Consider the following 45065-nt stretch of genomic DNA (forward strand, 5'->3'; position numbering starts at 1 on the left):
ATCAAACCAACCAGATGAGCCAAACTTTCTCTTAGTTTAGGCTGCCTTTGGACCCAAAAACTCTGCCGACGCACAGATACGTCTAAACGGTACGTCTATTTTCCACCCCACTATGACAAAAAAGCCTTTAGTTTATGAGGATTTTACCACAGGATATCACTCGAATAATGATGACCGAGCGCTGGGCTGGAGTACTTTGTATGGGAGCCTTTTGCTTGGTTCAGGCTTGGCTAACTAGCACAATACCTAGCACAAATTCAATTTTCGACACTTATCAAAAACCCCTTATTTATATAGGTTATACAGCCGCGTCTTGATTGAGGAATGATCCCCCGGATCATTTCCCGGACGATCTCAACTCCCCCCGGGAAGGCGCATTCGCACCTCCCCAAGGTCAGGCGCGGGCCTAGTGTAGTTCAGGAGCGGCCACGAGTGTACACAAGGGATTTATGGCGGGCTAGTTAGGAAGGACTTCGGTTAGTATTCTTTTTAATTCTCGATCTGAAAGTAGTTTCGCGTACTTTCCGATCTGGGGGCTGATTTTTTCAAGAGGCTCTAAGGGGTCTTGCGCAATGAAATTCTGGTACGAACAAGAAGCTAGCAATTTGAGCAAAGTCGAGTGTTCTCGGGGAACTCGATTTGACCGAAATCCATGGACATATGTATGCGCATCCAGTGGCATAATAATGTCTGTGACTTTATCACCTTTTTGAGTGATGGGAGAAGCGCCTTTTTCCTTTAGAAAGGCGACCCCAGTGTCAGGAAGGATTATTGCATTGTCGACGTTCCTGACTTGATACTGGAAGCTAGAATGAGACTTGGTTCTTTCAATCTCGGTAAAGCCCTTCCGGACACTTTTAATATGAGCGGATTTAACCATTTCTTCCATTCGGGACACTGCTGGCCCGAAGAGAGATGAAGCTATGTTTGAGAATTCGGTTGCGCCGTTATGTATTGCTTCGGGAAGAAAGTGTTCGGCGGCCGTCAAGGCTAGCGCGTGGTCATCATCAGACAAATTTCGTTTTTCAAGTTCGTCCGAAATCATTTTCGGATTATCTTGGAGGGTCTGGATAAGCAGTTTTCTAGCAATCCTCTCTTCAGAGAGCTTGTGCTGAAATTCTTCGAGAAAGAACCCACCAATGCGAGAAATTTCATCGCGAAAAAAGAGGCTCCGAACTTCAAGATGTGTAATTATCGACGCCATGTAAGCCGGATCCAGAATTGCTCCTTCAGGTGCCAATCTTGCTTCCTGCAGGCCCGATTGAACACTTTGCTCAAATTCAGTAAGTGCATCGTCGGCTGAGTCGTCGCCGTTTTCTGATAAGAAATTTTTTACAACGCCAAACTTTCTGGTGACAGTTTTACGTGGTGGCTTGTCCTTGGAATACACCCAAATCTCATGGTCTTTTCCTTTCTTAGTTCCAAAGCCGCGTTGGATCATTTGCCAAATATGATGCTGCTTCTTCCCAGCCATGAAAAAATACCCTTAAACAAAAAAAGGCCCGCCAAAATGGGCGGGCCTTGTGAGCTCTGTGTTACCGCACAAACTTCTTATGCTTCAAACGCTTGGGCTCTAGCGCATCAGCTCCCAGGCGGCGTTTCTTGTCTTCTTCGTAGTCCTCAAAGTTACCCTCGAACCACTCGACATGGGCATCGCCCTCAAACGCCAGCATGTGGGTACAGATCCGATCCAGGAAGAAACGATCGTGCGAGATCACTACGGCGCAGCCGGCGAAATCGACCAGAGCGTCTTCGAGCGCACGCAGGGTTTCCACGTCCAGATCGTTGGTCGGTTCATCGAGCAGCAGCACGTTGCCGCCTTCTTTGAGCAAACGTGCCATGTGGACACGGTTACGCTCACCACCCGACAGCAGGTTCAGCGGTTTCTGCTGATCGCCGCCTTTGAAGTTGAATGACGAGCAATAGGCGCGCGAGTTGACCTGCGCATCACCCAGTTCGATGATCTCAGCCCCGCCGGAAATAGCTTCCCAGACGGTTTCCTTGTCGTTCAGGTCATCGCGCGACTGATCCACATAGGACAGTTTTACCGTGTCGCCGTAGGATACCGAACCCTCGTCCGGGGTTTCCTGACCGGTCAACATGCGGAACAGGGTAGACTTACCGGCGCCGTTGGGCCCGATTACGCCGACGATACCACCAGGGGGCAGATCAAACGACAGGCCCTCGACCAGCTGTTTGTCGCCATAGTGCTTGGCCAGATTTTCGACCTCGATCACCTTGTTGCCCAAACGCGGGCCGTTAGGGATGACGATCTGTGCACGGGTCAGCTTCTCGCGCTCGGACTGTTCAGCCAGATCGTTATAGGCGTTGATCCGGGCCTTGGATTTGGCCTGACGCGCCTTGGCGCCCTGACGCATCCAGTCCAGTTCGCGCTCCAGCGTTTTCTGCTTGGATTTGTCTTCGCGGGCTTCCTGCGCCAGACGCTTGGCTTTTTGCTCCAGCCAGTCGGAATAGTTGCCCTCGTTCGGGATACCCTTGCCGCGGTCCAGTTCCAGGATCCAGCTGGTGATGTCATCCAGGAAATAACGGTCGTGGGTAACGATCAGGATGGTGCCTTTGTAATCCATCAGGTGCTGCTGCAACCAAGCGATGGTTTCGGCGTCCAGGTGGTTGGTCGGTTCGTCGAGCAGCAGCATGTCGGGCGCTTCGAGCAGCAGTTTGCACAGCGCAACACGGCGGAGTTCACCACCTGACAGGTTGGCAATCTCGGCGTCATCTGGCGGGCAGCGCAGGGCCTCCATTGACACATCAATCTGGCTATCCAGATCCCACAGGTTCTCGGCGTCGATCTTGTCCTGTAGCTCGGCCATTTCCTCGGCGGTTTCATCCGAGTAGTTCATTGCCAGCTCGTTATAGCGATCCAGAATGGCCTTTTTCGGTGCAACGCCCAGCATGACGTTTTCACGCACGGTCAGGCTCTCGTCCAGCTTTGGCTCCTGCGGCAGATAGCCAACTTTGGCGCCTTCAGCAGCCCAGGCCTCGCCGGTGAAGTCCTTATCCAGGCCGGCCATGATTTTCATCAGGGTCGATTTACCGGAGCCGTTGACACCGACCACACCGATTTTCACGCCGGGGAGGAAGGATAGGTGGATGTTTTCAAAGCATTTCTTGCCACCCGGGTAGGTCTTGGAGACACCCTGCATGTGGTAGACGTATTGATAGGCGGCCATGGATCGGCTCCGTGATGGGGGAATGTAATTTGGGAGGAGTGATAACGGATGGCGGGGGTGGGGGCAATGTTGTGTTGAAGGCATAGATAAAAACACATCGCGCCGCTGTACTTTGGTCGTGCGAAGCCCGCCCTGCGCCTGACCTTCCCCCCGGGAAGGCGCTTTACGCCTCCCCAAGGTCAGGCGCGGGCCTGTGGTTGGAAACACTTGGTTGAGGTTCGCAAGTGGATTAAACTTGTAAATGAATGTCCCCAAGACGCTTGTGGCCAATTTGAGACAAGTACTCCGAGATTTCTTTTCCTATCAATGCGTCGCCCTTAGGGGCATCATCTTCCAGTTCTTTTCCTGCTGGAACATGACCGCAAGAAACCGCCAAAACATTCCAGATGGTTCGCTGCCGCATGTCAGATTGAGCATCCACGGTCACAGGCAATCGAAAGAACTCTCTGATTTCCTCAAAGTCAGCGTCTTGTCCCAGTATTCGAGTAAAAAGGCTTGGATTCATAATTTTCGCAACAACTAGGCAGGAAAGTGCGATTTTGTAGGCTCCATTGTCCCAAGTTCGATCTGAAGAAAGTGACACTACTAATAGGGATGCCATGTTTTCGGCGTCTCTAAGAGACACATCGGTTCTCAGGAAATATTCAATTATCACGTGAATAGACCCCAAAACCGCTTGATCTTTACCAAGCACCTTTGCGACGCGTTCGAAGTGTCTTGCTACTAAATCATTTCTTCCTCGAACTGAGTCGCATTTGGGCAGTTCCATTGCGAGTGTTACAAATTTACGTAAATATCTTCCTGCATCCGCTTAGCTACCATATCTTGCCCGCACGCTGTTCTGTAACTCCGTCAAATTCACCCCCAGCACAAAATGCACACCGTCTACGTTGAAGAAATGCTTGATGATCTCCAGCAACGACAAGACGTAGTCAGGGCGGCAGCGGTCTAACTCGTCGATGACGATGACCAGCTTGCGTTGCACGGGGGGGGGCGTTTTGCCCCATCGCCTCTGGCTTGGTCAGTTCGGTGAGCCCCAGACGGAAGGCGTCCATCGCTGCGATCTTTGACCGTTGCATGTCCCAATAGTCATTGGATTCCTTGTTTCCAGATTCGCTGTTTAGAAATGCCTTGGCCTCTTCTCCAGTGGCTTTGGCAATTTCATCACCCATGTTGCCAAGGATTTCAGTCGCGCCGAACGTTACTGCAGAAAGGCCGATCCGGGCGGCTCCCTTGCCTACTGCCCATGCTGCCTTTTGAACATTCTCGTTTTTTCAATGTACTCTGCTGTCTTCGCCGCATCTGGGTTTTCAAAACGTTCGGCGATTGCGCCGGTCAATGCAATCAGCGGATCGTCCAAATAGTCATGCTTAAAGGCATCAAAATAGACGGTCTGTGTTGTGTTCCCTTCTCGTTGCAGGTGCTCCGCCACCCAGCATTTCAGAAAGAACGACTTGCCCGATCCCCACGACCCATCCAATGCGATCACCAACGGGTCGTCTATACGCTCGACAAGTTCGGAGAGTTTGTCGCCGGTTGGTTTTCGGTTGAGCTTGTCGTGGTCTGCAAACCCGTCCTCATACAGTTTAATATCCGGCTCCGGCACGGTCAGACGCATCTTTGTCTCCAATCCATAAATCAATCCGCACAACGTTAGCGGGTATGTGGGCAAGGGCAAGGAAGGATAATAATTTGGCGCGACTGCTCTGGCGCGACCGTGTCGGATTGAATTTCGGCAGCAAGTGTTTGGCGCTATTTGGCCAAGCGAGCGTGATAGTTGCCGATGGCGTCTGCGCGGAGATAGAAGACCAGAAAGTCTTCAGGTTGGCGTTGTTGCACGCAGATAATATCATACCGCCCATTGGTGCTGGTCTGCATGACATCAAACGTGTGATTGCAGTTGAAAGTGCCCAGCACCGAAGTGTCTGCATCTGTTTTATAGGTGATCACATAGATAACGTCTTCGGAACCAGCGGTTTTGCCAATTTTCAGAACCTCGTATTTGCCTCCGTCTGCTGGTGGCTCAACCGATAACTTGGGCCAATCCACCTGCACCACGCGCTCATCCGGTTGGAACTCGGCGAGCGCAGGGGGCGCCGCAGCAAGGATAGCTCCTAGCAATAGGCTGGTCCGTACAAATTTAGGCGGCTGGAGCTTCATCACAGGGCCTTCTTGCTGGTCAGGGGCATGTTTTTATAGCATACCGCCACGGGACTAGGGGTAAACGCTTTTCTGGCGCGACCCGTTACAGCTACGGGAGGCGGAACGCTGCGCCATTTGTTGCCACATGCAGGCCGGGGCCAGATAGTGGGTCTGTTTGGGGGGTCATTTGACCCTGCCCATCATGGCCATGTGCAGGTTAGCCTTGCAGCGTTGAAGCATTTCGATCTGGATCAGCTGTGGTGGCTGGTTTCGCCAGGCAACCCGTTAAAGGCGCGCGCGCCTGCACCGCTATCACAGCGCATGGCCGCGGCAGGGCAGATCATGCAGCACCCGCGTATTCAAATCAGCGATGCCGAGGCGCAGTTGGGAACACGCTATACGGCGCAAACCTTGCGACATCTGCGGCGGCGTTATCCCGGTGTGCGCTTTGTTTGGCTGATGGGGGCAGATAATCTGGCACAGTTTCATCGCTGGAAAGACTGGCGACAGATCATGGATACGGTACCGGTGGGCGTGTTGGCGCGACCCGGAGATCGGATCTCGGCTCGGTTGTCCCCGGCGGCGCGGATCTATGCACCCTATCGGTTGAAGGGGTCACAGAGCCGATTGTTGGCCCATGCCAAATGCCCGGCCTGGTGTTTTGTCAATGTGCCCATGGTCGATGCCAGCTCATCCGCGATCCGGGCGCGGGGGGAGTGGTCAGCGGCGTAGCATGGCCGAGCCAAGGCCGGCACTGATGACCACCAACAGGCCAAGCCAGGTCAGCATGTCTGGCAACTGACCAAAGGCGGCCCAGCCGAGGGTGACAGCAGCGATCAGTTGGAAATAGACCATGGGCGCCAGTTTGGTGGCCGCAACCTTGTTATAGGCAAACAGCAAGATCAGGTTGCCCAGCATCGAAAAGGCGGCGCTGCCAATGGTGAGCGCGGTAGTGTTCAGGGTCAGGTCGGGCAGGTTGGACAGGCCAAAGGGGAGCATGACAACAGCGGCCAATAGCAGTTGGATCAGGCTGAGTTCGAGCGGAGAGCCGAGGTGCGACAGCCAGCGACCGGTGGTCAGAAACGCGCCGTAGAAGCCTCCGGCGAGCACGGCCCAGAGCAGGTTGATAGAGCCGCCAAACCCAGGGCGAACAACCAAAATAACGCCTGCAAACCCCACCGCCATCAGCAGCGACCGCAGCCAGGTGGTGGGTTCGCGCAGGAAGAGGGCCGATAAGACATAGCTGACAATTGGGCCTATGAAAAAGGCGGCAAATACATCGGCCATGGGCTCGGTTTTCAGGGCAGTCTGAACCGAGAAGATGCCCCCGACCAGCAACATGGCCCGCAACCACATACGCCAGTCTTTTAGCAGCCCATAGGCACGCGGTGGCACAAAAGGCAGCAGCAAGGCACTACCAACAACAAACCGCGAAGAGGCGATGAAGCCGGGGGTTGCCAGACCACTGCTGGTGAGCAACTTGCCACACAGATCACCCGCAGGGATCATTGACATAGCGATGAACATGAGAATGACTGCCTGCAACATGGGATACCTCTAACAGGCAGTGTGCTTACTAAAAAGCAAAATCGTCTGATCGTTTGCCGTTTGGAAATGAATTTATTAGACTGTGCGTAATATGGTTACACGACGATTTTTTCTGCTCACTGGTTCTGCACTGATTGGCACGGGTGGTGCTTGGGCAAATGCTCCGATCACCTCTTTGCGGCCACAAGCGCGGCGTGGTGAGGTTACGATCAGCAGGGCCGATGGCCTTAAATCCGTACTGCAACGTGCAGGTCTGACGGGGGATGTCGCCTGTGCTGTGGCAGACGTGGATACAGGTCTGCGGCTGGAGGCTGAGAACGGCACTGCAGGTCTGCCGCCGGCCAGTGTCGCCAAGGCGCTCACCGCGTTATATGCGCTGGATGTACTGGGCGCTGATCACAGATTTCAAACACGGGTGATGGCAACAGGCAGTGTTGTTGGTGGTGTGCTGAAGGGTGACTTGATCCTTGTTGGCGGCGGTGACCCGACATTGAATACGGACCATTTGGCGAAACTGGCCAAGGCCTTGAAAACCGCAGGTGTGCGCGAGGTTAAGGGTGGCTTTAAGCTGTGGGATGGGGCGTTGCCCTATGTCCGGACAATTGATGATGGCCAGCCAGACCATGTGGGGTACAGCCCGGCCATTTCCGGACTGGCGCTGAACTACAATCGTGTGCATTTCGAATGGAAGCGTGGCAACAAAGGCTGGGCCGTAAGCATGGATGCCCGTACCGAGAAATATCGCCCCGAAGTATCTGTTGCGCGGATGAAAGTCGCAAACCGGAAAACCCCGGTTTACACCTATGCTGACAGGGGCGGGGCGGATCAGTGGACCGTGGCCAATGCAGCACTGGGCAAAGGCGGATCACGCTGGTTGCCGGTGCGACGTCCGGCCGAGTATGCGGGTGATGTGTTCCGCACCATGGCGCGGGCCAATGGGATTGTTCTGGGCAAGCCCAAGGTGGTGAAATCGCTGCCACAGGGCAAGGTATTGGCGCAGCATAATAGTGCCGCACTGTCGGTGATGCTGCGGGGGATGTTGAAATATTCCAATAACCTGATGGCCGAGATGATCGGGATGTCGGCAACCGCAGCAGCGGGGAGCCGACCTGGCTCGCTCAAGGCTTCGGCGCAGGCGATGAGCAAATGGGCGGCTGGCAAATACGGAATGAACGGCACCCAGCTAGTGGACCATTCCGGATTGGGAGAGGCGTCGCGGATGACGCCCAACGATCTGGTGGGGGCACTGATTGCCGCGCGCAAGGGTGGGCAGCTGAAGCCGCTGTTGAAACCGTTCCCGATGCGGCATGCCGATGGCAAGGTAAACAAAAACCACCCGATCAAAGTGAATGCCAAGACCGGCACGTTGAACTTTGTCTCAGGCCTGGGCGGGTTTATGACCGCCGCTGACGGGACTGAGCTGGCCTTTGCCATCTTTGCCGCTGATCAGGGGGCGCGTGCGCGGATCAAACGGGCTGATCGCGAACGTCCACAGGGCGCGCGTGGATGGAATAAGAAGGCCAAGAAGTTACAGCAGAAACTGATTGAGCGCTGGGGCTCGGTTTACGGCAGCTAAGCGGGGGGCGAACCTAGCCCCCGCAAAACTCTCGGATCGCCTGCGCATCGCGGGCCTCTGCCTGTTTGGCAAAAGTCTGAAGCAGCTCTACTGCAACCTCGACACGGCGGGGTGTGAAACGACGGTCGGGGCGAACGATGTGGATGGCCTGATCTGTGTGCCAATAGCGTTGAAGAACCGGCGCCAGGGATCCGTTTGTCAATGCGTCTTCAAAACCGCCAACAGCCATATAGGCGATGCCCAGCCCCCGAGAACAGGCATCAAGTATGGCCGGGCCCGAATTCAGGCTGAGCCGACCGGAAACGCCTACGTCCAGCACTTTGCCCTGGTCTTGAAAGCGCCAGCTTTTGGATTGGGTCAGAATACACTGATGGTGTTTCAGCTCGCCCGGATGCTGCGGCGTGCCGTGTTCAGCCAGATACGCACACGAGGCAAAGGCAACCCGGGTTCTGTTTGACAGGGGCCGCGCAATCAATCCGCTGCTTTGCAACTGGCCCGCCCGGATCGCAAAGTCGTAACCTTCGCTGAGGATGTCGACTTGGCGCGGGTTGAAATCAATTGCGATGTCCATGCCTGGATGGCGCAGCGCCATTTCATTCATCGCCGGGCCGACAACTTGATCACCAAAGGAGCCCGACAGCGAGGCAATGCGCAGGGTGCCCTCAAGATTGCGCTGGGCGCTGGAGACTTCGCACAGTGCTGTTTCAAGATCATCTGAGATTTTTTCAGTGCTTTTGCGCAGGGTTTCCCCGGATTGGGTCAGGTGGACCGAGCGGGTGCTGCGGTGGAACAGCTTGGTGCCCAGCCGGTCTTCGAGGCGGGCCACCTGGCGGCTGACATGGGGAACTGAAACGCCAAGAGTTCTGGCTGCTGCGGTGAAGGATCCCGCACGTGTGACCGCTAGAAATTCCGCTAAACCATCCGAGTTCATTGTTACCACCAGGTAATAGTGTTTTGCAGATTTCACCACTAACGGTCCCTGGTGGAAATAACAATATTGCAGTCAGACAAACACCAATGGAGCGACAGCACATGACTGCGACACTTTTTGACCCGATCCAAATGGGTGACTACCACCTGAAGAACCGGGTGTTCATGGCGCCGATGACCCGTGCCCGAACTGGCCCCGCCGGGGTGCCGGGCGATATGGTTGCAACTTATTACGCGCAGCGGGCCGGGGCCGGATTGATCATTTCCGAGGCAACAGCAATTGACCCACGCGGTGATGGATGGCCCGGGGCTCCGGGCATCTACACCGATGAACAGCAGGCAGGCTGGGCATCGGTGGCCGATGCCGTGCACGCCAAGGATGGTCGCATCTTCATGCAGATCTGGCACATGGGCCGCGCGGTGATTTCCGAGGCGATTGATGGCCAAAAACCGCTGGCCCCGTCGGCAATTGCGGCCGAAGGTCAGCTGCCTAACAGCCAAGGGGTGCCAACTGACTTTGATACACCTGAGGTGATGACACACGCTCAGATCAAAGAGGCCGTAGCAGCCTTTGCCCACGCTGCACGTCGGGCGGTTGATGCTGGGCTGGACGGGGTCGAGATCCACGCCGCCAACAACTTCCTGATCGACTCGTACCTGCGCGATGGCACCAACCAGCGTAGCGATGAATATGGGGGATCGGTTGAGAACCGCAGCCGGTTCCTGCTAGAGGTTGTGGACGCTGTTGTCGCCGAGATTGGAGCGGGCAAAGTTGGAGTGCGGTTCTCGCCAACCAACGCCGTGTTTGGTATTACTGACAGTAACCCGCAGGCAATATTCACGTATGCCGCGCGTGAATTGTCTTTGCGCAAGCTGGCTTATCTGCACGTTCTTGAACCTGCCCTGGACAGTGGTAGCCCGATGTCCGTTGGTCTGCCTGTGGTCACGCCAGCGCTGCGCGAGGCATATGATGGGCTGTTAATTGTCAACGGATCTCTGACGCAGGACACAGCTCAGCAAGCCTTGTCCGCAGGGGCTGCGGATGCAGTTGCAATTGGCATTCCGTTTATCGCCAACCCTGATCTGGTTGATCGGTATAAGGCGGGCGCGCCGCTGGCGGAGCCCAATACGGATACCTTCTACAGCGGAGGGGCAGAGGGCTATGTCGACTATGCGCCTCTGGAGTTTGAGAGCGCCTAAAGCCACCTAATAGGTCAGCTGCGTCAGAAGGTGTGGGCGCGGCTGGCTATGGGATACTTAAGGGGAGATATCATCACGACCCCGCTCATATTGGGTCATACCCTTGAACGGAGGCAGCCAGGCCTCGCGGCGGATTGTCCAGCATTCATAGGTGGGTGTCAGCTGATCGGGCGAGTCCAGGGTTCCAAGATGGACTTCGACTTCGCTGTCGCTGACCGCAAAGACGGAAGAGCCGCAGTTTGGGCAAAAATGCCGTCCGGCATTGTCTCGGGTTTCGCCGTCGATGTTCACCGCTTCCGCCGGGAATGCGGCAGCAGCATAGAACAAAGCACCGTGGTGCTTGCGGCAGTCGAGACAGTGGCAGATGCCAACCCTGATCGGTGCGCCCGACGCCGTGATACCGACGTTGCCGCAGCTGCAACTGCCTGTGAAAAACTCCATGAAATGTCTCCTGCCGAATGTGCCGTCAAAATACGGGCCAACTTGGCCCCTGTCTATGCGGCTAATGTAATCTCTTGATATGAAATATAAATTTTGTTTAGGTGGTGCGTGGATCTTCAGTTTTGGGAAATTCCTATATGGCAAACATCAAGACAATTAGTGCGGGGCGGGTAACAAAAACAGGTTTGGGTCTGCGTTGGCGGACTGCAGCAATGACTGGGGCCCTTATGGTGCTTGTGGCCTGCGGGACAACAACCGCGACGGTCCCCGCACCAACTGAGACAGGCGCTACACATCAAACGCCTTCAGCGGTTGATGTGGCGGCGAAGCTAAGGGTGCAGGAAGAATACCGAGAAAAGTATCCCAACATTGATGTGACAGACGATTATGCCTTGGCCAAGGCCCTGTTCGAAGAGGGCAGGCGTGACGATCCGGATCTACTGGGTGATGACCCCTTTCCGGATCGCTTGATTTGGGAGGCAAATTCGAGCGAGCCAAGTGTGAAAACCATTTTGGCCGCGCAACATGCGCGCTTTGCTGCAGCGCAAGCAGCACTTACTCCGATGTCGCCTGAGCGTGTTGCTCAGGCACAGGCTAGGTTGAGCCAGATCGATATGCCCTGGGTCGCGATTTCCGAAGTCGGGCCACATGACTTTCTAAATCTGGCATCCGTGGCCCCCTATGCCTGTGCAATCGCAGCGATGCAGTTTTCGGTCAATCGAGGTCCCACCGAAACACAAAGTTTCTCGTCATGCGAGGATGGGGATGCCCAGGCTGTTCCAGAAAATTGGACCTTCGATCTAAAATCGATCAGGACAGTCAGTGTAACGATAATCTTTAGCGATAGGTCCAGGCAAACCCGTGAATACATCCGAAGTCAGATTTTGTGGCACTGACTGCGCTGTGGAGAATGGGGCATAGGATGGTGATACGCCAACAATTCCTGTTGGAGCCTAAAGTGGAGGTAGTAGGCGACCATGGATCTGTCGGACCGGAAGTTGTGAGACATCCAGCCCATCCAGACAGCGGGCATTTACGGCCCAGCCGCTGAAAATAGGGAGCCCTTCGGTAGCCTCATCCGCTGTCAGGGCGCGGGGGTGGCGAAAGGGGAGGATACCACAGGTCTTGCAGAAGTAGTCTTTGGCCGTGCCGGTACCCCATTCGTAAAGCGCCAGATCGGACAGGGGCGTATGCAGGTGTAACTGCCCCTCGTTGACGCGAAAGATCAATGCGCCGCGCTGGTGGCAGATCGAACAGTCGCAGATGCGGATGTGGTCGATGTTGGCGTCCACCGAAAACCGGGTGCGGCGGCAATGGCAGCCACCCTGCCAGATCTGGGTGCCGCCGGTAGTCATGGATTAGGTCAAGTGCCGCGCACGGGCACCGCGTTCAATTGCGGCTGCGTGCAGGCGGTCGATGTTCAGCTCGTATCGGATTTCGGCCAAGAACTCTAATTCGGTCTCGTTCAGCCTCCCGTCCGATGCAGCCACATCACAGGCCAGTGCATAGGCAGTTTCGCACAGCCGTTCCGGCAGGTTATCGCGGATCAGGCCAAACAGGGCGTCCAACCCGTCTTCTTGTTCGAACAGGTCAAACACGGTTTGCGACATCCGCTTGATCCGGTCCTGATCGTAATCCGCAAAGATTGGCAGCATGTTCACCGACGACTGGATTTCCATCAGTTCCGAGGTCCGCATGTTTTCGTCCGATGCCGACACCGCCACCATGATCGCAACAAGGCAATCCTGCGGGGTAAGCGGATGAGGGGTTGGCTCGGTCATACGGTGCATCCTTTTGTGCTGTCTCGTGCTTATGGCAGGATAGGGATGCAAAGGGGTGGGTTCAACTCCCACCCCGTAAAATCGACTCTGATTAAATTTTTCCGGTCAAGCGGGAGCGGAAAACCGATACTCGATCTCTTCAAAGCTGTTGCTTGGGAAGCCATAGGTAAAGCGCAAGCCGTCGGGGCCAGCCTGAACGCCATGTTCGGCACCGCCTGGCACATAGATAGCAATGCCGGGGGCAATCTGATGGGAAATCCCGTCGATAGTTACGATACCGCCGCCGTCGAGCCCAAAGTAGAACTCAGACGGGTCATGGCGATGTGGCAGCAGGCGGCCATGTGGTTCAAATTCTGCAATACCCAGTACCATGTTGCGCGGCGTGTCGGCATTGCCGTTGATCAGGGTGCGCCAGCGTACCTCGCCATAAGCGGGATCGGTGCCGCCCGCCAATGGAACCTGAGCCGCGTCCACCACCAATGGAGGATGTGGCAAGTTGCTGGCCTGATGCAGCGCTTCGGTGCCGTCTAGATCGGCGGCGAGTGTGGTCAATTGCTCGGTCATGGGTTCCTCCTCCTCTATGGATGTCAGTTACAGGGGTTTCACGCTTTGGCTCAATAGGCTAAAGTTGCATACTAACATACGGTGAGGTTATGATAGATGGAGCGACTTCCAGGATTTTCAGGCCTTACGGCATTTTATGCCGCTGCACGGCATGGCACGCTGACAGCAGCTGCCAACGAGCTCAACGTGTCGCAACCTGCCATTTCGCGTCGAATTGCGACGCTTGAGGCAGATCTGGGTTGCGTTTTGTTTGATAGAAGTCGCAAACCCGTTAAATTAACGCAGCCAGGCAGGGATTTGCTGCGGGCACTGCACAGCGGATTTGGTCAGATCGAAGGCGCGGTGGCGCAAATTCGACAGAGCGCAAAAGCCCGGGTTGTGACTGTGACCGCGCCATCCGGATTTGTTGCCTATTGGCTGATTCCGCTGTTGGGAGAGCTTGAATCTGCCTTTCCAGAGGTGACGATTCGCATCATAAGCCAGGAGTATGGAGAGGCCGCGCGCCCAGGCGACGTAGTGATCCGCTTTGGGCTGGGCGATGAGGGCTCGTCAACGGAGGCGCGATTGCTGGGAGACGAGGTATATCCGGTGGCCAGCCCGTTTTATCTGGAGCGCCGGGATATGCGCCCGGACCGTTATGACCTGTCGCGGATGACTTTGCTGACCATGGAGGCCGCGCGCAGCCATTGGCATGATTGGCCCAGCTGGTTCGAGGCCGCCGGTCAGACCATGCCTAAATCGGCGCGGGCGTTGGATTTCAATTCCTATGCGATGTTGGTCAACGCCGCGCTGGCGGGGCAGGGGGTTTGTCTGTGTTGGACCGGTTTGCTGGAGAGTTTTCTGGACACTGGCTCAATGCTCCGGTTGCATGGCCCCAGCGCCACTTCGGCGCGGGGATATTTTGCTACAGCACGCGATGGGCTGGCCGCGGATCGGGATGTGCAGAATATTCTGGCCTGGATAGTCGAAAAGGGCAGCATTTAGCCCTTATGCAGCTGCTGTTCATTGACTCATGCTGCGCTAGCACAATAGACCGGGCCAGCCGGCCGCATAGGGCTGCCGGAAACGCGATGCGGCCCAATTGGGGGCCATCCGATGGAGAACAACATGTCTGAACTGCGCGAAACTGCTCTCAAGAGCAAAGCCTGGCCGTTTGAAGAAGCCCGCAAGGTGCTCAAACGTTATGCCAAGGGCGCGCCGGAAAAGGGCTATGTGCTGTTCGAAACCGGTTACGGCCCGTCGGGTCTGCCGCATATCGGCACCTTTGGTGAAGTCGCGCGCACCACGATGATCAAACGTGCGTTTGAAGTGCTTAGCGATATTCCAACCAAGTTGGTCTGTTTCTCGGATGATCTGGACGGCATGCGCAAAGTGCCGGGCAACGTACCAAACCCGGAAGCGCTGGTTGAGCATATGCAAAAGCCGCTGACTGCGGTGCCAGATCCGTTTGGCACCCACGAGAGCTTTGGCCACCACAACAACGCCATGCTGCGCCGGTTCCTGGATACCTTTGGCTTTGAGTATGAGTTCATCTCGGCCAATGATTTCTATGGCTCGGGCCAGTTCGACGAGGTGCTGAAGCGCGCCGTTGAAAAATACGACGAGGTTATGGCGGTGATGCTGAAGAGCCTGCGTGAAGAGCGTGCGGCAACCTATTCTATCTTTCTGCCGATCCACCCGGAAACTGGCCGGGTTCTGTATGTTCCGATGAAAAAGGTCTGTGCCGAAACCCATACCATCACCTTTGACGATGAAGACGGCAAGGAATGGACCCTGCCGGTCACCGGCGGCAACGTAAAGCTGCAGTGGAAGCCAGACTTTGGCGCCCGCTGGGCCGCGCTGGGCGTTGATTTTGAGATGTACGGTAAGGATCACAGTACCAACACGCCGATCTATGACAGCATCTGTCGCATTCTGGGCCACCGCGCACCGGACCACTTTACCTATGAATTGTTCCTGGATGCCAACGGTCAGAAGATTTCAAAAACCAGCGGTAACGGCATCTCGATTGATGAGTGGCTCACCTATGCCAGCTCGGAAAGCCTGTCGTATTTCATGTACCTCAAGCCCAAAACGGCTAAGCGGATGCATTTTGATGTGATCCCCAAGGCGGTGGATGAATATCACCAGCAGCTGCGCGCCTACCATGGGCAGGACACCAAAGGGCAGTTGAACAACCCTGTCTGGCACATCCACGGCGGCGACGTTCCGCAGTCGGATATGGTGGTGCCCTTTGCCATGCTGCTGAACATCGCCAGCGTGTCCAATGCCGAGGACAAGGAAACGCTGTGGGGCTTCATCAACAAATACGCGCCCGACGCGACAGCTGAAAGCAACCCAACGCTGGATCAGGCGGCTGGTTTTGCTGTGGCTTACTTCAACGACTTTGTGAAGCCAGCCAAGGAGTACCGCCTGCCAAGTGATCAGGAACGCGCGGCGCTGCAGGATCTGGCGGATGCGCTGAAATCCCCCGAGGCAGCACTGGCAGCGATTGCCAAGAAGAATGAGCTGGTTGGCAACGAAGACCCGCTGCCCGAGGCGGATTTTAATAGCGATGAGTTCTTGCAGTCTGTGGTCTTTGCCATTGGCAAGATCCATGGGTTCGAACCGCTGCGCGCCTGGTTCTCCGCCATCTACGAGGTGCTGCTGGGCGCAACCCAGGGCCCACGTTTTGGTGGTTTCATCGCCTTGTACGGCGTGGACGAGACCATCGCCCTGATCGACAGTGCTCTGAAGGGTGAACTGGTTTAAGCCATATCGTAAGATTTAGATTGGGCCACACAGTTGATTTGAACTGTGTGGCCTTTTTTGTGCGGCAGAGGCAGATGAAGTCTTATCACGCTAACAGGTTGCTTCTGTGTCCGGCAGATGCCTGGACCATAGCGCTAGGTGACCCTCCAAATGGTCCAAAGCTCCTTATATCGAACGTAACAGCACCTTGTTTGACCCCAGAGCTGATGCGATGTTTTGGAACTTAAGCGCGTTTGGCGAGTTTACGGCCGAGCGAAGCAGTTGCGTTTCAGCAGTGCCAATGATTGCAATAGCCTGCACAATCGCAGCGCTTTGGTTTTCAGGTGCGATTGGGGTCAAGGCGCGGTTTGTTTTCAGGCGGTTGTCCTGGGTTCTGATTGTGGCTCTGGACCGGTTTGGGTCTCTGTACTCTCGTGCCACCGCGCGTAGCTCTCTTGATGCTTGGCCCAGGATGCTTGCCACATCTCCCTGGCTGCGTACTCTGCGAATGTCCTTTTCAAGAGAGCCCAAACGTTCAGATAGGCAGTCAACCATATAGGCACCCGTGCCTTTGCACAGCTCCGGGATCTCTCTTAGCTTTCGAATGACATACTCTGGGTCTTGTGCTGCAAGGGCTGCGGTGGTGGCTGCTGAAGGGTTTTGACCATCGGAATCGTCAGCGCTACGAGGTTCTGAAGGGCTGGAAAAGCTACCAAAACCAGAACCGGTGCCGCCCCCCGAGGGAAGGCTGAAACCAGAAAGCGTGCCGCTATCACTGCCGGGCTCGGGTCCCCCCCAAGATACGGAATAATCTCCGGTACTAGAAATCGTTCCTGTGACGCTCCCAGAGTAGCTTTCAGTCACGCTGACAACGTCCCCTAAGTCGTTGACGTCGTTATACGTCGCGAAACCTGCAAAGCTGCCGGAAATGTCCCCGCTTGACGAAATGCTACCTGAAAAATCGGTTGTTTCGCTTTCATCTGGATACCCGGAAACTGGGGTTGTTTCGCTGACTGTGCCAGCAAAGGTACCCGTTTCATCGATGGTAATCGAACCTCCAGGCAGGTCAAAAGTCTGGGCGGATCCAAGTGACGAAGCAAGAATAAACGGTGCCAAAAAAAGCAGCTCTTTGTGCATGAGTACAACTCCCAACTGTTTAACAAAACCAAAGGCAAACCGGGTTCATGTCTCTAGTTAGCGCGTTTGGTCTATTGTCCTCAATTTTTCCAGGAACTTCAGTATGGATAGCTCACCTTGTTGTTTTAGGCAGAGAAGATTGTTGGGCCTTTGTGTTGGTATCTGTTGCCGATATTTGCGACCTGTCGCGGAAACTGACCAGATAGGCGGCAACCAGAACCAGACAGGTGGCGGGAATAAAGGCCATACCGGGCCAGATCTGGAACACCACCAGATCGGCCCCCACTGCAAAGATCAAGGATAGGTATTCCACTCCGGCCAGCTTAGCGGTTTCTGCCAGCTTCAACCCCAGCGTCATGCATATATGCGCCAGCCCGCCCGCCAGCCCTGCGCCGATCAGGTAGATGTAAGTGGTAAGGTTTGGGCTGGCCCAGCCCAAGGGCAGCGTACAAAGCCCGCCCACCGCGCAGACTAGTGCAAAGTAGAACGCGATGGCACCAGGGTGTTCGGTCTTGGTCAGGTCACGGATCTGCACCTTGGCAAAGGCGGTGATGACAGCGGTGATGAGCCCCAGCACCACGCCAAGCAGATAGCCGTCGCCCTGGCTGCTCTCGATCGCGGGAACGGTCATCACCAGCACCCCGGCAAAGCCAAAGGCAACCGCCAGAACCCGGGTGCGGTTGATTTCCTCGCCCAGCATGATGCGTCCCAGGATCAGCATGACAATGGGGGTCAGATAACCGATCACTGTGCTGTCAGCGACCGGTAGATACTTCAGCGAGGCAAAAGATGTGGCCATGGCCGCCAGCCCCAATAGGCAGCGCAGGATATGGGAACCGGGGCGCTTGGTCAGCAGCCCGGTTGGTAGATCGCCCGTCAAATGCAGGTAGACCACCAGCGGCAAGAGCGCGACTGCACTGCGCCAGAAAATGATCTGCCCCAACGGCACATTTTCCGTCGTCAGCTTTACAAACACCACCATGACGGTGAAGAAAAAGCTCGCCGCCACGCGAAGGGCGAGGCCAAATTGATCCTGTGACATTGAGATATCTCTAGGTGTGTGAAGGGGCTTGGCTGGTCCGGATGTGCGTCGAGAAGCGTGAAAAATTCAAGAGTGTAGAAACGAAACCCCGGAGGAGCTGTCATCTAGAATAAACACTCATATCCAGAGAGTTCTACCCCTTCTTTGGGACAACTGGGTTCACAAACCCATTGACTCGATTTGTGGGACACCTGTTTGATTGGGGGGAGTTTTAGAGCGCTAAAGTATTTGGCCTGATGGCCACACCGAGCGACCAGTTGGTGGTGGTCTTTTTAGAGAGCGAGATGAATTATGGAAATCGACAGCCCCAATGCGTCATTTGTTGGCACAATCCCCGCAAATTATGATCGATATCTAGGCCCGTTGATTTTTGAATTCTCAGCTGCGGATATGGCCGCCCGGGTCGCCTCGGGCCTAGATGGTCCGTCCCGAATTCTGGAGGTGGCCTGTGGAACAGGCATTTCTACACGCCACATGTCGGGCGCAGTGTCCGAGGGCTCGGAAATTATTGCCACTGATTTGAACCAGGCGATGCTTGACTATGCGGCCACTGCCAATGGCGATTTGGCAGGGGTGAGATATCAGCAAGCTGATGCGCTGGCACTACCGTTTGCGGATAGTGAATTTGACGCGGTGGTCTGCCAGTTTGGCATCATGTTCTTCCCTGACAAAGCGGCAGGACTAACGGAAATGGTACGGGTGCTGAAACCCGGCGGCCAACTGACGGTGACGGTTTGGGATAGTTTTGAATTTAACCCTGCAGTTGGCGTGGTTGATCAGGTCATCAAGGGCGCGTTTGAGGACAATCCTCCCCGGTTTCTTGAGGTGCCGTTTAACCTGTTGGATGTCGCTGCAGTGGAGGAGCTGTTTCAGGGCGCGGGTCTGCAGGATGTGGAGGTGATCCATGTGAGTGAAACGGTTGAAACATCGAACCTTGAAGATGTTGCGCGCGGTTTGCTAACCGGAAACCCAACCGTGCTGGAGGTGAAGGAGCGAGGGACAGTTGATATTGGTACGCTCATCGCTGCGGCCCGCGAAAAGCTGGAGGCGAGATTTGGCCCGGCGCCAGTTGGGTTGCCTTTCCGCGAGATCACGTTTCAGGCGCGCAAGTAGAATGACCTAAGCTAGCGTGATCACATCACGCCCGTAGCAGGAGAAATTAAACTCCAAAATCAGACAAGCTGATGTGTATCTGTGACCTGAGACACAGACGGCCCGAGTCGTTTCTACTAGATGCCTAGGTAACCAAGGGCACCTCGGTTTGGTCGCAGATGCAAACGCGCAAACTCGTTCCGGTACCCTTGAAAACGAGAACTCCGCGGCATCATTGCGGAAAATAATCAAAGGGTTACGTCTGTGGCACATAAAATCAAAACACTCTGCCTGGCAGTCTGTGCTTCCATCGCTGTCGGGACAGCTGCGAACGCCACTGTCTATTCCCATATCAAGGGGGAAGACAGCATCAGCGCAAGCCAGCAATGTATCGGCAAACGCACCCAAAGTGCCAAGTCCTATGCCTATGATCAGTGGCAAGAATTTGAGCGCTCGGTCGACATTGCGCGTAAGCAAAACAAATCGATAAATGTTCGCGACTGGACCCAAGCCCGGGATCTTTGGGATCGTTGTAAACGTGTCAGGGCAAAGGCCGGAGTTGGAGTATCAGGCGAGGCCCGAATTGGCGTCTCTACCGGGTTCTGATCGCGATTGAGTGGGGGGATGAGTTTGGATCATGCGGTGGCAGGAGCATCCCCGACAGCCCTGGTATATCAATGGCATACCAAAGGGTATCGCCGACTTTTGTTGAAACACTTCTAAAGCGAATTAGTTGTTCTGACTTAGGGACAACTAATTTGTAGGAGGTCGGATTTTCTGTGCCAGAGATTAATGAATGGGAAGCTAAAACCCGGATACCGCTTAACTTTTCAAATGGATCTTTTGTACCTGTTTCCGCCGAGATCGGCTGGTTGTGCGAGCAGGAATTTCCGAACATTCAGGCGGAGCTCGAAGACAAAGACTTTGTCATTGTCGATGTCTCAGATGAATGCTCATCCTTGGCTGAATTCCGAGAAATCGCCACGTCAATCGCTGCATCCTTGGGAACCCTGATGGTTCAGAACGAAGAGGGCAGTACGGTGGTTGAAGTCTATGATCGCCAGCTTGGCCGTATCGAAGACGGCGCACGGTACCATCAGACCCGCCAAGGCGGCGATATCCATACCGACAGTGTCAACCGGCCAGAACCTATGGTTTATCTGGGTTTGGCCTGTGCGGCGCCTGCGGTCATGGGCGGAGAGTCGATTATTATTCGTGGGCGAGATGTTTATGCCAAGCTGCAAGAGCATCCCGAGGTGATTGACTGTCTTAGCGAAGACTTCTTTTTCGAAGGTCGGGGGATGAATGCCGAGAACGAGCTGTTCAAGGTTCCAGTTCTGCAAATGAAGAACGGCAAGGCCAGTTTCCGCTATCTGCGCAGCTATATCGCCAGCGCCCACGAGCGGGCGGGGCAGCCGCTTAACCAACGACAGATCCACGCGTTTGACGTGCTGGACTGCATCCTTGAGATGTCGGCCTTCCAGCAACGGTTCACGCTACAGCCGGGGCAAATCCTGTTTGCCAATGACACGGCCACATTCCACGGCCGCACGTCTTTTGTTGATGGTCCTGTACCAGGTGGGCTGAGCGACCGGCGTCACATGCTGCGCTATTGGATGGAGTAGGCGGAGATAGCGATGGGGAAAATCAGTTTTGGTTGCCCCTACTGATTTTCGACCATTGACCCTGCAATGATAATTGCCATGCCCAACACGCAAAAAGCGGCACCGGCCAGATCCCATCGTGTGGGCACCTGTCCTTCGACAGCCCAAAGCCAGACGAGTGAAGCGCCAATGTAAATCCCGCCATAAGCTGCGTAGGCGCGGCCCGCAAATGTGACATCGATGCGGGTGAGAAGAAAAGCAAACAGAGCCAGAGACGCAAGGCCGGGGATGAGCCACAGGGCACTGCCGTTGGCACGCATCCAGGTCCAGACTGCGAAACACCCGGCGATTTCTGCAACAGCGGCAAGGATGTATATTCCAAGCGCCCATATGATTGTTGTCATGTACTGTCTCTTTTCCGAATGATATTCACTCACCGGGTAGTAAACCATGATGCCCAACAAAGATCAGATATCCCGTTACGACTCAGGCGACTTTCATTCAGTTTTATGGTAATTTTATGCATGGTTTTATGAGTTGGAGGGTTTCGCTATGCAACGCATCTTTGTGTCTGTTGGGTTTTCTGTCATTCTGGCTTCGTTGCCCGCTATTGCGGCCGCTCAGACCTCGCCTGGAAACTCGGGCATCAATCTGGAACAAACAATTGGGTCGAATGCTGGAAACGGCAATGGATCGGATTGGTCGACGGATGACGGAGAGGGATATTTTGACAGTATCCCCGACAGCTCGGAGAATCCCGACGATCCTTCCCACGATATTAAGGAGCCAAAGGTTGAAATTGATCCGGGCAAATCTGATCGCAACGCAAATAACCGGAAGTGATTTCGGCATCCTGAGAAATCAGAAAGAGAGTGCTACTTAACTAGCGGCAGATGAAGACGGGTGGTGGCAAAACCAGTGTGGTTGCATCTGGTTTTGCCATTTGCCGTTCTGCTTGGTGATTACCGATTGCGACTGGTGAAGAACCATAGATAGGTCACTACGCACACAGGTTCACTTGTCCTCTACGGTCTTTGATGTGCCCCCCGTTGCGCACCCACCGTACGCCCTGGTTGGGGCGAATTAACGTCTTTACCTTAAACCCAATCCCCCAAACGCTTAGGCGCTGCAGGAAAGGGTTTTGCATGAACAAGGTGATTACAGACGGAGTGGTGCTGATGCCGCCACAGTTTGAAGATGGCCTGGATGTCTGGTCCAGCGATGATGGCACACCGGGGTCTGACGCCTATGATGGGGCAGCCAATGCAGCGTTGGTTCCGGCGGATGCGGATTTTGGTGACTGTCTTGAATTGCAGAAAACGGTTTCGACCCAGAAGCTGCGCTATATGGGGCAGACCCCGCTGGAGCCGGGATGTTATTTGCAGGTCAAAGCAAGGGTTAAGGCCGTCAGCGGTGCCTTTCCCAGTGTACGGATCGCGGCTTGGGCTGGCGGGGCAGGCAGCAGTCATATTGTCAGCGTTGTTGAAACCGGGCCCAGCACAGCCCTGAGCAATTATGGCGAGGTGGTTGAGGTCACTGCTATCATCGGCACCGGTGCGCGCGATGGGGTTGATATGGTCTGGGGTCGTGACGCGACCTATGGCCATATGGGGCTGGATCTGACCGGAGCCACCGGCGGGGTGGTGCGGATTGATGATATCGAGATCGTGGATATCACCAGCGCCTATCTGCGCGACATGCTGAGCCTGGTGGATGTCACGGATTATGGCGCGGTTGGGGATGGAACAACCAATGATGCCCCCGCGTTTGAGGCGGCGGATGATGCCGCTGACGGGCGCCGCATTCTTGTTCCGGCCGGAGAGTACCATTTGGATGACACCGTATCGCTGAGCAGCGAAGTGGTGTTTGAAGGCACGGTCAGCATGCCCGCTGACAAGATTTTGCTGTTGACCAAGAGCTTTGACTTTCCCACCTATGCCGCGGCCTTTGGCAACGAAGAGCTGGGGTTCAAAAAGGCGTTTCAGGCGCTGATCAACAATGCAGACCATGAATCGCTGGATCTGGGCGGACGCAAGGTGTCGTTGTCGGGACCGGTGGATATGCAGGCAGCGGTCCCCAACAAGACCAGCTATGCAACACGGCGGATCATTCGCAATGGCCAGATCGAGGCGCAATCTGGGGCGGCTTGGGACACTGTAACCGTGACCTCACAGGCGACCTATGACCCCAATGACTCGCGCAAGCTGAAATCGGTCTCCAATATCGCCAACATTCCTGTTGGGGCCTTGGTGGAAGGCAGCGGTGTTGGCCGCGAGATCTATGTGAAGTCCAAGAATGTTGGCGCGGGTGAGTTGACCTTGAACGCACAACTTTATGACGCTGCTGGCACCCAAGTCTTTACCTTCAAGGACTTCAAATACATGCTGGATTTCAGCGGTTTCAGTTCGCTCAGCAAGTTTGGCATTACCGAAGTTGAGTTGCAGTGCAACAGCCATTGCAGTGCCATTCGGCTGGCTCCTGCTGGGACGGTGTTTAGCTTGGATAACTGCTTTGTTTCGCGGCCCAAAGATCGCGGGATTACTTCTATTGGTGAAGGGTGTCAGGGCATTTTGATCGACAATTGCCAGTTTCTGTCTGCTGAAGAGGCCGAAACGGTTCCCAATCGCAGTTCGATTGCCCTGAACGTGAATGGCAATGACGCCAAGCTGCGCAACAATCGGGTCACCAAGTTCCGTCATTTTGCCTTGTTGGCTGGGGGCAATAATACGGTGACAGGTAATCACTTTTTCCAGGGTGATACGGTGCCAGATGGCGTGCGAACAGCGGGGTTGATTATTGCCAGCACCTATTGTTCGACCACCGTTGCTGACAACTATGTCGACAATTGCTTTATCGAGTGGACCAACGAACAGGATGCAACCCCGGACTACACAACAGGGTTTTCGTTCAGTTCGCTATCCATCACCGACAATGTGTTCTTGTCGGGTGATGTAGCGCCCTGGTTCAGCTATTTCGTAGTTAAGCCGCACGGAACCGGACATTATCTGAACGGGGTGTCGGTGAGCGGCAATAAGTTTCGGTCCATCAACGGGACGATTGACCGAGCTGAACGGGTCGATACTAGTTTCTCTGATCTGGACTTCAGCCGAACAAAGAATGTGTTCTTTGAGGGCAATACCTTTCACAATGTCAGTGCAGGTGTGTCCAACCCACTGCGGGTCCGGCACGATCAGTCTTCGGCGGCCAAGACATGGACAGTAGACCCAGGTGATGCGCTGCCCTTTGGCGGTCGGTCGCGTGGCGTTGACAGCGTTATTGCACTGGGGGCGATCACCACCAGTGGTGGCTCGTCACGCTATGCGATGCCCTATGCCAACCTTGAGCAGGGCAGCAACAAGGATCAGGTTGATCTTGTTTGGGAAGAATCCGTGCGCGGCGAGGTGCAACTAACCATGCGGATGGACAAGTGATCAGTCCTGCTGCAGGTCCTCTGGTGCGAGATGAAAGGCCTTGCCAAAACCGCCATTCAGATGCGCCTTGGTAATTTTGAAACGGGCAAAGGCAAAGTCGGCAAAACCGATATAGAGCTTCGCCTTGGGATGGTCGCGCAGGTAATGCGCGGCTAATTCCGCATGTCCGGTATCCCCATGCCGCAAAAACGAAGCCTGACAGATCAGGCTAAGCCGAGGATGGGTGAGAGGATCTCCTTTGCCTTCGGGCTCTCCAACCAGCAACGAACAGGCCGGGTTGGTTTGCAAGGTGCGGGTGTGAATGGCCAGCGAGGAGACCAAGCTGATGGGTTTGCCGTCAGGGTCCAGCCCAAATGATACCCGTGTCACCAGCGGTTCGCCCGTGTCCAATATGACTCCCAATGCAGCAAAGCGGGCCTTGACCATAAGGCTGTGGGCCAGCGCGCGGGCCTCGTCATCTGTGGGGCGGATTGGATTGACCATTGCGGCGCTCTAGAGGGTTGGTTCCTAGAACCTGTGCCACACTCCGATCTTGAGGCCAAGACTGCGTTGTAGGTTGACCCGATGCTCAAGCCCCACCAGCAGTCGCGTGTTGTTCTTTAACGGAACCTGCAGCCCGGGCGTAATGGAGTAAAACAAAGGGTAGCCGCTGATTTTTGCGGTCTCCACCTGAAGGATCGGGCGCAGTTGGTCTGGATCAGACAGGCCAATGGTCGTGTCCAGTTTCAGGATGGGCTCAGAGCCGGTGCCCCGCATTTCGTAAGCGCCATCAATGGCAAGCCAGCCCGGCCCCCATTGGGTTTCAAACCATTGGCCATACGACAGTGTGAGCTTGTACATGTGCCGCCAGTTATTGCGGTAATGAGCACCGCCGAGTGCCAGCTCAACGGCCAGCCGATGCCGATCTTGGCGTCTGCGCAAGGGCAAGCGGGCAAAGACCACAGCGTGGCCTGACATGTCGTTGCTGTCATTCAGATCAACACCCAGCGTCAACCAGTGGGTCAGGCCAAAATCACCGTAATACCCCAACTCATGGCTCCAACTTCCATCGCTGTTGCGCAGGGTTGCGGTGGCCGAGGCAAAGCCCTGGTCGGGCTCACGCAGCCATGCACCGGCGTGCGCCGGACCAGCGGCGAGAGCAGAGAGGCAAAGGAACAGCAGAACACGAAACACGACAAACACCCCAGAGCTCAATTTGGCGTCTGTTATGGTTAATAATTTGTTACTCGCGCCGGATTGTGATGGCTGCGTTAGCAAAATGGTTGGCAGATTGCTGAAAACACTTCTGTTTTTGGGGCAATCAGGCGTAGGCTGGATGTATTCAACGGAGGAGCCAATGCCAACAATAGCCAAGACCGCTGATATCCAAACCGTCATCACAACTTTTGAAATGACGCCGGGCACCTGCCAGGACCTGCTGGATGCCTTGACCGAGGCCTATGCCGAGTTCATTTCGCTACAGCCCGGTTTTATCGCTGCTGGGTTGCATGTGAATGACGCCCAGACCCGCATTGCAAACTATTCACAGTGGCAGAAACGAGAAGATTTTCTGGCCATGCTGCGGACACCGGAAATGCGCAAACGCAACCGCAAGTTCAACGAGCTTTGCCGCAGTTTTGAGCCAGTGATGTACGATGTGGCGGCGACGTTTGGACCTTAATTCACTTTGTTTGTGGCGCGCTTTGATACCAGCGTTTGCTGGGGGGATGGCCAAGGGGCTCGTGTGATGTGCCCGGAAAATCGGTGCTGCTTTCGCAACCTTCTGGGTATTGCCCTTGGCTGAACTAGATTAACTACCAAGGGCTGTCGCTGGGACAGCAGTTTATCTTGGTGCCATTTGTCACCGGGAAATCGCTGTAACGGTTGAGTTTTAGGGCGTGCCTTGCGTCAGTCTGGAAACAGGCCGTTATGGGAGAGCCTTAATGTATCGCAAAATTCTGGTGCCAATTTCCTTTGATCCTGACCGGGATATTCAAGGACCTTTAAAGCTGGCGGGACTGCTATGCAGCGAAGGTGGGGCAGTCACGCTTTTGCATGTTGTTGAACATATTCCAGCCTATGCAATCTCCTATATGCCGCTGGATTACCTTGCTCAGGCGCGTATTGCATTGCAGACCGAATTGGATAGCCTTGCGGCGACTTTGCCACATGCCATTGGGGTTGTCATCGAAGGGCATTCCGGTCGGTCGATCCTGGACTGGGCCGAGAGCAACCAGCCCGATTTGATTATTATCGCGTCACACCGACCAGGCATGCAGGATCTGTTGCTTGGCTCAACAGCTTCGCAGGTTGTACGGCATGCGGTTTGTTCTGTGCATGTGGTGCGTTGACCCGGTCAAGCGGGTCGGGATTGGAACAGCAACCAAGCCACACGGAACAACCCACCTGGTAGCCAGGCAGACCTCAGCAAGACCTTGTTGGAATTCACTGCATCCGCAATGCGGGCAAAATGGGTTTGTCTTTCCCCAGAAGCCCGAAGCAGGACGGTTTCGGCGCGCTGCATTGCCCGTTCCGCGCGCGCATTGGCCTGTGGGATCGCAGCTGGCTTGATGGGGGTATAGGTCTTTAGCCCGCGGCGGATTGGCTTTTGGGTTGGGTCTGTGTTGTTCTCGACCACCTGGCGAAGGGTGTCTTCGACTCTTCTTAGTTCGTCGTGAGCTAATGAGTACACAAGGCTGTCATGCAAGACGTCCGCAGCTCTTCTGAAATGATATCTATAGCAGTCATGACGGTAGATAGGTTTCAATCGGGGGCATTTATTAGCCCCATCTTTCAAAAAGCGTATAACTTGATTTGTTGTGGTGTTGTTAAGCCGGGTGTTGGTATCAGAGCCACGATTGTTTGCCCCACCTTCTCCCCCTTCGCCGGATCCACTGGCTAGGGCAGGGGACTGGACGCTGAAAAGTGAAGCAATTAACAGAAAACGACATACGAGTTTAAACATACGCAATACCTCTCTGTGCTGAGCATAGCTTGAATACGGCAGGCAACAAGCCTGCCGTATAGGGCTGAACCATGATCGCGCAGCGAGATGCAGTGATTAGTGCATGGTGCAAAACGAGCCGTGCTGGGCATTTTGCATAAGTTGATCGAAGTGTTTGCCCTGCATTTCAACCAGGGTTTTGTGATCGCCTGCTTCGAACCACACCTTGTCCAGTCCCGACAGGCTGTTATCGATGATGGTTGGCACGTCATAGGCTTCACCCACCGGAGGAGCGGCACCAAGATTACAATCATCAAACAGTTCTTCGATTTCGCCCTCGGCAGCCAGACCCAGGCGGCGGTCAAGCATGGCCTGCAGTTGGGTCAGGTCGACGTGGTGATTTGATGGTACAACAGCCAGCATGGGGCCTTCTTCCATGTGGATCAGCACTGATTTGGCCAGGTGGTCGCCGGGCACATGGGCGGCCTCGGCACAGCCACTGGCGGTGGCGGCATAGGGATGAGAGATCATGTCAAAGGGCAGTCCCTGCGCATCAAGGTGGTGTTTCAGGCGTGCGGCAATAGTCATGGGATCCTCCGGTTTTTGCGAAGGCGCCGGCCGTTGGCCATTCAACCAGCGCGGCCAGGGCACCGGTGATTGAGGGTAGGGCTATACTGTGCCCGGCTTAGGCGAGTCGGGCAAGGGGCAGGGTGGTCTGGTTAGAATGTTAGCGGAAACTGGCGGTATGGGGCGAGGTGCGTGCTGGCTAGGCTATCCTGAAAGAGTTGGAGGACTTCAAAAATGACATTAGAGGCCAAAGCTATTCAGATGATCGACGATGCACGGGTGCGGGTGACGCGGTTTGATTTCGAACCGGGCGCTGAAACCGGCTGGCACACCCACGCGATGGATTATGTGATCACCGCCGTGACCGACTGCCACATGCGGCTGGACATGCCAGATGGCGAAGTGCGCGAGGTGGTGGTGCCCGCTGGTACGGCCTATCGGCGTGAGGAGGGCGTGGAGCACAATGTGATCAACATTGGCGACGGGGTGATGAGCTTTGTTGAGGTGGAGTTGAAGTAGGCCTTATTTCCCGGCGGGCAGATAGGCGAAACGATAGGCCAGCGCCACACCGCCTGCGCCGCCGATGATATTGCCCAGCGTGACCCAGAACAGGTTGGCGATGACGGCGCCAATCCCCACCTGCGCCCCGGCGATAATGCCTTGGGGCAGCAGGTACATATTGGCGATTGAGTGTTCGAACCCCAACAGCACAAAGGCGCTGATGGGCCAAAGGATGGCGAGGATTTTGCCCGCTGCGGTGCGTGCGGCAAAGGTGAGCCAGACGGCGAGGCAGACCAATGCGTTACACAGGATCCCGCGTGTTAGGGCCTCAAGTGGCGAGAGGGTGGCTTTGCCCTCGGCGATGCTGGATGCCGTGGCACCGATGGGGCCGTCCAGCAGCCCGGTGCCGAGCATCGCGACAGCCAGCGCCACGGCTCCGATCAGGTTGCCAAGGTAGACAATCCCCCAATTGCGCAGCAGGGCGGTGAGGGTGATTTTGCGATCCACTGCGGCCATGGTCATCAGGGCGTTGCCGGTGAACAGCTCGGCCCCGCCGACGATCACCAGGATCAGGCCCAGCGAGAACACCACGCCACCCAGAAACCGCGCCGGGCCGGTGGGATCCACCCCGGTCATCACCGCTGTATAGGCCGCGCCGCCAAGAGCGATGAAGACCCCGGCCAAAATGGCAAGGGTCAGGGTCTGGGCCGCCGATAGATGTGCCTTGGCCACCCCGGCCTCTTCGACCCGACGGGCAATCTCGGCAGGCCTGTAGGCGTCCAGTCCGGTTGGGTTTGGGTGCGACATGCGGTGATGGTAGGGCAGGGACAGGTGTTGGGTCTTTGATTGGGATCAAGAGAGTCGAAGGGTAGGCGCTGCCCGGGGGCGCCGGATTGAGTGAGTGTACATGTGCACAAAATAAGAAATTTTGGAGTGTGTTTGTTTTGTGAAAACATATTAAGGTTGTGTTTTTTGTTGAATATCCGCATTTAGTCCCCAGATTAAAGTTTGATTGAAAGTGGGACTGTTTAAGGAGGGGAAATGGCTTTCAGCTATCGTGAAATCCAAATCGTAAAGGGAATGTTGGCAAGGGGAGACAAGCAACACGATATCGCTTCGTATTTTGGAGTGAATGGTGGCAGGGTTGGAGAAGTCTCAAGTGGAACCTGTGATTATCCGCAGGCACAGGCATTCTCAGAGGACAAGCTTCCACCCCCGGGGCCTTATGTTGGTGCAAAGACTGTTTTCGAAATCAAAGAAACACTGGAAGAGGCAATAGAGTTAATTAAAGGGGCCGGATCAGGTTCAGGCGAAAGTGAGGTAGCAATAGAAGCATTGGAAACGGCAAAAGGTAAGCTTTGACTTTTTTGCTGCTTGGCTCTGGTGCTCATTGCATTTCAATTACTTCGTTAGATGATCTCTTGCCTATTCGTTACAAACCGAGGTGACTAGGAGTGGCCAGTTCTCAGGTGGGGAAGCTTTGTAGCCTGTCCAGCATGTCGGGGGGACTATGGAGATGAAATTCTGGATTGCCTTTGTAGCTTTGTTTTTTGTTATCCGAATTTCTATTGGCCAGATCTTTGACTTGGCCCCCACATGTCACGATGGTTGGAGGTCTACTTCAATAGGTCTCAAAGGCGCTTGCTCACATCATGGTGGAGTAGATAGATCACGAGCGGCACTTGCCTTTTGGGGAAGTGTTTTGGGTTCTTTCTTTGTCATTTGTGGTGTTTCTCAGATTTACGTTCGGGGGGCATTGGGGGCTAAGAAAAAGCCGACTGAATGTGAGGAAGTAAAGGGTTTCACGGTTTCGCCGATTGGGCACGTCCAGAACCAGGAGGATGCACAAAAAGTGGACAAGAGAACGGATTTTGAAATTCGTCAAGGGAACGAAGCAAGGGCGCTGTTGTCTAAGAAATACCTTGAAGAGCAATTGGACAAGATACCAAAGGGAACATCTGCCCAATCGGTTCCTAGACAAAGAAGGCGTGAGTAAAGTACTAAAACTTCTTCTGCGACTTACCCCTGTATGTCCGCGTACCACCCTTGCCAGCCGTCGACCGCCCACGCGACTTCACGGCCGCCTCCGATGCCTTCTCAACCGCATATTGCCGGGCCAGTGGATCGTCGGAAATCGTCAGATCCACCGCCTCCAGCCGCTTGACCTCGTCCCGCAGGCGGGCGGCTTCTTCGAACTCCAGGTTCTCGGCCGCTTTGCGCATATCGCTGCGCAAGCCATCCAGCACCGCCTCTAGGTTGGCGCCGTGCATTGGTTTGTCGATGGTGGCAGTGACGCGGGACATGTCGGTGTCGGCGGGGTAAAGACCGGCGAGAACATCCTCGACGTTCTTTTTCACCGTGGCCGGGGTTATGCCGTGCTCGACGTTATAGGCCTCTTGCTTGGCGCGGCGGCGGTTGGTCTCGGCCAGCGCGCGCTCCATCGAACCGGTGATTTTGTCGGCATACATGATGACCCGGCCATCGGCGTTTCGGGCGGCACGGCCAATGGTTTGCACCAGCGAGGTTTCGGAGCGCAGGAAGCCCTCTTTGTCGGCGTCCAAAATGGCGACAAGACCACATTCGGGGATATCCAGACCCTCGCGCAGCAGGTTGATGCCGATCAGCACGTCGAACGCCCCTAGACGCAGGTCGCGCAGGATCTCGATCCGTTCCAGGGTGTCGATGTCACTGTGCATATAGCGGACCTTGATGCCCTGTTCGTGCATGTATTCGGTCAGATCCTCGGCCATTCGTTTGGTCAGGGTGGTGACCAAGGTGCGGAAGCCGTTGTCGGTGACCTTGCGCACTTCATCCAGCAGGTCATCGACCTGCATCTGCACGGGGCGAATTTCAACCGGCGGGTCTAGCAGACCTGTGGGGCGGATCACCTGTTCGGTGAACACACCACCGGTGCGTTCCAGCTCCCATTTGGATGGCGTGGCCGAGACAAACACCGACTGCGGCCGCATGGCGTCCCATTCCTCGAACTTGAGCGGTCGGTTGTCCATACAGGAGGGCAAGCGGAAGCCGTGTTCGGCCAGGGTGAACTTGCGCCGGTAGTCGCCTTTGTACATGCCGCCGATCTGCGGGACCGAGACGTGGGATTCATCGGCAAAGACGATGGCGTTGTCGGGGATGAATTCGAACAGGGTGGGGGGCGGTTCACCCGGGGCACGGCCCGTCAGATAGCGCGAGTAGTTTTCAATGCCGTTGCAGTGGCCGGTGGCTTCGAGCATTTCGATGTCGAACTTGCAGCGTTGCTCCAAGCGTTGTGCTTCGAGCAGTTTGCCCTCGTCGACCAACTGGTCGAGCCGCTGTTTCAGCTCTTCCTTGATCTTGACCACGGCCTGATTGAGCGTCGGCTTTGGAGTCACATAATGCGAGTTGGCGTAGACGCGAATCTGGTCGAACGATCCGGTGCGCTCGCCGGTCAGGGGGTCAAATTCGGTGATGGTTTCCAGCTCTTCGCCGAAAAATGACAATCGCCAAGCGCGGTCATCCAAGTGTGCCGGGAAGATTTCGAGGGAATCGCCGCGTACCCGGAAGGAGCCGCGCTGGAACGCCTGATCGTTGCGCTTGTACTGCTGGGCGACCAGATCGGCCATGATCTGGCGCTGGTCGTACATCTCGCCCGCCTTCAGATCTTGGGTCATGGCGCCATAGGTTTCGATCGAGCCGATACCATAGATGCAAGACACCGAGGCGATCACGATCACGTCGTCACGTTCCAGCAACGCACGGGTGGCCGAGTGGCGCATCCGGTCGATTTGTTCGTTGATCTGGCTTTCCTTCTCGATGAAGGTATCGGACCGGGCGACATAGGCTTCGGGCTGGTAATAGTCGTAGAATGAGACGAAGTATTCGACCGCGTTGTCCGGGAAGAAGCCTTTGAATTCGCCGTATAACTGCGCGGCGAGCGTTTTGTTTGGGGCAAGGATGATGGCCGGGCGCTGGGTCTGTTCGATCACCTTGGCCATGGTGAAGGTCTTACCGGTACCTGTGGCCCCCAGCAGCACCTGATCACGCTCGCCGTCCAGCACGCCTTGCGACAGTTCCTTGATCGCGGTGGGCTGATCGCCTGCCGGGTCAAATTCGGTGTTCAGGGTAAACGCCTTGCCGCCTTCCAGCTTGGGTCGGCTGGTGGCGTCTGCCTCGCCCATGGTGGCGACGGAACTATCGGAATGGGCGTATGGCATTTGGGCTCTCCTGACTTGGCGCTGATTTTTGATCTGTTTTTGTTCTTGTTCAAGCGGATTCGTTCAGATGGCGTAAAACCAGCCGAAAACGCTGACTATGTGAGACAAAAGGCACCTTGCCGCGCCGCATCATTTTGCGCATATAGGGGGCAGAGTTTGACCAGGAGACTTTGATGCAAGCGCGGATTTTCAAGCCAGCCAGAAATGCGATGACCTCGGGCATGGCAAAGACACGCAAATGGGTGTTGGAATATGCGCAGGCCAGCGCGCGTGAAGTTGACCCGCTGATGGGTTGGACCTCGTCGGATGATACCCAAACACAGGTGCGTTTGCGCTTTGACACCAAAGAGGCGGCGCTAGACTATGCTGAAGCACACGGCATTGATGCGCAGGTGGTTGAGCCAAAGGCACGCAAGGTCAATGTTCGTCCAGGTGGCTATGGCGACAATTTCGCGACCAACCGCCGTACTGTCTGGACACACTGAGCTTTTGTGTATCGGGGTAAAGTTGTCTCGGAAACGGGGCTAAGATCCTGCGGTAACGATCAACAGTCAGCATTTTGATTTGACTGCGATCTCATCCACAAAATGTAGTGCGCTGGGTGTCGGGCGCATTTTTGTGTGAACAAGGGCTTTGTGGATTGCCTAAATCATGGTCATTTGAGGTATTGCGGTTCTCGTAAGGATGATCTGGGTGCAATTCGTGGGGGGATGCACCGGCCGCTCAGTCTGGGCAAGCAGTTCAGATATGGCGGTGGAGCAGTCATTCGCTACGGTTTGCATGAGTGGCGGCTATGCGCAGGTAACGAAGCATGAAAATTGCAGCTCCCGTTACATTGCCGACTTTCACATGCGTCGCGGTGAATAACTGGACCGTGTCATGGCTTAGGTGGAAGCTTTAACAGGGATCATCAGCCGGAGAACTGTATTTTTCCTAATCTCAGCACTTGCCGAAGTATCCCCCCACCATTGGGCTATCTTTATAACTACCGCCGATCCCAACCCACTGCCTTAAGCTTCATCTCTGGGTTTCAGGGTAACAATGGGTTCGAAAATGCTCTGATGAAACTATTCATCGATGACGGAACAGGGTGCGAAAATTTTCTTGGGCAACATCCAACCTTGTTGGCGCAGGGTCCTTTTAAAAATTTCATATGCCCCTTCAGCGAGGGATGATTGTGCTAACTGCTTAATTTCTACTCTTGGATCAATTGGGGTGTGCACGACATCGGGATTTGCCACCATTGTGCATTCCACCATTCCAGTCAGCAGGGAATCCATCTGACTGGCCTTATGTTTAATCATATCCATGTATTCGGTGGCTTGTAAGGGGATCTCGGCTTCGGCCACTTCAATTTCTTCGGCAACCCAATCTGGCAGGATTTGGAGCACACAAAGGGGCCCTCCCAGATCGTGACCAATGCGACGCATAAACATGTTCGTCTCTCCGAACGATAATAGCCTATACTGTGGCCTTCAGCGGTAGGTTTGGGGCCGAGTGTCTGAATGCAAACTTGTTCACGTGGCTTGAAAGTACGGCCGAACAGTTGGAGGTTTGGCGCAGAGAAAACAACGAAAAACGACCGTACAGTGCAATCGGGAACAAAGTCCCTGCGACGCTAATGAAATTACCGGAAGCATCCAGCTCCGTTTGGGGACATTTTATGTAGCGCATCATGGTTTAGCAAACTTTACTTAAGAACGCAGGAGGTTTCCGGGAGCGAAAAGGTCCACGAAATCGAGCGGAGTGAAGGCTTCGCTCAGCATCGGCTGGTCCACCTCGATCTCGCCTTTGGATGTTATTCGAAATCCGGTCACGCAATGAAGCTTTCGGACAGCATTTTGATGGCGCTGATGGCAAGGAAGACCGCAAAGGCCACCCGCAGACGTTTCGGATTCAGACTATGGGCGATCCGCACGCCGATTGGGGCGCATAGGAAGGTTGCAATCGAGATCATGAGGGCCGAAGGCAGATTGATGTAGCCGACTGATCCGGGCAAAAGTCCGGCGATTTCCTGCCCGGCCAAAGCATAGCCAAATACGCCTGGCACTGCGATCATCAGGCCGAATAGGGCGGCGGTGCCGACGGCGCGATGAACCGGGAAAGACAATAACGTCAGGGTGGGTACGGAAAGTGTTCCACCACCGATCCCCATCATTGCTGAAAATGCGCCGATCGGTGTTGCAATAGCTGCCTTCGCAAGCAGAGTAGCAGGCGGTGCGTCAGCAAGGATGAAAGGTCTGGGGTTCAGCATATTTAGAACGACCACCATGGCGACAACGCCGAAAATACCGGTTAGGACAGTCGCATCGAATTGCGTGGCTAGCACCCCTCCGATCAATGCACCCAACACAACAAAGGGTGCCCAGGCGCGGAACATGATCAGGTCGATTGACCCTTTCCTATGGTGTGCGCGCGCAGACGATATGGACGTTGGAATAATCGTGGCCAGCGAGGTGGCAACTGCAAAATGCATGGCTACAGATTGGTCCACCTCTAAAAGGCCAACCTCGGTTAGCCAATAGAGTACCGGCACAATGACGATTCCGCCTCCGACGCCTAAAAGACCGGCCAGAATGCCAGCCACAGCGCCTACCGACAGAAAGATTGGCAACAGCACCGCCCAGTTCACAGCGTCGAGCATTCGCTGCTCTCCTTTCAGATTCTGCACCGGCGGAAGGCCAGTGCGATGCATGTCACGCGGACCTGAGCCCGCGCGATTGTTTTTCTAAAATGCAAACAGGTTGTCCCAAGCGCTGTCAAAAACCTGCAGCTTGCCCATCCTTGCGAGGATCCGAGCCGGCAACATATCCGCCACCGGGTAAACGGTGAACCAATTGCGCGCCCCCGAAACCAAACGCGTTGTCAGGGCTTTCGACGGTTATCCGGTGCCCCAGGGCCTCTAATCCATTAAGCGTGTCGCGCGGCATTGTGGGTTCACATGCCACATCCAGCCCGTCAATCATGCGCCAGCGAGGCGCACAGGCGGCGGTTTGGACGTCCTGGCCCCAAAGCTGCGTCCTCAGCAAAAGTTGCACGTGACCTTGAGCCTGAATCGGCCCCCCCATCATGCCAAACGCCATTAGCGGCTGGCCGTTTTTCATGGCAAAGCCAGGAATGATCGTGTGCATTGGCCGCTTGCTACCTGCAACGCAATTGGGATGCCCATGGATCGTGTTGAACCCCGCGCCACGGTTTTGCAGCGAGACACCAGTGCCTGGCACCACAACACCAGAGCCAAATCCGGCGTAGTTGGATTGGATAAAACTCACCATCATTCCAGAGGCATCACCGGTATTCAGCAGAACCGTTCCGCCCCTTTTGGGTGCCCCGACACCGTGGTCGATGGCAGCTGTGGTATCTATCAGTGCCGCGCGAGATCTAAGGTAATCTGGGTCGAGCAACGCATCTTCGTTGATCTCAGTCATGTCATCTCTGTCCGCCACAAAGGCATGCAGATCGCGATAAGCGAGCTTGATGGCCTCGATTTGCAAATGAACGGCAAGCACATCGTCGGGCCCGTGATCACGAATGTCGGTATGATCCAGGATTCCAAGCGCCATCAAGGCCGCGATGCCCTGACCGTTGGGTGGGATCTCATGCAAGTCCACGTCATCAAAACCGGTGCTAAGCGTGCCGCACCAGTCGGGCTGATGTGACGACATATCCTGGAGCGTCATTGCGCCGCCGTTTGCCTGGATGAAGTCGACGATTTTTTGGGCTACTGGCCCCTTGTAAAAGGCCTCGCCACGGGTTCTGCCGATTTCGCGTAGTGTTTCCGCGGCTCCAGGGTTGCGGAACCGTTCCCCGGCATGGGGAGGGCGCCCACCGGGCAAAAACGTTTCAGCAAACCCTGGCTGATCCGCAAGACTTTCGGCTGCATTGGCCCAAAGTTTGGCAATAACTGGCGAGACAATGAAACCATCCTCGGCATACCGTATGGCCGGGGTGAGCGTGGTGGACAGATCCAATTTGCCAAAACGCTCGGACAGGCTGACCCAGGCGCTGATGGCTCCTGGTACGGTAATGCTGTCAACGCCGTGGTATGGCATCCCGTCTGGGAAACGGGCAGGGTCCCATGCCGCAGGCGAACGACCTGAAGCATTTAGGCCGTGCAGCTTGTTGCCATCCCATAGAATGCAAAACGCATCCGAACCCAGTCCGTTGCCTGACGGTTCAACCACGGTCAAGGCCGCTGCGGTTGCAATGGCCGCATCAACAGCGTTTCCGCCTTGCTGCAGGATGGTCAACCCTGCCTGTGCAGCCAGAGGCTGGGAGGTGGCAACGACGTTGTCCGCAAGGATAGGTGAGCGGCGTGAAGGATAGACCGGATCATGACGCATGTGCATCTTTAACCCCATTCATTTTGTTAGTTTTGAGATGGCTGCGGATGGCCCAAGCAATGGACAACACTGCAGCAATAAGGAAAATCAGGCTGATAGGGCGGGTCAGAAACTGTGTCGGATCGCTGTCTGTCATCAGCGCGCGACGTAGGTTGGTTTCTGCGATTGGACCAAGGATCACCCCTAACACAAGCGGGGCCAGTGAATATCCCAAGGTGCGTAGCGCATATCCCACCAGTCCGACAATACCCAGCAAGTAGAGGTCCGTTACGCGGTTGTTAAGCGCAAATGAGCCGACAACACAGCAGGTCAACACGGTGGGTACAATCAGCCATTTGGGCACCTCGGCAACCCGCAGGAAGAGCCGCATCGAAAGCACCGAGACAATCAGCATCATGAACGAGGCCACTGCCATAGCGATGAACATACCATAGACCAGATCACCGTGATCAGTGATCAGCCGTGGACCAACGGAAATACCGTGTACCATCAACGACGCCATCAAGATTGCATCCACTGCTGATCCGGGAATACCCAAACCAATCAACGGAATAAGCCCGCCACCAGCCGTAGCCGAATTTCCGGCTTCTGATGCAATAACGCCGTCTGGTGTACCGGTTCCGAACATTTCTGGCGTCTTAGAGGCGCGTTTGGCCTGATCATAGGCCACCAAATTTGAAATGGATCCACCCGCGCCGGGCAGTGCACCAATGAGCACACCAACTACCGACGAACGGATCAGATTCACGGGGCTCATCAGAACCTCTTTCATGACTTTCCAAGTCTTAAAGTCGATAGCATCGGTCACCAATTTCGCTCCAGAGCGAACGGTTCGGGAGTCCTCAACTTCGCTCAGCAGTTGAGAGATCGCAAAAATGCCGATCAACACCACAAGGAAGGGCAATCCGGTTTCCAGCATTTCAATCCCAAAGTCGAACCGTGGGCGGCCAAGAATAGGGTCGGCACCAACCGTTGAAATCGCCAGCCCGATAAGGCCAGCCAGCAGCCCGCGGATCACCGAATCTCCGACTAAACTGGCCACGATTGTCAGCGCGAACACGATCAGCGAGAAATACTCCCAAGGGCCAAGTTTTACGGCGAAAACAGCCAGCGGCGGGGCAGCAACCACCAAAAACAGAGTCGAGATCAGTGTCCCGAAAAATGAGGCCCATACCCCGAGGGACAATGCACGACCCGGATCACCCTTTCGCGCCATCGGAAAGGCGTCGAAGGTGGTAGCAACCGATGATGGCGTGCCAGGAATGCCAAGCAATGCCGCAGAGATCAGACCGCCGGTCAGCCCACCGACATAGACCGACAACATGACTGCGACACCCTGTAGGGGTTCCATGGTAAAGGTCAGGGGCAGGGTCAGCACAATAGCCATCGTGACCGTGAAGCCGGGAATGGCGGCTGCAATAATACCGGCAACAGATCCCACCAGCATGTAGAGCAATGTGCTAACCGCAAAGATCTGCACAAGCGCTGTCAGAAAATCATCCATTCAAAAACTCTCCGCGTGGCAGGAAGACGTTGAAAAACTCGGCAAACAACGCGTTCAGCCCAAACGAGAAGACGAGCGCTACCAACACGGCGACCAGCAATGTCAAAGGTTTGCGTGGCATCAGGATCATCTGCAATCCAAATACAAATGCGAAACTGGCAATCGAAAAGCCAAGAATAGGCACAAGCAGAAGATAAACCGCAAAAACAACAAAGCAGACGATGACAAGGTAGCGCGTCTTTAGCCAATGTTGCACTTCACCGCCAAACCGCCCCCATGCATGGCCGGGAATTTTGCGCAGGCTATCGATGATCGCGATGACTGCGATCAAGAAAATCGCGGCAAATACGAACCTGGGAAAGGCCGCAGCACCAAGCACTTCAAAGCGCGAACTTGGGATATGTTCGGCTGAAAAGTACAGGGCAACCGAAGCCGCGAGAATGGCAACGTAGCTGAGGAAGCGGGTAATTTCGCCCGCTTCCAAGCTGTGATTTTCATCAGTATTGTTCACTGAATAATGACCGCGGCCAAGGATTTCACAGTGTCATTCAGGTTGGACAAATAGCTGCGGTACTCATCCTGGCCCATGAACGTGACCTGCGAGCCGACATTGTTGGTTTGCTCGACGTAGGTCGCGTCTTGCGACAGCTTATGCAAGGCCGCTTCCATGGCGTCGCGCGCCGCAGCGGGTGTGCCCTTGGGCATTACAATGCCGCGCGTCACGGTCAACAGAAGGTCTTGGCCCTTTTCGCGGAATGTTGGAACATCGGGGAGTGCGGGGTGGCGATCTCCCGATCCTGCTGCCAAGAACACGAGATCTCCATTTTTGGAGAATTCGATAGAGGAGGCTACATCTCCAATGGCAACATCCAGATTGCCTCCAACAATGGCGCGCACACGTTCACCTGTGCCTTCGTAGCCCACGTATTTGAATTTCAGGTCATAGGACTGCTCGATCATTGCAGCAAAAAGATGCGGCAACCCGCCAAGCGTGACACCCATGGTCAGCTCATTTGGGTGGGCCTTGGCGTATTCCACAAATTCTTCGAAATTGGCGTAGTTTTCGGTCGGCTGGGCGATCAAAAACTGCGGCGATGCCGTCATCAGGGCGATCGGTTCAAAACTATCCCAGGTGAGCTCGGTCAAGCCGGTGAGGGTTGCCATCAATAGCCCTTCGTGGACCTGTGAAATCGTATAGCCATCAGCCGTTCGCCGGGACGCTTCGCGCAGGCCGACTGTACCGCCGACACCTGGCATGTTGATGATCGGCATTTCGACACCAAGGTGGGGCTCAATATTGGCCGACACAAGGCGCATCAGGGTATCAGAGCCACCGCCGGGTGACCACGGGACAATGAATTCTACAGCGCGCTCAGGATAATCCTGCGCAACGCTGGGGGTTGCCAATACGGCAGCGGTGAGTATGGCCGCGAGGCCCGGAAAAATTTTCATGTTAAGTCTCCCTGAGTTTGTCGGCATTACCTACCGACAGATTTTTGTTATCCCAGAGCGTAGCACCAGTTTTTCGCTGACAAAGCGGAAAGATCTTGAGTTTAAATTCAGAAATTCTTAACTTGAAGCAATGGATACACGACAGCTCGAGACATTCCTTGCAATCATTCAACGTGGTGGGTTTGCGGCTGCGGCAAAAGAGGTCAACCTGAGCGCATCGGCGGTCAGCCAACAGATCTCCGTTTTGGAACAGGATTTTGGCAACGCACTTTTTGATCGCTCTCGCCGGCCACCTGCGCTTACCACCAAAGGGCGCGAACTGCAGTCTGCTGCAGAATCGATACTGCGCATCGTTGCCGAAACCAAGGCAACCGTGAGAGATGGTGATGTGGGCGGTACGCTGGCGCTGGGAACCTTGCGAACATTTGGCGCCTACATCCTGCCGCATGCCCTGGCACGGCTCAAAGACATCTATCCTGAGCTAAGCTATAGGCTGCGCGTTGGTTTGTCCGAGGATTTGATGGCGGATGTCGTCAGCGGCCAGCTGGATGCTGCTTTGGTCGCGGATAACGTTGCTGTGCCAACCGGCCTGCAATGGACGCTGGTTTTTTCAGAGCCGTTGGTGGTGCTGACACCTCCGGGTGTGACTGAAAAGAGGTTGGATAAACTGGTTCGTGAGGTGCCATTTATTAGATACGGAGTTCAGGTGCCTCTTGCGCGTCAGATTGATACTGAAATTGCGCGCCTAGGTCTTTCCGTTCGTCAGGTTGTGTCGGTGAACACGATGTCAACGGTGTTCGGATGTGTTCAGGCTGGCCTGGGTTTTGCGATCGTGCCCTACGCAACGCTTCGGGGGTCCCAAACCACATCGCTTGACTGGTTCCCGTTTGGCACAACTCCGATCCACCGTGGGCTGGGAATTGTACAGCGGCCCAACTCTCGCCGTAGCAAGGTATTGGAACAGCTCTCAGAGGCGCTTCGCCAAATCGGGATTACGCCGAGTGATGACGGTTGATCAGGCTTGTGCCAACGATCAACCGGTTGTTGGCTGATCTGGGGATCAGAGAGATGTGGCCGCCCTCAACTTATGCCACATAGGCGGTCGGTCCAATAATGACGGATCGTGTCAATGGCTGCCCATGAGTTGTCGCAACGACTTAACATTCATACGCTTATAGGCCTTCTTCCGGTGCGTGATGATGGTCGTTTCCGACAGGCCAAGCAATTTGGCGGATTCCCTTGCTGTGCGGCCCTTGATCGCCATTGCGGCAACTTCGCGTTCGCGCGGGGTCAGGTCAGGATAGGTGAGGGCAAGGCGCACCTGAATATCATGCTCCATCCAAACGTTGTTTTTGAGCGAAAATGCAACATTGCGTTCGGTTGCCACTAACAAGAACCTGAGAAGGGTTTGCATGTTCTGTGCAGCAGTGTCGTCAAAGGGACCACTTTCCTCGCTGGAATAGAGGCTGACCGAAAGCCCAAAATCCGCTGTGCGACGGATGATAGACACGCGTCCCGAAATGCCGGGAAGGTCATAGCAGTCGCGGCGATAGGTAAAGGAACTGATGTCATTGGCGTTCTGAAATGTAAGAAAATCCCCGTTACCGCGTGAGCCAGACAAAATTTCTGCATTCCCATCTTCATCATAGTGTCGCCGATAGCCTTCTGCCGCACGGGCCGCCCGGTGCTGCGCCAATCGACACTCAGTGCCAATCAACAGCGGCGTGTCCAGGTCGCCCTGACAAAACAGCGACACAAAGTCGACACCGCACGCTTCATGGGCGACTGACATGACCGTCTGAATGAAATTCGGTGTCCCGATCGCATCCGTCAGCCGGAGTGTCTGTTCTCCGGCTAACTGAAGTTCGGCATAGGGCGGCGTGAGTTTTTGTATTTTCAAACGATCTGGATCCTAAGTTTTATTCCGCAAACGCTTTTTCGATGACAAACTGGCCTGGCATTGAGTTCGACCCTTCGTCAAACCCAAGCGTTTCGCAAACCTCTTTCAGTGTTTCTAACATAGCCATCGAACCGCAGATCATCACGCGGTCAGTTTCAGGGGTCAAATCTCCCCCGGCAAGATTTGCAAGTCTACCGTCCTTGATCCATGCATCGATGCGCCCAGTGTTCTTGTATTCTTCGCGAGTTGCCGAAGGCAGATGGTGCAGCTTGCCGATGGCGAGCTCGCCTAGAAATTCATTATCGTGAACTGATTGCACCAGATCGATCCCATACCGCAATTCCTCAACCTCTCGGCAGGTATGCAATAGATAGATCTGATCAAATTTCTCATAGACTTCTGGGTCGCGAATGACACTGGCAAAAGGCGCGATACCGGTCCCGGTAGACAGCAGGAACAGCCGTTTGCCCGGCAAAAGCGCGTCGAATACCAGTGTTCCGACCGGTTTCGGACGGATCAGAATATGATCGCCAGCTTGGATATTTTGCAACCGGGATGTCAACGGGCCATCTGGCACCTTGATCGAATAAAATTCAAGATGGTCTTCCCAATTGGGGGACGCAATCGAATAGGCGCGCAAGAGTGGTTTGCTGTCATTCATCAAGCCGATCATGGCAAATTCACCAGATCTGAAACGAAACCCTGAGGGGCGTTCCGTTTTGAACACAAACAGGCGATCTGTGTAGTGGTTCACGGACAGGACTTTCAATGCTGCAAAGCCTTTTGGTGCTTCGGGTGTGAGAACGTGTCCCGCTGCGATCTGATTCATCTCAATCTCCATTTCTGCATGGTTTGACTGAACGAACATCATTTTGGCTTCGTTTCAGCAATCCTCTTCAATGAGGAATGAAATGAGAGCGAACTCGGGATTAGTCTGGTCGAAACAAGGGAGATCACGATGCCAGAACCGCTTTTTCAGGATGTCATTCGAAAGCGCCGAAGCGTACGCAAATTCGAACCAGGCCGCGAAGTAGGCCGCGATGTTCTTGAACGCATCGTCGATTGCGGGCGATGGGCGCCGTCGGGGGCCAACGTGCAGTGCTTCGATTTCATTGTCGTCGAAGACCCTGACATGCGCGACAAGGTGACAGACGTTTTCTTGCGGCAAGCACAGCGTTTGGTCGACCACGCCAAGGGGTTTCCGGCAGTCAAGAAGACCTACCTTGCCAATACGGCTGCAATCATCATCGTTCTGGGCGATCCACGCTGGAAGGTCTGTTTTCCTCAGCCAACGACCGAAGGATGGGAGGCTGAGTATCGCGACAACAATGAGGTGATCTATCTCAACTCAATCGGGGCTGCGATCCAGAATATTCAGCTCGGCGTTGCGGCTGAGGGACTCACAAGCGCGTGGCTGTCTGGTGGCGGCGAAGAGATAACCAACAAGGAATTGTCCGAATTGTTGGGATATCCCGAATGGATGCAGGCCTATGGCACGATCCCCATTGGTTATCCCGCCGCCACGCAGAACCGCCGCTATCGCCGCCCGCTAGAGCAGGCACTGCATTGGAATGGCTATCAGGGCGAGAAATTTCGGACCCACGAACAGGTCGATTTCTACGAGAGCACCCTGCGCCCGTTTGCCATGTACCGAGACGAAGAGACTCTGGATGGTTGGGAAGACCGGACCGCAAAACTGGGCGATTGGGATGCAGCCTTTACCAGCGCCACGCCAAACCCCTCGGGCGAATTGCAGCCCGAGGCTGATTTCACCGAACCTCGTGTAGTGGGTCAAGCCACCAAACGCCGCAGCAAAACCTAAGGAGATCCACATGTTTGCCCGCGATCACATCGAATACAACGCCGCCGACTTACCGGACCGTCTGGATTACTCAGCCGAGCAGAGCTTGGATGAGGCCAAAACCTTCTATGACCGTATGAAGCGTCGGCACACGGTACGGGAATACTCCAACCAACCCGTTTCGCGTGAGGTCATCGAAGAATGCATTCGAACCGCCGGTACCGCACCGTCGGGAGCCAACCACCAGCCTTGGCACTTCGTGGCGATCAAGGATCCAGCGTTTAAGAAGCGCGTTCGCGAAGCCGCTGAAGAGGAAGAGCGCAAGTTCTATGATGGTGGGGCAGGGGATGAATGGCTCAAGGCACTAGAGCCTATTGGTACAAACGATCACAAGCCGCACCTGGAAGATGCGCCATGGCTGATCGTTGTCTTTGCACAGCGTTGGGGCCAGTTCGACGATGGGACGCGTTTCAAGAACTATTATGTTCCGGAAAGTACCGGCATCGCCTGTGGATTTCTGCTGGCTGCCCTGCACCACGCAGGCTTGGTGACTTTGACTCATACACCCAACCCAATGAGGTTCCTGAACGGTATGCTGGGGCGTCCTGAAAGTGAAAAACCAATCATGATCATCGCGGTCGGTCATGCTGCAGAAGACGCAAAAGTTCCCGCGGTTGCCAAAATGAAAAAGCCGCTCGATGAAATCCTGACCGTCGCTGACTAAGGCCTGAACAACAAACCTATTATTGAACGGCGGGCTTGCGGGCTCGCCGAACGGAGACTTGCAACATGACCTATGTTGTCACTGAAAACTGCATAGCCTGCAAATACACTGACTGTGTGGAAGTTTGCCCAGTAGATTGCTTCTACGAGGGTGAAACGATGCTCGTTATCCATCCCGACGAATGTATTGATTGCGGTGTGTGTGAGCCCGAATGCCCTGCAGATGCCATCCGTCCAGACACGGAACCTGACAGTAACACTTGGGTTGATCTGAATAGGAAACTCGCCAATCAGTGGCCAGTTATCACTGAGCGGAAAGACCCACTGCCGAATGCTCAGAAAATGGATGGCCAACAGGGAAAGCTCACGCATCTCCAAGCCTCCGTGGAGGTAAGTTTAGTATAGTGCAACACGCCTTCAGTTACGCTCGGCAAATTGACGAGATTGTTAGCAACGTGTTTCTATCGCGTTGCAGCTCGAAACTCCGCCCTGTCGTAATGAATATGCTGTAAGCCTCCGCAGCCAATGTCTGTTATCGGGAAACTGGGAAGACTTTGCAAAGGGAGCATTCTGTGCGTGGTGAACCTTGGCGATAGTTGCAGCGAACGGCTCCTTGTCGCACTGAGCAGTCATTGAAGCCCTACGCAGCTAATTTTAGGTCCTTTTTTTCTTAGAACCCAAACTCATTCGACGTGCAGAACCAGAAGCAGTCCTAACCCACTTTTGTTGTACATATGTGCGTCACA

At 55.0% G+C, this 45065-nt stretch carries 52 protein-coding genes; 22 read left to right on the forward strand and 30 right to left on the reverse strand.

Going from position 1 to position 45065, the window contains the following annotated elements; all coding sequences use genetic code 11:
- Positions 1-457: 457 nt before the first annotated feature.
- The 7 genes from AC2T28_RS23070 to AC2T28_RS23100 form a co-directional block, all read right to left on the reverse strand.
- Complete coding sequence (locus AC2T28_RS23070; RefSeq protein WP_486750962.1) at positions 458-1474, reverse strand: hypothetical protein; 1017 nt, start codon at positions 1472-1474, stop codon at positions 458-460.
- A 61-nt stretch (positions 1475-1535) separates the two neighbouring features.
- Positions 1536-3191 (reverse strand): energy-dependent translational throttle protein EttA, encoded by a 1656-nt coding sequence (ettA, locus tag AC2T28_RS23075; RefSeq protein ID WP_486750963.1) that lies wholly within the window; start codon positions 3189-3191, stop codon positions 1536-1538.
- Positions 3192-3420: 229 nt separating this feature from the next.
- On the reverse strand, positions 3421-3960 hold the full coding sequence (locus tag AC2T28_RS23080) for a hypothetical protein (RefSeq protein ID WP_486750964.1): 540 nt from the start codon (positions 3958-3960) through the stop codon (positions 3421-3423).
- 42 nt (positions 3961-4002) lie between these two features.
- On the reverse strand, positions 4003-4176 hold the full coding sequence (locus tag AC2T28_RS23085; RefSeq protein ID WP_486750965.1) for a P-loop NTPase fold protein: 174 nt from the start codon (positions 4174-4176) through the stop codon (positions 4003-4005).
- A complete protein-coding gene (locus AC2T28_RS23090; protein WP_486751013.1) occupies positions 4124-4363 on the reverse strand; it encodes a hypothetical protein in 240 nt (79 codons plus the stop codon). The genes AC2T28_RS23085 and AC2T28_RS23090 overlap by 53 nt, the downstream gene beginning before the upstream one ends.
- Before the next feature lie 65 nt (positions 4364-4428).
- On the reverse strand, positions 4429-4809 hold the full coding sequence (locus tag AC2T28_RS23095) for a P-loop NTPase fold protein (protein ID WP_486750966.1): 381 nt from the start codon (positions 4807-4809) through the stop codon (positions 4429-4431).
- Between the two features lie 134 nt (positions 4810-4943).
- Positions 4944-5351: a hypothetical protein gene (locus tag AC2T28_RS23100; protein WP_486750967.1), complete on the reverse strand. Its 408-nt coding sequence runs from the start codon at positions 5349-5351 to the stop codon at positions 4944-4946.
- Positions 5352-5459: 108 nt separating this feature from the next.
- On the opposite strand from AC2T28_RS23100, the gene AC2T28_RS23105 reads away from it, so the two are divergent.
- On the forward strand, positions 5460-6065 hold the full coding sequence (locus AC2T28_RS23105) for a nicotinate-nucleotide adenylyltransferase (protein WP_486751012.1): 606 nt from the start codon (positions 5460-5462) through the stop codon (positions 6063-6065).
- Here AC2T28_RS23105 and AC2T28_RS23110 read toward each other — a convergent pair.
- Entirely contained in the window at positions 6054-6881 is an 828-nt protein-coding gene (locus AC2T28_RS23110; protein WP_486750968.1) for a DMT family transporter, read from the reverse strand. The two genes, AC2T28_RS23105 and AC2T28_RS23110, sit on opposite strands and share 12 nt — an antisense overlap.
- 91 nt (positions 6882-6972) lie before the next feature.
- On the opposite strand from AC2T28_RS23110, the gene dacB reads away from it, so the two are divergent.
- The gene (dacB, locus tag AC2T28_RS23115; RefSeq protein WP_486750969.1) at positions 6973-8457 is read left to right on the forward strand and encodes a D-alanyl-D-alanine carboxypeptidase/D-alanyl-D-alanine endopeptidase; all 1485 of its coding nucleotides are present in this window, start codon (positions 6973-6975) and stop codon (positions 8455-8457) included.
- Positions 8458-8470: 13 nt separating this feature from the next.
- Here dacB and AC2T28_RS23120 read toward each other — a convergent pair whose 3' ends face one another.
- Positions 8471-9388 (reverse strand): LysR family transcriptional regulator, encoded by a 918-nt coding sequence (locus AC2T28_RS23120; RefSeq protein WP_486750970.1) that lies wholly within the window; start codon positions 9386-9388, stop codon positions 8471-8473.
- 101 nt (positions 9389-9489) lie between these two features.
- Here AC2T28_RS23120 and AC2T28_RS23125 point away from each other — a divergent pair, with 101 nt between their 5' ends.
- Entirely contained in the window at positions 9490-10587 is a 1098-nt protein-coding gene (locus tag AC2T28_RS23125) for an alkene reductase (protein WP_486750971.1), read from the forward strand.
- 57 nt (positions 10588-10644) lie between these two features.
- Here the strand turns inward: AC2T28_RS23125 and AC2T28_RS23130 are convergent, their stop codons facing one another.
- Positions 10645-11028 carry a GFA family protein gene (locus tag AC2T28_RS23130; RefSeq protein WP_486750972.1) on the reverse strand — a complete coding sequence of 128 codons (384 nt, stop codon included), beginning with the start codon at positions 11026-11028 and terminating at the stop codon, positions 10645-10647.
- 212 nt (positions 11029-11240) lie between these two features.
- On the opposite strand from AC2T28_RS23130, the gene AC2T28_RS23135 reads away from it, so the two are divergent.
- A complete protein-coding gene (locus tag AC2T28_RS23135) occupies positions 11241-11924 on the forward strand; it encodes a hypothetical protein (protein WP_486750973.1) in 684 nt (227 codons plus the stop codon).
- A gap of 57 nt (positions 11925-11981) precedes the next feature.
- Here the strand turns inward: AC2T28_RS23135 and AC2T28_RS23140 are convergent, their stop codons facing one another.
- The 3 genes from AC2T28_RS23140 to AC2T28_RS23150 form a co-directional block, all read right to left on the reverse strand.
- Positions 11982-12383, reverse strand: a complete 402-nt coding sequence (locus AC2T28_RS23140; RefSeq protein ID WP_486750974.1) for a GFA family protein — start codon at positions 12381-12383, stop codon at positions 11982-11984.
- Positions 12384-12386: 3 nt separating this feature from the next.
- Positions 12387-12809, reverse strand: a complete 423-nt coding sequence (locus AC2T28_RS23145) for a tellurite resistance TerB family protein (protein ID WP_486750975.1) — start codon at positions 12807-12809, stop codon at positions 12387-12389.
- A 105-nt stretch (positions 12810-12914) separates the two neighbouring features.
- Complete coding sequence (locus AC2T28_RS23150) at positions 12915-13373, reverse strand: cupin domain-containing protein (RefSeq protein WP_486750976.1); 459 nt, start codon at positions 13371-13373, stop codon at positions 12915-12917.
- A gap of 96 nt (positions 13374-13469) precedes the next feature.
- Here AC2T28_RS23150 and AC2T28_RS23155 point away from each other — a divergent pair, with 96 nt between their 5' ends.
- Positions 13470-14357, forward strand: coding sequence for a LysR substrate-binding domain-containing protein (locus AC2T28_RS23155; protein ID WP_486750977.1), 888 nt, complete (start codon positions 13470-13472; stop codon positions 14355-14357).
- Positions 14358-14480: 123 nt separating this feature from the next.
- Positions 14481-16124, forward strand: coding sequence for a lysine--tRNA ligase (locus tag AC2T28_RS23160; protein WP_486750978.1), 1644 nt, complete (start codon positions 14481-14483; stop codon positions 16122-16124).
- 165 nt (positions 16125-16289) lie between these two features.
- Here the strand turns inward: AC2T28_RS23160 and AC2T28_RS23165 are convergent, their stop codons facing one another.
- Positions 16290-17240: a hypothetical protein gene (locus tag AC2T28_RS23165; protein WP_486750979.1), complete on the reverse strand. Its 951-nt coding sequence runs from the start codon at positions 17238-17240 to the stop codon at positions 16290-16292.
- A gap of 112 nt (positions 17241-17352) precedes the next feature.
- Positions 17353-18282 carry a DMT family transporter gene (locus AC2T28_RS23170; RefSeq protein ID WP_486750980.1) on the reverse strand — a complete coding sequence of 310 codons (930 nt, stop codon included), beginning with the start codon at positions 18280-18282 and terminating at the stop codon, positions 17353-17355.
- A 291-nt stretch (positions 18283-18573) separates the two neighbouring features.
- On the opposite strand from AC2T28_RS23170, the gene AC2T28_RS23175 reads away from it, so the two are divergent.
- The 3 genes from AC2T28_RS23175 (at position 18574) to AC2T28_RS23185 (ending at position 20999) form a co-directional block, all read left to right on the forward strand.
- Positions 18574-19395 (forward strand): class I SAM-dependent methyltransferase, encoded by an 822-nt coding sequence (locus AC2T28_RS23175; RefSeq protein ID WP_486750981.1) that lies wholly within the window; start codon positions 18574-18576, stop codon positions 19393-19395.
- 243 nt (positions 19396-19638) lie between these two features.
- Positions 19639-19980 (forward strand): hypothetical protein, encoded by a 342-nt coding sequence (locus AC2T28_RS23180; RefSeq protein WP_486750982.1) that lies wholly within the window; start codon positions 19639-19641, stop codon positions 19978-19980.
- A 173-nt stretch (positions 19981-20153) separates the two neighbouring features.
- Entirely contained in the window at positions 20154-20999 is an 846-nt protein-coding gene (locus tag AC2T28_RS23185; protein ID WP_486750983.1) for a TauD/TfdA family dioxygenase, read from the forward strand.
- 38 nt (positions 21000-21037) lie between these two features.
- Here the strand turns inward: AC2T28_RS23185 and AC2T28_RS23190 are convergent, their stop codons facing one another.
- Positions 21038-21382 carry a YnfA family protein gene (locus AC2T28_RS23190; RefSeq protein WP_486750984.1) on the reverse strand — a complete coding sequence of 115 codons (345 nt, stop codon included), beginning with the start codon at positions 21380-21382 and terminating at the stop codon, positions 21038-21040.
- 148 nt (positions 21383-21530) lie between these two features.
- Between AC2T28_RS23190 and AC2T28_RS23195 the strand changes: the two genes are divergently transcribed.
- Together AC2T28_RS23195 and AC2T28_RS23200 are read left to right on the forward strand one after the other, a co-directional pair.
- On the forward strand, positions 21531-21821 hold the full coding sequence (locus tag AC2T28_RS23195; RefSeq protein WP_486750985.1) for a hypothetical protein: 291 nt from the start codon (positions 21531-21533) through the stop codon (positions 21819-21821).
- Positions 21822-22123: 302 nt separating this feature from the next.
- The gene (locus AC2T28_RS23200) at positions 22124-24409 is read left to right on the forward strand and encodes a glycosyl hydrolase family 28-related protein (protein WP_486750986.1); all 2286 of its coding nucleotides are present in this window, start codon (positions 22124-22126) and stop codon (positions 24407-24409) included.
- On the opposite strand, the gene AC2T28_RS23205 is transcribed toward AC2T28_RS23200, so the two are convergent.
- Together AC2T28_RS23205 and AC2T28_RS23210 are read right to left on the reverse strand one after the other, a co-directional pair.
- Positions 24410-24892 (reverse strand): HugZ family pyridoxamine 5'-phosphate oxidase, encoded by a 483-nt coding sequence (locus AC2T28_RS23205; RefSeq protein ID WP_486750987.1) that lies wholly within the window; start codon positions 24890-24892, stop codon positions 24410-24412.
- A gap of 24 nt (positions 24893-24916) precedes the next feature.
- Complete coding sequence (locus AC2T28_RS23210; protein ID WP_486750988.1) at positions 24917-25582, reverse strand: hypothetical protein; 666 nt, start codon at positions 25580-25582, stop codon at positions 24917-24919.
- Between the two features lie 163 nt (positions 25583-25745).
- Here AC2T28_RS23210 and AC2T28_RS23215 point away from each other — a divergent pair, with 163 nt between their 5' ends.
- The gene (locus AC2T28_RS23215) at positions 25746-26069 is read left to right on the forward strand and encodes an antibiotic biosynthesis monooxygenase family protein (RefSeq protein WP_486750989.1); all 324 of its coding nucleotides are present in this window, start codon (positions 25746-25748) and stop codon (positions 26067-26069) included.
- A gap of 262 nt (positions 26070-26331) precedes the next feature.
- Positions 26332-26739 (forward strand): universal stress protein, encoded by a 408-nt coding sequence (locus tag AC2T28_RS23220; RefSeq protein ID WP_486750990.1) that lies wholly within the window; start codon positions 26332-26334, stop codon positions 26737-26739.
- 5 nt (positions 26740-26744) lie between these two features.
- Here AC2T28_RS23220 and AC2T28_RS23225 read toward each other — a convergent pair whose 3' ends face one another.
- Together AC2T28_RS23225 and AC2T28_RS23230 are read right to left on the reverse strand one after the other, a co-directional pair.
- A complete protein-coding gene (locus AC2T28_RS23225) occupies positions 26745-27080 on the reverse strand; it encodes a hypothetical protein (protein ID WP_486750991.1) in 336 nt (111 codons plus the stop codon).
- Positions 27081-27449: 369 nt separating this feature from the next.
- On the reverse strand, positions 27450-27920 hold the full coding sequence (locus AC2T28_RS23230; protein WP_486750992.1) for an aminoacyl-tRNA deacylase: 471 nt from the start codon (positions 27918-27920) through the stop codon (positions 27450-27452).
- A 213-nt stretch (positions 27921-28133) separates the two neighbouring features.
- Here AC2T28_RS23230 and AC2T28_RS23235 point away from each other — a divergent pair, with 213 nt between their 5' ends.
- On the forward strand, positions 28134-28418 hold the full coding sequence (locus AC2T28_RS23235; protein WP_486750993.1) for a cupin domain-containing protein: 285 nt from the start codon (positions 28134-28136) through the stop codon (positions 28416-28418).
- 3 nt (positions 28419-28421) lie between these two features.
- Here the strand turns inward: AC2T28_RS23235 and AC2T28_RS23240 are convergent, their stop codons facing one another.
- Positions 28422-29207, reverse strand: coding sequence for a formate/nitrite transporter family protein (locus AC2T28_RS23240; protein WP_486750994.1), 786 nt, complete (start codon positions 29205-29207; stop codon positions 28422-28424).
- Positions 29208-29441: 234 nt separating this feature from the next.
- Between AC2T28_RS23240 and AC2T28_RS23245 the strand changes: the two genes are divergently transcribed.
- Together AC2T28_RS23245 and AC2T28_RS23250 are read left to right on the forward strand one after the other, a co-directional pair.
- On the forward strand, positions 29442-29762 hold the full coding sequence (locus AC2T28_RS23245) for a hypothetical protein (RefSeq protein WP_486750995.1): 321 nt from the start codon (positions 29442-29444) through the stop codon (positions 29760-29762).
- A gap of 154 nt (positions 29763-29916) precedes the next feature.
- Positions 29917-30396, forward strand: a complete 480-nt coding sequence (locus AC2T28_RS23250) for a hypothetical protein (protein ID WP_486750996.1) — start codon at positions 29917-29919, stop codon at positions 30394-30396.
- A gap of 4 nt (positions 30397-30400) precedes the next feature.
- Here the strand turns inward: AC2T28_RS23250 and uvrB are convergent, their stop codons facing one another.
- Entirely contained in the window at positions 30401-32596 is a 2196-nt protein-coding gene (uvrB, locus tag AC2T28_RS23255) for an excinuclease ABC subunit UvrB (protein WP_486750997.1), read from the reverse strand.
- A gap of 173 nt (positions 32597-32769) precedes the next feature.
- On the opposite strand from uvrB, the gene AC2T28_RS23260 reads away from it, so the two are divergent.
- Complete coding sequence (locus AC2T28_RS23260; RefSeq protein ID WP_486750998.1) at positions 32770-33081, forward strand: ETC complex I subunit; 312 nt, start codon at positions 32770-32772, stop codon at positions 33079-33081.
- A 582-nt stretch (positions 33082-33663) separates the two neighbouring features.
- On the opposite strand, the gene AC2T28_RS23265 is transcribed toward AC2T28_RS23260, so the two are convergent.
- Positions 33664-34032 carry a hypothetical protein gene (locus AC2T28_RS23265; protein ID WP_486750999.1) on the reverse strand — a complete coding sequence of 123 codons (369 nt, stop codon included), beginning with the start codon at positions 34030-34032 and terminating at the stop codon, positions 33664-33666.
- 32 nt (positions 34033-34064) lie between these two features.
- On the opposite strand from AC2T28_RS23265, the gene AC2T28_RS23270 reads away from it, so the two are divergent.
- A complete protein-coding gene (locus AC2T28_RS23270) occupies positions 34065-34265 on the forward strand; it encodes an integrase core domain-containing protein (RefSeq protein ID WP_486751000.1) in 201 nt (66 codons plus the stop codon).
- Between the two features lie 144 nt (positions 34266-34409).
- On the opposite strand, the gene AC2T28_RS23275 is transcribed toward AC2T28_RS23270, so the two are convergent.
- The 5 genes from AC2T28_RS23275 to AC2T28_RS23295 all read right to left on the reverse strand — a co-directional run bounded on the left by AC2T28_RS23275 (position 34410) and on the right by AC2T28_RS23295 (position 39895).
- Positions 34410-35240, reverse strand: a complete 831-nt coding sequence (locus AC2T28_RS23275; protein ID WP_486751001.1) for a sulfite exporter TauE/SafE family protein — start codon at positions 35238-35240, stop codon at positions 34410-34412.
- A gap of 115 nt (positions 35241-35355) precedes the next feature.
- The gene (locus AC2T28_RS23280; RefSeq protein WP_486751002.1) at positions 35356-36945 is read right to left on the reverse strand and encodes a gamma-glutamyltransferase family protein; all 1590 of its coding nucleotides are present in this window, start codon (positions 36943-36945) and stop codon (positions 35356-35358) included.
- Positions 36929-38443: a tripartite tricarboxylate transporter permease gene (locus tag AC2T28_RS23285; RefSeq protein ID WP_486751003.1), complete on the reverse strand. Its 1515-nt coding sequence runs from the start codon at positions 38441-38443 to the stop codon at positions 36929-36931. The genes AC2T28_RS23280 and AC2T28_RS23285 overlap by 17 nt, the downstream gene beginning before the upstream one ends.
- Positions 38436-38954, reverse strand: coding sequence for a tripartite tricarboxylate transporter TctB family protein (locus AC2T28_RS23290; protein WP_486751004.1), 519 nt, complete (start codon positions 38952-38954; stop codon positions 38436-38438). Before AC2T28_RS23290 ends, AC2T28_RS23285 begins: the two co-directional genes overlap by 8 nt.
- Entirely contained in the window at positions 38951-39895 is a 945-nt protein-coding gene (locus AC2T28_RS23295) for a Bug family tripartite tricarboxylate transporter substrate binding protein (protein WP_486751005.1), read from the reverse strand. The genes AC2T28_RS23290 and AC2T28_RS23295 overlap by 4 nt, the downstream gene beginning before the upstream one ends.
- A 130-nt stretch (positions 39896-40025) precedes the next feature.
- Here AC2T28_RS23295 and AC2T28_RS23300 point away from each other — a divergent pair, with 130 nt between their 5' ends.
- Complete coding sequence (locus tag AC2T28_RS23300) at positions 40026-40910, forward strand: LysR family transcriptional regulator (protein WP_486751006.1); 885 nt, start codon at positions 40026-40028, stop codon at positions 40908-40910.
- A gap of 111 nt (positions 40911-41021) precedes the next feature.
- Here AC2T28_RS23300 and AC2T28_RS23305 read toward each other — a convergent pair whose 3' ends face one another.
- The gene (locus AC2T28_RS23305; protein WP_486751007.1) at positions 41022-41795 is read right to left on the reverse strand and encodes a helix-turn-helix transcriptional regulator; all 774 of its coding nucleotides are present in this window, start codon (positions 41793-41795) and stop codon (positions 41022-41024) included.
- 19 nt (positions 41796-41814) lie between these two features.
- Complete coding sequence (locus tag AC2T28_RS23310; protein ID WP_486751008.1) at positions 41815-42624, reverse strand: ferredoxin--NADP reductase; 810 nt, start codon at positions 42622-42624, stop codon at positions 41815-41817.
- Between the two features lie 129 nt (positions 42625-42753).
- On the opposite strand from AC2T28_RS23310, the gene AC2T28_RS23315 reads away from it, so the two are divergent.
- The 3 genes from AC2T28_RS23315 (at position 42754) to fdxA (ending at position 44724) form a co-directional block, all read left to right on the forward strand.
- A complete protein-coding gene (locus AC2T28_RS23315) occupies positions 42754-43617 on the forward strand; it encodes a nitroreductase family protein (RefSeq protein ID WP_486751009.1) in 864 nt (287 codons plus the stop codon).
- Between the two features lie 10 nt (positions 43618-43627).
- The gene (locus AC2T28_RS23320; protein WP_486751010.1) at positions 43628-44320 is read left to right on the forward strand and encodes a nitroreductase family protein; all 693 of its coding nucleotides are present in this window, start codon (positions 43628-43630) and stop codon (positions 44318-44320) included.
- A gap of 65 nt (positions 44321-44385) precedes the next feature.
- Positions 44386-44724 carry a ferredoxin FdxA gene (gene fdxA / locus AC2T28_RS23325; protein ID WP_486751011.1) on the forward strand — a complete coding sequence of 113 codons (339 nt, stop codon included), beginning with the start codon at positions 44386-44388 and terminating at the stop codon, positions 44722-44724.
- Positions 44725-45065: the final 341 nt, after the last annotated feature.

The organism is Parasedimentitalea nitratireducens (assembly GCF_057444295.1).

Bases quoted from the DNA above. Each gene is read 5' to 3' on its own strand.
- AC2T28_RS23320 (WP_486751010.1), top strand. From the start codon at position 43,628: ATGTTTGCCCGCGATCACATCGAATACAACGCCGCCGACTTACCGGAC.
- AC2T28_RS23170 (WP_486750980.1), bottom strand. From the start codon at position 18,282: ATGTCACAGGATCAATTTGGCCTCGCCCTTCGCGTGGCGGCGAGCTTT.
- AC2T28_RS23215 (WP_486750989.1), top strand. From the start codon at position 25,746: ATGCCAACAATAGCCAAGACCGCTGATATCCAAACCGTCATCACAACT.
- AC2T28_RS23195 (WP_486750985.1), top strand. From the start codon at position 21,531: ATGCAACGCATCTTTGTGTCTGTTGGGTTTTCTGTCATTCTGGCTTCG.
- AC2T28_RS23145 (WP_486750975.1), bottom strand. From the start codon at position 12,809: ATGACCGAGCCAACCCCTCATCCGCTTACCCCGCAGGATTGCCTTGTT.
- AC2T28_RS23275 (WP_486751001.1), bottom strand. From the start codon at position 35,240: ATGCTCGACGCTGTGAACTGGGCGGTGCTGTTGCCAATCTTTCTGTCG.
- dacB (WP_486750969.1), top strand. From the start codon at position 6,973: ATGGTTACACGACGATTTTTTCTGCTCACTGGTTCTGCACTGATTGGC.
- AC2T28_RS23285 (WP_486751003.1), bottom strand. From the start codon at position 38,443: ATGGATGATTTTCTGACAGCGCTTGTGCAGATCTTTGCGGTTAGCACA.
- AC2T28_RS23095 (WP_486750966.1), bottom strand. From the start codon at position 4,809: ATGCGTCTGACCGTGCCGGAGCCGGATATTAAACTGTATGAGGACGGG.
- AC2T28_RS23165 (WP_486750979.1), bottom strand. From the start codon at position 17,240: ATGCACAAAGAGCTGCTTTTTTTGGCACCGTTTATTCTTGCTTCGTCA.
- AC2T28_RS23155 (WP_486750977.1), top strand. From the start codon at position 13,470: ATGGAGCGACTTCCAGGATTTTCAGGCCTTACGGCATTTTATGCCGCT.
- AC2T28_RS23190 (WP_486750984.1), bottom strand. From the start codon at position 21,382: ATGACAACAATCATATGGGCGCTTGGAATATACATCCTTGCCGCTGTT.
- AC2T28_RS23160 (WP_486750978.1), top strand. From the start codon at position 14,481: ATGTCTGAACTGCGCGAAACTGCTCTCAAGAGCAAAGCCTGGCCGTTT.
- AC2T28_RS23070 (WP_486750962.1), bottom strand. From the start codon at position 1,474: ATGGCTGGGAAGAAGCAGCATCATATTTGGCAAATGATCCAACGCGGC.
- AC2T28_RS23100 (WP_486750967.1), bottom strand. From the start codon at position 5,351: ATGAAGCTCCAGCCGCCTAAATTTGTACGGACCAGCCTATTGCTAGGA.
- AC2T28_RS23125 (WP_486750971.1), top strand. From the start codon at position 9,490: ATGACTGCGACACTTTTTGACCCGATCCAAATGGGTGACTACCACCTG.
- AC2T28_RS23265 (WP_486750999.1), bottom strand. From the start codon at position 34,032: ATGTTTATGCGTCGCATTGGTCACGATCTGGGAGGGCCCCTTTGTGTG.
- AC2T28_RS23230 (WP_486750992.1), bottom strand. From the start codon at position 27,920: ATGACTATTGCCGCACGCCTGAAACACCACCTTGATGCGCAGGGACTG.
- AC2T28_RS23140 (WP_486750974.1), bottom strand. From the start codon at position 12,383: ATGACTACCGGCGGCACCCAGATCTGGCAGGGTGGCTGCCATTGCCGC.
- AC2T28_RS23205 (WP_486750987.1), bottom strand. From the start codon at position 24,892: ATGGTCAATCCAATCCGCCCCACAGATGACGAGGCCCGCGCGCTGGCC.
- ettA (WP_486750963.1), bottom strand. From the start codon at position 3,191: ATGGCCGCCTATCAATACGTCTACCACATGCAGGGTGTCTCCAAGACC.
- AC2T28_RS23250 (WP_486750996.1), top strand. From the start codon at position 29,917: ATGAAATTCTGGATTGCCTTTGTAGCTTTGTTTTTTGTTATCCGAATT.
- uvrB (WP_486750997.1), bottom strand. From the start codon at position 32,596: ATGCCATACGCCCATTCCGATAGTTCCGTCGCCACCATGGGCGAGGCA.
- fdxA (WP_486751011.1), top strand. From the start codon at position 44,386: ATGACCTATGTTGTCACTGAAAACTGCATAGCCTGCAAATACACTGAC.
- AC2T28_RS23300 (WP_486751006.1), top strand. From the start codon at position 40,026: ATGGATACACGACAGCTCGAGACATTCCTTGCAATCATTCAACGTGGT.
- AC2T28_RS23200 (WP_486750986.1), top strand. From the start codon at position 22,124: ATGAACAAGGTGATTACAGACGGAGTGGTGCTGATGCCGCCACAGTTT.
- AC2T28_RS23280 (WP_486751002.1), bottom strand. From the start codon at position 36,945: ATGCACATGCGTCATGATCCGGTCTATCCTTCACGCCGCTCACCTATC.
- AC2T28_RS23235 (WP_486750993.1), top strand. From the start codon at position 28,134: ATGACATTAGAGGCCAAAGCTATTCAGATGATCGACGATGCACGGGTG.
- AC2T28_RS23310 (WP_486751008.1), bottom strand. From the start codon at position 42,624: ATGAATCAGATCGCAGCGGGACACGTTCTCACACCCGAAGCACCAAAA.
- AC2T28_RS23130 (WP_486750972.1), bottom strand. From the start codon at position 11,028: ATGGAGTTTTTCACAGGCAGTTGCAGCTGCGGCAACGTCGGTATCACG.
- AC2T28_RS23135 (WP_486750973.1), top strand. From the start codon at position 11,241: ATGACTGGGGCCCTTATGGTGCTTGTGGCCTGCGGGACAACAACCGCG.
- AC2T28_RS23295 (WP_486751005.1), bottom strand. From the start codon at position 39,895: ATGAAAATTTTTCCGGGCCTCGCGGCCATACTCACCGCTGCCGTATTG.
- AC2T28_RS23110 (WP_486750968.1), bottom strand. From the start codon at position 6,881: ATGTTGCAGGCAGTCATTCTCATGTTCATCGCTATGTCAATGATCCCT.
- AC2T28_RS23240 (WP_486750994.1), bottom strand. From the start codon at position 29,207: ATGTCGCACCCAAACCCAACCGGACTGGACGCCTACAGGCCTGCCGAG.
- AC2T28_RS23220 (WP_486750990.1), top strand. From the start codon at position 26,332: ATGTATCGCAAAATTCTGGTGCCAATTTCCTTTGATCCTGACCGGGAT.
- AC2T28_RS23315 (WP_486751009.1), top strand. From the start codon at position 42,754: ATGCCAGAACCGCTTTTTCAGGATGTCATTCGAAAGCGCCGAAGCGTA.
- AC2T28_RS23120 (WP_486750970.1), bottom strand. From the start codon at position 9,388: ATGAACTCGGATGGTTTAGCGGAATTTCTAGCGGTCACACGTGCGGGA.
- AC2T28_RS23150 (WP_486750976.1), bottom strand. From the start codon at position 13,373: ATGACCGAGCAATTGACCACACTCGCCGCCGATCTAGACGGCACCGAA.
- AC2T28_RS23090 (WP_486751013.1), bottom strand. From the start codon at position 4,363: ATGGGTGATGAAATTGCCAAAGCCACTGGAGAAGAGGCCAAGGCATTT.
- AC2T28_RS23080 (WP_486750964.1), bottom strand. From the start codon at position 3,960: ATGGAACTGCCCAAATGCGACTCAGTTCGAGGAAGAAATGATTTAGTA.
- AC2T28_RS23260 (WP_486750998.1), top strand. From the start codon at position 32,770: ATGCAAGCGCGGATTTTCAAGCCAGCCAGAAATGCGATGACCTCGGGC.
- AC2T28_RS23245 (WP_486750995.1), top strand. From the start codon at position 29,442: ATGGCTTTCAGCTATCGTGAAATCCAAATCGTAAAGGGAATGTTGGCA.
- AC2T28_RS23175 (WP_486750981.1), top strand. From the start codon at position 18,574: ATGGAAATCGACAGCCCCAATGCGTCATTTGTTGGCACAATCCCCGCA.